Source organism: Bacteroides sp. ET489 (assembly GCF_030518095.1).
GTDB lineage: Bacteria > Bacteroidota > Bacteroidia > Bacteroidales > Bacteroidaceae > Bacteroides > Bacteroides ndongoniae.
Genome location: NZ_JAULLJ010000016.1, coordinates 1 through 57,671, shown reverse-complemented (window position 1 = coordinate 57,671; position 57,671 = coordinate 1). Strand labels below are relative to the sequence as shown.

The 57,671-nt window shown below is 47.2% G+C and carries 49 protein-coding genes, 1 tRNA gene, 3 pseudogenes and 1 riboswitch (1 of these 54 running past the window's edge); of the genes and pseudogenes, 31 read left to right on the top strand and 22 right to left on the bottom strand.

Features of this window, described 5'->3' with window-relative positions; translation table 11 throughout:
- Nucleotides 1-431, top strand: partial view of an alpha/beta hydrolase gene (locus tag Q3C19_RS10575; protein WP_302729205.1) — the 3' portion only. It extends 25 nt beyond the left edge of the window; the window shows 431 of its 456 coding nt (coding positions 26-456); the start codon falls outside the window, past its left edge; it ends in the stop codon at nt 429-431.
- A 15-nt stretch (nt 432-446) separates the two neighbouring features.
- Here Q3C19_RS10575 and Q3C19_RS10570 read toward each other — a convergent pair.
- The 13 genes and pseudogenes from Q3C19_RS10570 to thiS all read right to left on the bottom strand — a co-directional run bounded on the left by Q3C19_RS10570 (nt 447) and on the right by thiS (nt 13,456).
- Nucleotides 447-1,805, bottom strand: a pseudogene (locus Q3C19_RS10570) (MATE family efflux transporter).
- Between the two features lie 36 nt (nt 1,806-1,841).
- Complete coding sequence (locus tag Q3C19_RS10565) at nt 1,842-3,542, bottom strand: alpha-amylase family protein (protein WP_287641049.1); 1,701 nt, start codon at nt 3,540-3,542, stop codon at nt 1,842-1,844.
- A 68-nt stretch (nt 3,543-3,610) separates the two neighbouring features.
- Nucleotides 3,611-4,420: a patatin-like phospholipase family protein gene (locus Q3C19_RS10560; protein ID WP_022163320.1), complete on the bottom strand. Its 810-nt coding sequence runs from the start codon at nt 4,418-4,420 to the stop codon at nt 3,611-3,613.
- 197 nt (nt 4,421-4,617) lie between these two features.
- Entirely contained in the window at nt 4,618-5,127 is a 510-nt protein-coding gene (locus Q3C19_RS10555) for an ECF transporter S component (protein ID WP_302729171.1), read from the bottom strand.
- A gap of 21 nt (nt 5,128-5,148) precedes the next feature.
- Nucleotides 5,149-6,270, bottom strand: a complete 1,122-nt coding sequence (locus Q3C19_RS10550) for a DUF362 domain-containing protein (protein WP_302729169.1) — start codon at nt 6,268-6,270, stop codon at nt 5,149-5,151.
- 70 nt (nt 6,271-6,340) lie between these two features.
- Nucleotides 6,341-7,117 (bottom strand): bifunctional hydroxymethylpyrimidine kinase/phosphomethylpyrimidine kinase, encoded by a 777-nt coding sequence (gene thiD / locus Q3C19_RS10545; RefSeq protein WP_235817127.1) that lies wholly within the window; start codon nt 7,115-7,117, stop codon nt 6,341-6,343.
- Between the two features lie 9 nt (nt 7,118-7,126).
- Nucleotides 7,127-7,708, bottom strand: a pseudogene (locus Q3C19_RS10540) (thiamine phosphate synthase); the annotation flags it as partial.
- A 74-nt stretch (nt 7,709-7,782) separates the two neighbouring features.
- A complete protein-coding gene (locus Q3C19_RS10535; protein ID WP_302729167.1) occupies nt 7,783-8,478 on the bottom strand; it encodes a HesA/MoeB/ThiF family protein in 696 nt (231 codons plus the stop codon).
- Nucleotides 8,479-8,579: 101 nt separating this feature from the next.
- Nucleotides 8,580-9,710, bottom strand: a complete 1,131-nt coding sequence (thiH, locus tag Q3C19_RS10530; protein ID WP_071149513.1) for a 2-iminoacetate synthase ThiH — start codon at nt 9,708-9,710, stop codon at nt 8,580-8,582.
- A gap of 50 nt (nt 9,711-9,760) precedes the next feature.
- Nucleotides 9,761-11,455, bottom strand: coding sequence for a phosphomethylpyrimidine synthase ThiC (thiC, locus tag Q3C19_RS10525; RefSeq protein ID WP_022163313.1), 1,695 nt, complete (start codon nt 11,453-11,455; stop codon nt 9,761-9,763).
- A gap of 82 nt (nt 11,456-11,537) precedes the next feature.
- Nucleotides 11,538-12,314, bottom strand: coding sequence for a thiazole synthase (locus Q3C19_RS10520; protein ID WP_302729164.1), 777 nt, complete (start codon nt 12,312-12,314; stop codon nt 11,538-11,540).
- 128 nt (nt 12,315-12,442) lie between these two features.
- Entirely contained in the window at nt 12,443-13,099 is a 657-nt protein-coding gene (locus tag Q3C19_RS10515; protein WP_022163311.1) for a thiamine phosphate synthase, read from the bottom strand.
- 159 nt (nt 13,100-13,258) lie between these two features.
- Complete coding sequence (thiS, locus tag Q3C19_RS10510; protein WP_277121251.1) at nt 13,259-13,456, bottom strand: sulfur carrier protein ThiS; 198 nt, start codon at nt 13,454-13,456, stop codon at nt 13,259-13,261.
- 268 nt (nt 13,457-13,724) lie between these two features.
- A riboswitch (TPP riboswitch) is annotated at nt 13,725-13,815 on the bottom strand.
- Between the two features lie 84 nt (nt 13,816-13,899).
- On the opposite strand from thiS, the gene Q3C19_RS10505 reads away from it, so the two are divergent.
- The 6 genes from Q3C19_RS10505 (at nt 13,900) to Q3C19_RS10480 (ending at nt 20,327) form a co-directional block, all read left to right on the top strand.
- Nucleotides 13,900-15,030, top strand: coding sequence for a hypothetical protein (locus Q3C19_RS10505; protein WP_302729160.1), 1,131 nt, complete (start codon nt 13,900-13,902; stop codon nt 15,028-15,030).
- 542 nt (nt 15,031-15,572) lie between these two features.
- On the top strand, nt 15,573-15,731 hold the full coding sequence (locus Q3C19_RS10500) for a hypothetical protein (RefSeq protein ID WP_302729158.1): 159 nt from the start codon (nt 15,573-15,575) through the stop codon (nt 15,729-15,731).
- Between the two features lie 24 nt (nt 15,732-15,755).
- Complete coding sequence (locus tag Q3C19_RS10495) at nt 15,756-17,270, top strand: leucine-rich repeat domain-containing protein (protein ID WP_302729156.1); 1,515 nt, start codon at nt 15,756-15,758, stop codon at nt 17,268-17,270.
- A 243-nt stretch (nt 17,271-17,513) separates the two neighbouring features.
- The gene (locus Q3C19_RS10490) at nt 17,514-18,035 is read left to right on the top strand and encodes a hypothetical protein (protein ID WP_302729201.1); all 522 of its coding nucleotides are present in this window, start codon (nt 17,514-17,516) and stop codon (nt 18,033-18,035) included.
- Nucleotides 18,036-18,223: 188 nt separating this feature from the next.
- Nucleotides 18,224-18,655: a Fur family transcriptional regulator gene (locus Q3C19_RS10485; protein WP_302729154.1), complete on the top strand. Its 432-nt coding sequence runs from the start codon at nt 18,224-18,226 to the stop codon at nt 18,653-18,655.
- A gap of 127 nt (nt 18,656-18,782) precedes the next feature.
- Entirely contained in the window at nt 18,783-20,327 is a 1,545-nt protein-coding gene (locus tag Q3C19_RS10480; protein WP_302729152.1) for a carbon-nitrogen hydrolase family protein, read from the top strand.
- A gap of 222 nt (nt 20,328-20,549) precedes the next feature.
- Here the strand turns inward: Q3C19_RS10480 and Q3C19_RS10475 are convergent, their stop codons facing one another.
- Nucleotides 20,550-21,110: a DapH/DapD/GlmU-related protein gene (locus Q3C19_RS10475; RefSeq protein ID WP_302729150.1), complete on the bottom strand. Its 561-nt coding sequence runs from the start codon at nt 21,108-21,110 to the stop codon at nt 20,550-20,552.
- A 374-nt stretch (nt 21,111-21,484) separates the two neighbouring features.
- Here Q3C19_RS10475 and Q3C19_RS10470 point away from each other — a divergent pair, with 374 nt between their 5' ends.
- The 6 genes from Q3C19_RS10470 (at nt 21,485) to Q3C19_RS10445 (ending at nt 28,339) form a co-directional block, all read left to right on the top strand.
- Nucleotides 21,485-22,384 carry an AraC family transcriptional regulator gene (locus tag Q3C19_RS10470; RefSeq protein ID WP_022161676.1) on the top strand — a complete coding sequence of 300 codons (900 nt, stop codon included), beginning with the start codon at nt 21,485-21,487 and terminating at the stop codon, nt 22,382-22,384.
- 93 nt (nt 22,385-22,477) lie between these two features.
- Nucleotides 22,478-25,981 carry an isoleucine--tRNA ligase gene (ileS, locus tag Q3C19_RS10465; protein WP_302729148.1) on the top strand — a complete coding sequence of 1,168 codons (3,504 nt, stop codon included), beginning with the start codon at nt 22,478-22,480 and terminating at the stop codon, nt 25,979-25,981.
- A 41-nt stretch (nt 25,982-26,022) separates the two neighbouring features.
- Nucleotides 26,023-26,403, top strand: coding sequence for a TraR/DksA C4-type zinc finger protein (locus Q3C19_RS10460; protein WP_022161678.1), 381 nt, complete (start codon nt 26,023-26,025; stop codon nt 26,401-26,403).
- A complete protein-coding gene (locus Q3C19_RS10455) occupies nt 26,404-27,036 on the top strand; it encodes a lipoprotein signal peptidase (protein WP_022161679.1) in 633 nt (210 codons plus the stop codon).
- The gene (locus Q3C19_RS10450; RefSeq protein ID WP_302729145.1) at nt 27,033-28,085 is read left to right on the top strand and encodes a DUF4296 domain-containing protein; all 1,053 of its coding nucleotides are present in this window, start codon (nt 27,033-27,035) and stop codon (nt 28,083-28,085) included. The genes Q3C19_RS10455 and Q3C19_RS10450 overlap by 4 nt, the downstream gene beginning before the upstream one ends.
- Complete coding sequence (locus Q3C19_RS10445; RefSeq protein WP_022161681.1) at nt 28,082-28,339, top strand: hypothetical protein; 258 nt, start codon at nt 28,082-28,084, stop codon at nt 28,337-28,339. The genes Q3C19_RS10450 and Q3C19_RS10445 overlap by 4 nt, the downstream gene beginning before the upstream one ends.
- On the opposite strand, the gene Q3C19_RS10440 is transcribed toward Q3C19_RS10445, so the two are convergent.
- On the bottom strand, nt 28,290-29,054 hold the full coding sequence (locus tag Q3C19_RS10440; RefSeq protein ID WP_022161682.1) for an RNA methyltransferase: 765 nt from the start codon (nt 29,052-29,054) through the stop codon (nt 28,290-28,292). The two genes, Q3C19_RS10445 and Q3C19_RS10440, sit on opposite strands and share 50 nt — an antisense overlap.
- Nucleotides 29,055-29,244: 190 nt before the next feature.
- On the opposite strand from Q3C19_RS10440, the gene Q3C19_RS10435 reads away from it, so the two are divergent.
- The 6 genes from Q3C19_RS10435 (at nt 29,245) to Q3C19_RS10410 (ending at nt 37,004) form a co-directional block, all read left to right on the top strand.
- Entirely contained in the window at nt 29,245-31,551 is a 2,307-nt protein-coding gene (locus Q3C19_RS10435) for a BamA/TamA family outer membrane protein (protein ID WP_302729142.1), read from the top strand.
- 658 nt (nt 31,552-32,209) lie between these two features.
- Nucleotides 32,210-32,524, top strand: coding sequence for a nucleotidyltransferase domain-containing protein (locus Q3C19_RS10430; protein ID WP_022161685.1), 315 nt, complete (start codon nt 32,210-32,212; stop codon nt 32,522-32,524).
- Nucleotides 32,521-32,925, top strand: coding sequence for a HEPN domain-containing protein (locus Q3C19_RS10425; RefSeq protein WP_022161686.1), 405 nt, complete (start codon nt 32,521-32,523; stop codon nt 32,923-32,925). Before Q3C19_RS10430 ends, Q3C19_RS10425 begins: the two co-directional genes overlap by 4 nt.
- A gap of 337 nt (nt 32,926-33,262) precedes the next feature.
- On the top strand, nt 33,263-34,927 hold the full coding sequence (locus Q3C19_RS10420; protein ID WP_302729140.1) for a tetratricopeptide repeat protein: 1,665 nt from the start codon (nt 33,263-33,265) through the stop codon (nt 34,925-34,927).
- 128 nt (nt 34,928-35,055) lie between these two features.
- The gene (locus tag Q3C19_RS10415; protein ID WP_302729138.1) at nt 35,056-35,457 is read left to right on the top strand and encodes a DUF3244 domain-containing protein; all 402 of its coding nucleotides are present in this window, start codon (nt 35,056-35,058) and stop codon (nt 35,455-35,457) included.
- Between the two features lie 23 nt (nt 35,458-35,480).
- Nucleotides 35,481-37,004: a vitamin K epoxide reductase family protein gene (locus tag Q3C19_RS10410; protein WP_302729136.1), complete on the top strand. Its 1,524-nt coding sequence runs from the start codon at nt 35,481-35,483 to the stop codon at nt 37,002-37,004.
- Nucleotides 37,005-37,072: 68 nt separating this feature from the next.
- Here Q3C19_RS10410 and Q3C19_RS10405 read toward each other — a convergent pair whose 3' ends face one another.
- The gene (locus Q3C19_RS10405; protein WP_087396154.1) at nt 37,073-37,978 is read right to left on the bottom strand and encodes an IS982 family transposase; all 906 of its coding nucleotides are present in this window, start codon (nt 37,976-37,978) and stop codon (nt 37,073-37,075) included.
- A 99-nt stretch (nt 37,979-38,077) separates the two neighbouring features.
- On the opposite strand from Q3C19_RS10405, the pseudogene Q3C19_RS10400 reads away from it, so the two are divergent.
- Nucleotides 38,078-38,617: pseudogene (locus Q3C19_RS10400) on the top strand (transposase); the annotation flags it as partial.
- A gap of 95 nt (nt 38,618-38,712) precedes the next feature.
- Here the strand turns inward: Q3C19_RS10400 and fabD are convergent.
- Entirely contained in the window at nt 38,713-39,600 is an 888-nt protein-coding gene (gene fabD, locus Q3C19_RS10395) for an ACP S-malonyltransferase (protein WP_302729131.1), read from the bottom strand.
- A gap of 401 nt (nt 39,601-40,001) precedes the next feature.
- Here fabD and Q3C19_RS10390 point away from each other — a divergent pair, with 401 nt between their 5' ends.
- From Q3C19_RS10390 to rplT, 11 genes are all read left to right on the top strand, one after another.
- Nucleotides 40,002-40,724: an NUDIX domain-containing protein gene (locus Q3C19_RS10390; protein WP_071149191.1), complete on the top strand. Its 723-nt coding sequence runs from the start codon at nt 40,002-40,004 to the stop codon at nt 40,722-40,724.
- Nucleotides 40,725-40,785: 61 nt separating this feature from the next.
- Nucleotides 40,786-42,276: a xylulokinase gene (locus Q3C19_RS10385; RefSeq protein ID WP_302729128.1), complete on the top strand. Its 1,491-nt coding sequence runs from the start codon at nt 40,786-40,788 to the stop codon at nt 42,274-42,276.
- A gap of 81 nt (nt 42,277-42,357) precedes the next feature.
- Entirely contained in the window at nt 42,358-43,674 is a 1,317-nt protein-coding gene (xylA, locus tag Q3C19_RS10380; protein WP_302729126.1) for a xylose isomerase, read from the top strand.
- A 100-nt stretch (nt 43,675-43,774) separates the two neighbouring features.
- The gene (gene xylE, locus Q3C19_RS10375) at nt 43,775-45,250 is read left to right on the top strand and encodes a D-xylose transporter XylE (protein ID WP_071149194.1); all 1,476 of its coding nucleotides are present in this window, start codon (nt 43,775-43,777) and stop codon (nt 45,248-45,250) included.
- A 175-nt stretch (nt 45,251-45,425) separates the two neighbouring features.
- A complete protein-coding gene (gene ruvX / locus Q3C19_RS10370) occupies nt 45,426-45,848 on the top strand; it encodes a Holliday junction resolvase RuvX (RefSeq protein ID WP_071149195.1) in 423 nt (140 codons plus the stop codon).
- A 73-nt stretch (nt 45,849-45,921) separates the two neighbouring features.
- Nucleotides 45,922-46,476, top strand: coding sequence for a peptide deformylase (gene def, locus Q3C19_RS10365; protein WP_022164494.1), 555 nt, complete (start codon nt 45,922-45,924; stop codon nt 46,474-46,476).
- Nucleotides 46,477-46,609: 133 nt separating this feature from the next.
- On the top strand, nt 46,610-48,667 hold the full coding sequence (locus Q3C19_RS10360; protein WP_288910664.1) for a tetratricopeptide repeat protein: 2,058 nt from the start codon (nt 46,610-46,612) through the stop codon (nt 48,665-48,667).
- Between the two features lie 82 nt (nt 48,668-48,749).
- Nucleotides 48,750-50,690 carry a threonine--tRNA ligase gene (thrS, locus tag Q3C19_RS10355; RefSeq protein WP_022164496.1) on the top strand — a complete coding sequence of 647 codons (1,941 nt, stop codon included), beginning with the start codon at nt 48,750-48,752 and terminating at the stop codon, nt 50,688-50,690.
- 112 nt (nt 50,691-50,802) lie between these two features.
- Complete coding sequence (infC, locus tag Q3C19_RS10350; RefSeq protein ID WP_022164497.1) at nt 50,803-51,405, top strand: translation initiation factor IF-3; 603 nt, start codon at nt 50,803-50,805, stop codon at nt 51,403-51,405.
- Nucleotides 51,406-51,477: 72 nt separating this feature from the next.
- On the top strand, nt 51,478-51,675 hold the full coding sequence (gene rpmI, locus Q3C19_RS10345; protein ID WP_022164498.1) for a 50S ribosomal protein L35: 198 nt from the start codon (nt 51,478-51,480) through the stop codon (nt 51,673-51,675).
- 102 nt (nt 51,676-51,777) lie between these two features.
- The gene (rplT, locus tag Q3C19_RS10340; RefSeq protein ID WP_022164499.1) at nt 51,778-52,128 is read left to right on the top strand and encodes a 50S ribosomal protein L20; all 351 of its coding nucleotides are present in this window, start codon (nt 51,778-51,780) and stop codon (nt 52,126-52,128) included.
- 528 nt (nt 52,129-52,656) lie between these two features.
- On the opposite strand, the gene Q3C19_RS10335 is transcribed toward rplT, so the two are convergent.
- From Q3C19_RS10335 to Q3C19_RS10315, 5 genes are all read right to left on the bottom strand, one after another.
- A complete protein-coding gene (locus tag Q3C19_RS10335; RefSeq protein ID WP_302729119.1) occupies nt 52,657-53,970 on the bottom strand; it encodes a phenylacetate--CoA ligase in 1,314 nt (437 codons plus the stop codon).
- 4 nt (nt 53,971-53,974) lie between these two features.
- Nucleotides 53,975-54,559: an indolepyruvate oxidoreductase subunit beta gene (locus Q3C19_RS10330; protein ID WP_277121728.1), complete on the bottom strand. Its 585-nt coding sequence runs from the start codon at nt 54,557-54,559 to the stop codon at nt 53,975-53,977.
- 4 nt (nt 54,560-54,563) lie between these two features.
- Complete coding sequence (locus Q3C19_RS10325) at nt 54,564-56,156, bottom strand: thiamine pyrophosphate-dependent enzyme (RefSeq protein WP_022164067.1); 1,593 nt, start codon at nt 56,154-56,156, stop codon at nt 54,564-54,566.
- 198 nt (nt 56,157-56,354) lie between these two features.
- Nucleotides 56,355-57,389: an endolytic transglycosylase MltG gene (mltG, locus tag Q3C19_RS10320; protein WP_302729116.1), complete on the bottom strand. Its 1,035-nt coding sequence runs from the start codon at nt 57,387-57,389 to the stop codon at nt 56,355-56,357.
- Between the two features lie 119 nt (nt 57,390-57,508).
- A tRNA-Thr gene (locus Q3C19_RS10315) sits at nt 57,509-57,581 on the bottom strand.
- Nucleotides 57,582-57,671: the final 90 nt, after the last annotated feature.

Genomic DNA, 57,671 nt, shown 5'->3' with positions numbered 1-57,671 from the left:
TGGCCGCAGGAGCGTCTGCTGGTGGGCAATTGGCTGCGGCTTTGGGGACTGTATCTAATATCTCCGAGGGAGATACAGAATCATATATCCCGGATTTATTATTGTTGTATTATCCGGTTATTGATAATAGTCCGCAAGGATATGGACCTAAATTGATGAAAGATAATTATCAGAAGATCTCTCCTCTGCATAATATTAATTCCAAGACTCCGCCAACTTTGCTCTTGGTAGGAACTAAAGATCAGTATGTCCCTGTAGAAACGTGTGAAGCGTACAAAGCGAAGATAGATTCTTTGGGGATAGATTGCGAATTGCATTTGTTTGAAGATCTGGGACATCCACTCTTCTTATATCGTGAGCCGTTGACTTCCGTCTTTTATGAAATAAGGAAGTATACAGATGCTTTTTTACAGAAACATGGTTATTATTAAAATGAGAGTAAACTGCTAACTTTGCACAGACGAAGGGTATTTCTTCTCCACTTTCTTGATATAAATCCAAAGTGCAATTACAGCAGTGACAAATGCAAAAAAGTCGGATACAGGCATGCTGGTCCATACTCCATCCAATCCTAAAAATCGGGGGAAGAATATCAGACCAGGCAATAGATATAATAATTGTCTGGTTAGAGAGAGAAATATGCTGATTTTGGCCATGCCGATACTTTGAAAGAAGTTACCTATGACAATTTGTGCACCTACAAATGGAAATATGGCTATGCAAATGCGTACTCCGTGCGAAGCCATGTCGATGAGATGCTCGTCACTGGTGAAAACAGCCGAAACGGCATGAGGAAACAATTCACAGATGATGAACCCGGAACTTGTGATACATACCCCAGTCAGGATACTTAATTTCAAAGTCGCTTTTACCCGTTCGTGTTTCAGTGCTCCGAAATTATATCCTACGATGGGTTGCATACCCATTGTCAGTCCTAATACAATCATGACATAAAGCACTAACAGGCGGTTGATGATGCCATATGCACCGATTGCCATATCTCCTCCATAGCGTTGCAGACTGTTGTTTACTATAATGACAATGGCACAGGCTGTTACATTCATTAGAAATGGCGACATTCCGATAGAGAAAATATTGCCGATAATGCGTTTCTTGATTTTCCAGAATCCACGATGCAACTGCACTACACTTGTTTTTTGAATAAAGTGTTGCAGAACCCAAACCATTCCGATAAACTGGGAAATTATGGTAGCTGTTGCTGCTCCACGGATTCCTCATTCGAAGTGGAAAATGAATATAGGAGCCAGAACCACATTGCATATCACTGTTACCAGTGAGGTCAGCATGGCTTTACGTGGATAACCGGTAGCACGCATGATATTATTCAGCCCGATCATGGTGTAAGAAATAGGTGTTCCTAGCAGAATAACTTGCATAAAATCACGGGCATAAGGCAGAGTGTCATTGCTGGCTCCGAAAAATAGAAGTATCTCATCCAGAAAAAGCAAAGATATGCTTCCGAAAAGGATAGAGTTTATCAGGCAAAGTGTCAGTGTGGTAGCTGCAATTTCATTAGCGCCTTTCAGGTCTTGTTGTCCTAAACGGATGGATGAGATGGTAGCCCCTCCGGCTGATACCAATGTACAGAACGCTACAACGAGATTCATAAGTGGAAAAGTAATGGCAAGGCCAGCAATACCCATGGCTCCTACACCATGACCTATAAAAATGCTGTCGATGATATTATACAGCGAGGTGATGGTCATACCGATAATGGCAGGGATAGAGTATTGCAGAAGCAGTTTGCCTATGCGTTCAGTTCCTAATATATGGGGATCGTTCATAACTCGTTTCTATACATTGTATTTTTTTATATCTGATTACAATACGATTTTCAGTATTTTTCCACTGTATCCTTTTACTGAAATATCTGTAGCCTTATAGGGCAGCAGGCTGATGTCTTCTTCTTCTCCACTAATTAAATCTTTTGCACGATATTGGGGATTTTGTGGTATCTGCAGAAAATTGAAGGCATGTGTCGGTATGTTGATGGCAAGATCCATGGACATATGATCGAAATTGACAACAATGATAAGCAATTCGTTTTCATATTTGCGCAAGAAAGCATATTGTCTGTGCTCATTAAAACGCCAACCGTTTATGTTAGCATACATCAAGTCGAAGAAGTCTCCTTGTGAGATTGCTTTTTCTTCATTGCAAAGAGTCAAGACACGCTGATAAATGGAATACAAGGCTTTTTGTTCATCTGTAAGCATATTGCCGTCGAATTTTCCTCCGTTACGCCAGCGTCGTATTGTATCTATACTCCAATAGTCGAAGATAGTTGTCCGGCCATCGCGTCCACTGAAGCCTTCGTTATCCATACCGGGTTCTCCAAATTCTTGTCCAAAGTAAATCATCATGGGGTTGGTATTCATGCAGGCCGATACGATTAAGCCTGGGATCGCTTTGAATGGATTGCCGGCAAAAAAATCGGAGGCTATTCGTTGTTCGTCATGATTTTCCAGGAAGTTGAGCATGCGCTTTTCGATTCCTCCCAGATTTTGCCATGCATGAGTGATGGCAGTTGCCGATCCATTATTGCAAATGATGGAGCGCAATGTATCATATAGTCCGACTTTATCGTATAAATAATCGAATTTTCCACGGAACAGATAATTCTTGTATTCGGCAGGATTATAAACTTCGGCAATGAATAGGATCGATGGATATTGTGCTTTTACTTGAGGTATGGCCCATTCCCAAAACTCTACAGGCACCATTTCTGCCATATCGCAACGGAAACCATCGATATTTTTACCAGCCCAGAATAATAGGATATCCAACATCTTAGTCCAGGTATCCGGAATCGGATTAAAATGAGGAGTGTTCCCATTCTGATAATCTATACCATAGTTCAGTTTTACGGTTTCATACCAGTCATTGATGTTCGGATAAGCATCGAAACGGTTATTGCCTGTTGCTTTGGCCGGGTATTCTTTATATGCTTCGGCAGCAGCTCCTTTCATGTCAAATTGGGCATGGAGCTCAGAGTTCGGTATATAATAAAAATTATTATAGGGGCTGAAAGCATAAGCCGGATCATCATTGGCTCCTAATTGGGCTGTTCCGTCGGGCTGGCTGTCCGAATGATACTGGCGTGCTACATGATTGGGTACAAAGTCGATGATAACCTTTAAGTCACATCTGTGTGTGCGCAATACAAGGTTCTCGAATTCTTTCATTCGTCCGGGAATATCTTTGGCTAAGTCCGGATCTACATCGTAGTAGTCTTTGATGGCATACGGCGAACCAGCTTTTCCTTTAACAAATGCCGGATGGTCAGGCCGGATGTTGTAACGACGATAATCGGTTTGGGTTGCATGTTCTATGATGCCTGTATACCATATATGGGTTGCTCCTAGTTTTTTTATTTCGTTTAAGGCTTTTATGGTAAAGTCCGCCATTTTACCGCATCCGTTTTCTGTGATATTTCCATTGTAGATACAATGATTATTATTGTTTCCAAACAGACGTGTGAAAACTTGATAGATGATTGGCTTATTATGATTATCCTTCATTTTATTATGTTTGATTGAAGATTGATACTATATGAATTAGATTTAGAGTCGGAAGTATACTTTAGCTTTTAGGTTTTCCAGACACTTCCTTTCTCGGACAATGCTTGTGCCAGTATTTCATTGGCTGTATTATAGCCCTGCATGAATATTTCTTCTGCTTTTTCCAATTCTGTATTGCTGTATCCTGCCAAGTTATAAGGCTCTATCAGCAGGTCGGCTTTTTCCCGTTCAGGGAATGAATTGGAACGGAACATGAAATTGTAAGAACGCAAAGCTATGCTTACAATATTCATTTTGTATTTGGTAGCCATGAGCGGGCTGACATTTACTGCGACTACTTTTTCACAGATCCGGCGAATCGTGGAAACTGGCAGGTTCATCATTAAACCACCGTCTACATAATATGTTCCTTCTATTTTTACTGGAGAGAACAGTACCGGCATACAGCAGGAGGCGGCCACCCGTTCTGCTATGTCGCCTTTGTGGAAATGTACGATACGGCCATGGTCTAGATCGGTTGCTGTTATGATAAGGGGAATTTGCAGTTGTTCCAGTTTCTTGGCTTTCAGGTTGCTTCGTAAAAAGTCGATAAACTCGTCCAACTCGAACAGTCCTACTTTGGGTATCACTAATTTTGTCAGGTCCTGAAATTTGTGTCCGGCAAAGTAGTCAAGGACTTTATGGGGTTCGTTCCCATCAGCATAGAAGACACCGGCTAATGCTCCGGCACTGGTTCCTGATATAATGTTAGGATGAATGTCATGTTCCAGTAATGCCTGCATGACTCCCAAATGTGCAAATCCTTTGATGAATCCACCGCTTAAAGCAAATCCTACAGCATATTTTTTCGTAGACCAGTTATTTGTTATAATTTCCATTTTTCGGGATTTGTATCATTTATTCGGCACGAATTTAATGATTTTCTTGTTTGAATAACGTATAAGAATGGAAATATTTTGGGCAAAGATATGCTTTTTATAGGGGGAAACTTATCCGAAGGTTGGCAGATATAAAAAAACGGAACATGAAAGGATTCTCATCCGATCATGTTCCGGTCTATATCGTGATGGATTTATCAGAGATTTCTGAGGGCTTTCAGCAGCAGAAAACCTCCCCACCATTGTATCAGCATTCCTGGGATTCCCATACGAAAGTCCTGAATAGCGAGGTAAAAATCTCCGCACAAAGCCCATTCAAAACCAGTACCGATGAACTGATAAGCCAGAACAACGATAAGCAGGGTCGCAATAGTTGCTTTTTGTGTATAATGGGCGGTTATGGCGGCAGCGCCTGCCAGCAATGTTGATTTGATCAGAATAGGGAGGAGTACGGAAGTTGCGGGCATGCCAAAAAGCAGGTGGTTAATGACAGGTGAAAGCAACGCTGTCAGCAAACCTACCCGGAATCCGTATTTATAAGCTGCAATCAGAGTAAAGAAGTAGATTGGCAGTAATGTCGGTCCACCAGCTGGAATAAGATGGCAGAGCTGTGGCAGAAGGATGTTGCCTGCTATAAATAAGAAGGCAAACAAGTATGTCTTTATGTTTCCGAAAGACAATGAGTAAAATCTTGCATTTGTTTCCATATTTCGGTGTGATATTAAGATTTATATTTTGATAAGTTCGTATTCCATTGTTCCCAAATCGATTTTCTCGGCGTGGCGAAGTCCTGCTAACCAGTCGGTATCGGGATGTATTATATGGAATTTGTCGCATCCGCACAGGTCCTCGTGTTCGTGCTTCTCGCCCAATACGTTGTTGCCGTGTAGGATGGGAGTGGCTATGACCATGTCGGCGCAAGCTTTGTCCAATGCGACAGGGTCGGCCGAAGCCAGCATTCCAAGATCGGGGATGATAGCAGCATCATTATGGTTCCAGCAGTCACACTCGGGTGATACGTTCATAATGAAACTGATATGAAAATGTGGCTTGTCTTTTACCACAGCCAAAGCATATTCTGCAATTTTGTAGTTCAACCGTTCCGAGGTGTCCCAATCGCTGACGACGGCAGCATCATGTTGGCATAAGGCAACACATTGGCCACAGCCGACGCATTTTGTATAGTCTATTTCGGCTTTGCGGTCCGTATTCAGATGAACGGCATCGTGGGCACAATGTTTTACACAGATGTTGCATCCGATGCAGTTGTTTGTATTAATCTTGGGTTGCGATGCTGCGTGCAATTCCAGTTTCCCGCCTACACTGGCACATCCCATTCCCAGGTTCTTCAGTGCACCGCCGAAGCCCGCCTGTTCATGTCCTTTGAAGTGGTTCATGCTGATGATCACATCTGCATCGGCAATGGCTGTACCGATTTTGGGAGCAGGACAGTATTCACCGTTTAAAGGAATTTCACGGTAATCTGTACCTTTCAGACCGTCGCCTATAATAACCTGACATTGTGCCGATATGGGATTGAATCCATTTTCCATGGCACTTTGTAAGTGGTCTACTGCATTCGAACGGCGTCCGCTATATAAAGTGTTACAGTCGGTCAGAAAAGGCTTTGCACCCAGTTGGCGAAGCAGGTTTGCCATACGTGCAGCATAGTTAGGACGTATATATGCCAGGTTTCCAGGTTCACCAAAGTGAATTTTGATAGCTGTAAAGCTATCTTTTAAGGGAAGCTGCGCAATACCGGCACGTTTCAATAGGCGTTCCATTTTGTCCAGCAGGTTTGATGTTGGAGAAGTACGCAAATCCGAATAATATACTTTTGCTTTTTCCATATTAATACCTATTAATGGTGATAATCTCTGCAAAAATAGCGGATTAAATTAAGAATAAGTAGGTGTTATTCTAAAAAAAGTGCCATAGCGGACCGTTCCCTTGACCAATTTGCATGTTTTTCCCTCGATTGATGGCCTGATAAACATATTGTTTGGCTTGTCTGACAGCCTCTTCCATGGAATTTCCGTAGGCCAATTGTGTGGCGATGGCTGACGAAAGCGTGCAACCGGTTCCATGCAGATTATGGCTTTCAATTTTGGCTACACTATAGCGATATATGTTTTCCCGATGGAACAGGACATCACACATTTCGTTTCCTTCCAGGTGCCCGCCTTTTACGAGTACTGAAATTCCATAACGATGGGCAAGAGTTTGTGCGGCTTCTTCCATGTCGTTTATACTGTTTATTGTGTTACCGGTCAGCAGTGCTGTTTCGTGCAGATTGGGAGTGATGAGCGTACATAGGGGAAACAGCTTTTCGCAGATAGCTTGTATGGTTTTTTCAGTCATCAACCGGCGCCCACTGGTAGAGATCATGACCGGATCGTAGACAACATGTAGAGGGCGGTATATTTGCAGGCAATCAGTAATGGCTGTAACAATATTTGCATCGTGTACCATACCTATTTTAACGGCATGAGGGGGGAGGTCGTCCATCACAGATTCTATCTGACGTCGTACTGTCTCATCTGTTTGTGGATAGACGGCTTGTACGCCTTGGGTATTTTGGGCAGTGATGGCTGTTATGACGGTAGCGGCATATCCTCCTAAGGCTGAAATGGTTTTTGTGTCGGCCTGAATGCCTGCACCACCCGAGCAGTCAGAGCCTGCAATGGACAGGATGATTGGTGTGAAAGCGGCTTGCCGTAGACGAAGAAAATGAGGTATGAAGTCATTGCCTAAATGATTCCAGATATCGCCCAACAAAACGGCACCTCCGAAGCCGAATTGTTTTATGTCGTTCATTCGTTCGCTATCGAGCCCTCCTAATGCCATGACACGGGAATCGATGATGCCTTGTCGGTGGGCTTCTTGCAACTGGTTGGCTGTGAAAGCCGCCGAATAGCCGGCTTTGGATATACTGTCGAAGATGGGGCTAAGGAATACGTAATTGCAGGATGGCTTGTGTTGCTTGACCTCTTCTAACGAGTGACAGGAGCAACTGATATGTCCTTTATAGTCTTGGGGAACATGTGGATTACGCCTGTTCAAATGGATACCTTTCAGATGATATCGGTTGACTAATTGAAAATGTTCGTGAACAACAATGCGCGAATGATATTCTTCGGGTATCTTGTCTAGTAGACTTTCAATTTCTGTAATGTCAGATTCTGGCTTTCGCAAATGAAGGATTTCCAGACCATAGTAGAACAAGGTGGTGATAGCTTCCGCTTCGCCAGGGAAGAAGTCGGGACGGGTGATAACAATCAGTTTCATAGTCAACTTGTTTGTAAAGCTCAATACGGTGTTGGGTAGTTAGTTGGTTTGTAGGGGCGCATATCGGTATGTAATCAGAATGCTAATTGGTAAGTCTGGAGGGTTCTCAGATCGATGGTCCACAACTTTTCTGATAATACATCTCCGTATCCGCAGACAATTTTCAGAACTTCATTGGCTTCCATACTTCCTACTACGGCAGGGGTAATACCTATTACTGATGAATCTGGTGTCAACTGAAGCATGTTGGCTTCGTCTGGGTAGAGATCACGGTAGGTACGTGGTTGTTTGCCGTAATTGAATACGGAAATCTGGCCTTCGAATCCCTGAATAGCACCATAGACATAAGGCTTTCCCAGTCGGGAGCTGACATCGCTTATCAGGTAGCGGGTGGTAAAATTGTCGCATCCGTCTATTACGATGTCGTATTCTGCGATCAGCTTTTCGGCATTCAGGCGGGTTAGCCTTGTCTGATAGGTGTGTATGGATGTTTGGCTATTCAGTTCATGCAAGCGTCGGGCAGCACAAATTACTTTGGGTTGTCCTACTTCAGCTTCGCTGTATAACACTTGGCGTTGCAGGTTACTTAAGCTGACAACATCATCATCAATCAGGCCGATTGTTCCTATACCGGCTGCTGTCAGGTAGAGGGCGATAGGAGCGCCAAGTCCGCCTACACCTATAATAAGGACACGTGCGCGCGAAAGGCGTTCCTGTCCGGTTTCACCTATTTCAGGCAAAGCGGTTTGTCTGGTATACCGTGAGGTCATGGCTGTTATTTTTTGAGTTTTTTATCTATGGTAAAGGAATGGGACATCTTTGTGATTGGTAGTATCACAAGTGTACCATTCCTTGTATTACAGAAAATAGATTATTTGGAACTGAACAAGTCAAAACTTGCATCCCAGTCTTTCCATACCGGTTCGCGTCCGATGTGTTTCAGGGCAGCATTTACTTCTACTGCCGTACGGTCGTCGCTGATGTGGAATTGTTCCAATGCTTGTGGATAGGTATAATATCCTCCGGGTTCGGTCTTGCTTTCAGCACTCATGGTAGTCACTCCGAGTGCAGCCATGTGATCACGGATGTAAGCCGGTTCGCGGGTCGAGTACGAAATGTCTACGTCGTGGTCGAAAATGCGCATAGCAAAGGTTACTTGTGCCAGTTCACGGTCGCTCATAATGACGTTGGGTTGGAAGCCTTCGTTTTCGGCCGGGCGCATACGCGGGAAGTTGACGCTGTATTTCGTCTTCCAGTAATGTTTTTGCAGGTAACGCAGATGGTACGCCATCATAGTGATATCCGTGCGCCATTCTTTTTCCAGACCAATCAGCACTCCCATACCGATAGAGTGAACGCCAGCCTGTCCCATGCGGTCGAAGCCGTTAACACGCCACTCAAACTTCGATTTCATGCCACGCGGATGATAGATGTTGTAGTGAGCTTTGTTGTATGTCTCCTGAAAGCAGATGACTCCGTTCAGCCCATGTTCTTTCAGCTCGGCATATTCTTCCGTTTTAAGAGGCATTACCTCGATTTTCAGGTTTGAGAAGTAAGGCTTGGCCAGGTCGAGTGCACGGGCTATGTAGGGCACGCCGGCTTTGGCAGGGTTTTCGCCCGTTACCAGCAGCAGGTTCTCGAAGGGTGCCAGCTTTTTGATAGCTTTGTATTCGTTCACAATCTCTTCTTCAGTCAGAATGGTGCGTGCCATCGGGTTACTGATATGGAATCCGCAATAGACGCACGAGTTCGTACACGAGTTGGTGATGTAAAGAGGTATGAACATGGATATGGTCTTGCCGAAACGTTCTTCGGTATACTTCTTGCTCAGTTGTGCCATGGGTTCCAGGTATTTGCTGGCGGCGGGTGACACAAGTGCCATGAAGTCATCTACATCGCAGTGCTCTTTGCCGAGGGCGCGAAGCACATCGTTTTCGGTTTTCGAGTAGATGGCTTTGGTGGTTTCCTCCCAATCTATTTTTTCAAGTTCTTCTGAAAACATTTGGTTCAGTGAATAATTAAAAGTTAAAAATTAAAAGTTGTGATTGGTGTTTAATTATTAATTTCTTTAAGATCCCGACTCAGCTTCATGGCACAGAAGTTGGGACCGCACATCGTGCAATACTCGCCGTCGGTATGGCGTCCTTCGTTGAAGTATTCCAATGCACGGTCGGGGTCGAGACTCAGGTGGAACTGGTCGCGCCAGCGGAATTCGTAGCGGGCTTTACTCAAGGCATTGTCACGGATTTGTGCACCAGGATGTCCCTTGGCTAAGTCGGCTGCATGAGCGGCGATTTTATAGGTGATGACACCGGTACGTACATCTTCTCTATTAGGCAATCCAAGGTGTTCTTTCGGAGTGACGTAGCACAGCATGGCCGTACCCAACCAGCCTATCTGGGCCGCACCGATGGCCGAAGTGATGTGGTCGTAACCAGGAGCAATGTCGGTGACAAGCGGTCCAAGAGTATAGAAGGGGGCATTGTGGCAATGGTCAATCTGTCGTTCCATGTTCTCACGTATTTTGTGCAAAGGAACGTGTCCCGGGCCTTCGATGAATGCCTGAACGTTCTTGTCCCAGGCGCGGAGCACAAGCTCGCCCATGGTATCGAGTTCGGCAAACTGCGCTTCATCGTTGGCGTCGGCTATACAGCCTGGACGCAGACCATCACCCAGTGAGATGGCAACGTCGTACTGAGCCAGAATGTCGCAGATGTCGTCGAAGTGCTCGTAAAGGAAGCTTTCACGATCGTGGATAAGGCACCATTTGCTCATGATGCTTCCCCCACGCGAAACGATACCGCACAGACGTTTGTCCGCCAGGTGCACGTTTTGGCGGCGTATGCCGGCATGGATGGTGAAGTAGTCTACTCCCTGTTCGCATTGTTCGATGAGGGTGTCGCGATAGATTTCCCACGTCAGGTCTTCCACTCGTCCGTTTACTTTCTCCAAAGCCTGATAGATAGGTACAGTACCTACGGGTACAGGGCAGTTGCGTATAATCCATTCGCGTGTTTCGTGGATGTTGGCTCCGGTAGAGAGATCCATCAGGGTATCACCTCCCCAGCGACAGCTCCATACGGCCTTATCTACTTCTTCGTCGATGCTCGATGTCGTAGCTGAATTACCGATGTTGGTATTGATTTTCACTAAGAAATTACGTCCGATAATCATCGGTTCGCTTTCCGGGTGGTTGATGTTGGCAGGCAGTACGGCGCGTCCGGCTGCTATTTCGTCGCGGACAAATTCGGGGGTGATGTAGGTGTCGATACCCAATTCACGGCAGTTCATGTTCTCGCGGATGGCCACATACTCCATTTCGGGGGTGATGATACCTGCTTTGGCATAGGCCATCTGGGTAATGTTTTTACCTGCTTTGGCGCGGTAGGGCAGGGCGATGTGCTCGAAGCGCAGGTGGTCGAGGCTCTTGTCGTCGCGGCGCATCTTTCCGTATTCGGAGGTGATGGAGGGCAGCTGCTCTACGTCGCCCCGGCCGGTTATCCAGCTTTCGCGCATACGGGGCAATCCTTTTTTCAGGTCAATCTCAATATCTGGATCGCTGAAGGGACCACTGGTGTCGTAGACATAGACGGGGGCATTGGGTGTCATCACTTTCTCGCCGTCGACAATTGTCACGGTGGGGGTGAGGTTGACTTTCTGCATTCCTACCTTTATATAAGGATAAAGAGTGCCCTGCATGTAGGCTTTCTCTGCATGAGCGTACGCTCTTTTATCTTGTTCTTTCATTTATGGAATTAAAAATTAAAAGTTAAAAAATAATAGTGGGAGAGTTGCCTCTTTCTCGTTCTTAATTTTTCATTATTAATTATTAATTGTTTAAGAAGGCTGTCAGTGGTGAGGAGGCCGATGCAACCAGGTCGGCTGCTTGTGTGCCCAGTCCGGCTTCGTAGGCACGGCGTCCGGCTATGACGGCTTCTTTGAAAGCGATAGCCATTTCTACAGGATTGCCGGCTACGGCGATGGCTGTGTTCACCAGGCAAGCAGCTGCACCCATTTCCATGGCTTCGGCAGCATGACTGGGAGCACCGATACCGGCGTCTACTACGACGGGCACGTTGCTCTGTTCGATGATGATGCGCAGGAAGTCGCGTGTTTGCAGTCCTTTGTTGGTTCCGATGGGGGCTGCCAGTGGCATCACTGTTGCAGCACCAGCTTCTTCAAGGCGCTTACACAGGGTAGGGTCGGCCTGGCAGTAAGGCAGTACGACGAATCCCAGCTTCACCAGCTCTTCGGTTGCTTTCAGTGTCTCGGTAGAGTCGGGGAGCAGGTAACGAGGGTCTGGATGGATTTCCAACTTCAGCCAGTTGGTACCAAAGGCTTCGCGTGCCATTTGGGCGGCGAATACGGCTTCTTCGGCATTGCGTACGCCCGAGGTGTTGGGCAACAGCTGTATGTGCGGATGTACAATGTGCCGCAACATGTCGTCGTCTTTGTTTTCCAGTTCGATGCGCTTCATGGCTACGGTAACCATTTCGGTGCCCGATGCCAGGATGGCTTGTTCCATTACTTCGTTCGAGTTGAATTTTCCTGTTCCCAGGAAGAGGCGGGAGTCGAACTCACGTCCCGCGATGACTAGTTTTTCCATATCGAGTATTTTTATTTATTGAATTGCGAATTTATTTTTTAGGAGGTATATAGGTCCTCCTTCGGCTAACGGTTCATGTATTTGTCAGGCACGGATTACACAGAATGCATGAACCTCGTTTTTAATTTTTAATTATTCATTTTTAATTCTCGACACACCGACTGCATTTCCTCCACCGGATTATTGGCTCGCAGAATACTACCCGACAGGGCAATACCGCTGATGCCAGTTTCCATTAAGGCGGGAATGTCTGCATTGGTGATACCCCCAATAGCTACTATGGGCAGACTGATGCCTTCCTGCTGCATGTGGCGGACGATGCCGGCGTAGCCTTCCAGTCCCAGTATGGGGCTGAGGTTCTTCTTGGTAGTGGTGTAGCGGAAGGGACCGCACCCAATGTAGTCAGCTCCCGAGCGGTAGTGTGCCCTTACATCGTCGATGGTGTTGGCTGTGCCGCCTATGATGCAGTCATCGCCCAGCAGGTGCCGTGCCTCTGCTATGGGCATGTCGTTCTTGCCCAAATGGACGCCGTCGGCATGGATGCGTCCGACCAGTTCTACATGGTCGTCGATGAGGAAAGTGGCGCCATAACTGTGGCACAGGTCGGCGGCCTCTAATCCTGTACGTATTATCTCGTCGGCTGTGGCATCCTTCATGCGTAGCTGTATCCAGCGGCATCCGCCTTCGAGGGCCAGGCGTACCGAGTCGAGGTAGCTGTATTGATCGGTATAGTGTGTGATGAACTGCAAACGAGCGTTCATCATTCGTTGTTCTTTTTCTGCCATAGGATTTTGAGTTTATGAGTTTTTAAGTTTATGAGTTTTTAAGTTTTTGAGTTTATGAGTTCTTTGGTTTTTAAGTTGTTTGTTTTTGGGTTTTGAGTTAAAGTAAAGCAGTAACTTTAACTTAATAACTTATAAACTCAAAAACTCAAAATTCTTCCATTATCCGCCGCAAGCGGCCTTGATGATGACGACCGAGGCTCCTTCGGTCAGCTGATAATTTTCCCATTCGGTGCGTGGCACCATGCGGTTGCTTACGGCCACGGCTACACCACGGTCGGGCAGCGACAGTTCTTCAGCCAGCTGACGGAGAGTCGTGGCGCGGGTGTCGATTTCCTGATTGTTAACGGTTATTTTCATATGGTTTTAAGTTTTTGAGGTTTTAAGTTTTTGAGTTTTTAAGTTTTTGAGTTTTTAAGTTTTTGAGTTTTTAAGTTTTTGAGTTTTTAAGTTTTTAAGTTCTTAAGTTTTTGAGTTTTGTGGGGAAGTTTTTGAGTTTATGAATTTGCAGGTTCATAAGCTAATTGTTTTACTTCGGACTTTACGCCTTCAGAAACTCAAAAACTTAAAAACTTATAAACTTATAAACTTAAAAACTCAAAAAGGTGCGGGCAGATGCTTTGGTAAGTATGCGATGATATCCAATTCCTACGACAGTGCTAACTGTATCAGGTTCGAGGGTATGATCTCAGCCCGTCGGGGCACCCCTTTGTCTCTCAGCGGCAAAGATAAGGAAAAAAATGAAATATCCGATTGCTTTTTTTCATACTTTTGTCTCTGTTTTTAGTAAAGATGGAACTGTTATGGTGTTGCAAACTCCCGAACTATATTATGCGGCAGCCGGGCTGGTGCTTGTGTGCTCGTCGTTGTTTTGCGCTTTTGTGCGCTGTTTTCATATGTGTCGTCCTTTCGACAAGCAAGAATCCTATTTCTATCCGGCACGCAGGCTCATGACGTTTATTTTTGCCTGTTTTGCCCTGCCGGGGGTATGGCTGTGCCGGATGGACAGTGCGGATGCGTGGCTGTTTGTGCGTGTGTTTCTTGTCCTGTTTTTGCCGGTGGCCGGTATCCTGTCGTTCCGCCGCTATTTCTTTGCCGGTGTGCGTCGCCGCTGGCTGTACTTGGCGGTGGCGGGGGTGCTGCCTTTGCTGCTTATTGCGGTGCTTTGGGTATTCGCCTGGATGGGAGGCGACGTGCTGTGGCGTCGTGCCGATGTAGTTCTGCCGTGTGTGGGTGCTTATGCGCTGCTGCTGACGGTCGGAATGGTGCGTACTACGTGGTGGCTTTGCCTCCAGATACGCAAGCATCAGTACGAGGAGTATTCGAACGAAGACGACTTTCCCATGCGTTTTGCCCGATTGGTAGTTTTCTTTCCTCTTATTTATATTGTAGCCGCCTGGGTGCTTTTCTTTACCGGGAGCCATACCTATAACATGTATCTACAGTTGAGTATTGCCGTGATGCATGTGGTCATCCTGCTGCAGATTCTGCATCCGCAACGGCATGAATGCCGGCAGGCGGTAGGCGAGGCAGAGGCTTTTGTAGAGCAGAAGGTGGAGACATTGCTGGTCGAACAGAAGGCGTTGGAGGATGACGTCCGTTCTTCGTGGAGCCTGTCGGCCGAGGTGAAGGACGGTCTGGAGGTGAAGATACGTGCTGTGTTGACGGAGCAGCAGCTTTACCTGAACCCGAATTTGAAGTTAGATGACCTGGCAGCGGCGGTGAAGAGCAACAGGAAGTATGTGTCGCTTGTGATGAACGAACGTTTCGGCTCGTTCTACAAGGAACTGAACCGGCTGCGGGTCGAGGCTGCCTTGGAGTATAAAAAGAAGAATCCGGCAGCAACCCGCGAAGAGGTGGCTCTTCACAGCGGCTTTGCTTCGGTGAAAACCTATAGCCGCAACCTCGACGCATACCGGAAGGGAAAAGAATAAGAGCCGCACCTGCGGATACCCTCTGCCAGGGCAGAAGGGGAGGACAATGGAACGAAATTCGGCTTATTGTCCCTTCTGCGAGGTATTTTTCCTTAAATTGTCCCGTAAGTTTTCAAGCATTGTCCCGCCGCTTTGGTAGGATTGGTCTAATTTTGACCCGTCTTAACCAAACGAGAATTTGACAGTGCAAACAAGCGTTTATACAGCAGATACGACAAGAGAGAACAGGCACAAAGCCACCCTTTGCGGCATAGGCTTTATGTCTGCTTTTTTTGCGAATAAACGTGCACAAAACTATGCTGAAAATTTGGATATGTGTGATTTTTGTATAAACACACACACACACACACACACACACACACACAGATTCATCTATACCTTATTACAATATAATTATCGCACGCGATACACGCGCGATAATGACGGGCAGGAGCCTGCAAGCCGACGAAGGGAGCGTCTTCTCTCCTCTGCGTGGGTTTGCAGGTTTTTTTGCGTTCCTGTCCTGTCGCTTTCCCCGAATCATCTAAATAAATATTAACGATATGCAAGAGAACAAGAATGAAGAATACACCGGCTTGGGGGCTTACGAGTCTCCACGGTGCGAAGTGATCGAAGTGGAGGTTGAGGCAGGCTTCTTGGCCAGTTTCCCCGACGCGGGGCACGACGGCTTCGGAGACAGAGATGACGACGACATTTGGTAAATTCTTAAATAATAATGATAAGCAATGAGAACAAAGAACATGACCATCGCCGCACTGGCCCTGCTGTTGGCAGCCTGCGGCAACGAAGAAATCATTGAGAACAACGAAAGCGGCAGCACGGGGAAGGTACACATGACCTTCACCGCCGGAATGCCGCAGACACGTACCTCGCTGGGCGAGGACGGCCATGCCGTAAACTGGACGCAGGGCGACCTGGTAGCCATCTACGACGGAACGGAAACCATCTGCAAGTTTGAAGCAACCGAAGTCAGCGGCAGCACCGCCACCCTGGAAGGCGAGGCCAAAGTGACCGATACCTACACCGCCTTCTATCCCTACACCGACGACGGGACGCTGACCCTCGACAACACTGCCATCACCTTCACCCTGCCCGCCACGCAGACAGCCACGGCAGGCGGCTTTGCCAATGGGCTGAACCCCTCGTGGGCACAGGCGACTGACGGCAGCAAAAATCTGACGTTCCGGAACCTCTGCGCCCTGGCCAAGTTCACCGTGGACGCAGAGGGTGTGACGGAAGTTACCCTGACCGCCAACCAGGAAAGCGACGCACTGTCAGGCGGGCTGACCTACACCATCGCCGATGGTACGCTGACCGCCACGGGAAGCGCTTCCCGGTCGGTAACGCTGACGGGAACCTTCACGAAAGGCGAGGAGTACTACTTCGTCGTGGCTCCCGGCACGCTGACGGGCGGCATTACCCTGAACTATATGGGTGAAGGCGGCAAGACATACGTCAAGACCACCCAAAAAGAGGTGACCTTCACCGCCGGAAAGATTACCTACCTGGGCGCACTGGATGCCAACAATTTCACCGAGGCCCTCAATGCGGCGTTTGCCAATGCCGTGGAAGATTTCAACCCAAATATCGGCTGGAGGGCGAACCCCGATGGCACCGTATCCCTGGATGAGTATAACCGAATGCAAATAATAATGAATGGGGGAACTTTCTTGTTTTTGCGAAATAAAAACATTACCAGCCTTGCCGGCATTGAGTACTTCACCGATCTGGAGACTTTGGATTGCATGGATAATCAATTGACTACCCTTGATGTAACCAAGCTGACCAGTCTGAAGGTTTTGGTGTGCAACGATAATCAACTGACTGCCCTTGATGTAACCAAGCTGACCAATCTGACGCAATTGGAGTGCAACGGTAATCAACTGACTGCCCTTGATGTAACCGGGCTGACCAGTCTGACGTGGTTGCAGTGCAGCGATAATCAACTTGTCTCGTTGAATGTCAGTACTTTGAAAGAGCTTGAAATTTTGTGGTGTCATGGCAACAAGATGACGGCTCTCGATATAACCCATAACGCATATTTGGGGGAATTGAAGTGCGGGAACCAGCAAGATAATCAGCAACTGACCCTGACATTGTGGGACACCAAGAAGGAGTTTTGGGACAGGATGTTAGACATGTATTCAGATGAAAACAGCAATGTCACAACCATTGTTAAACCGAGTCCTGTCGAAGCCGGACATAACGACTTCGAGGACGGCGACACCGTAGAATGGTAAATCTATATTACATTGAAATCACTCCCCGAAGTCACCCGTCAAGACTCCCTAGAGTCATGAGGTAAGACTCCCTAGAGTCTCCGGCCATGACTCCCTAGAGTGTCGGGGCAAGACTCGCGGGAGTCTCCAAGGGTTACTCCCGCGATTCGGTAAACAACTGATAATCAATAGTAAAAAAAGCCCTCTTTCCGGACGCTTGCCGGGAAGGGGGCATTATGTATAACTTTTTAAATGGTAAATACTATGTACAAGTACAAATTAGTGAAACGGGGTAATCCTCAAAATGAGAATGCTCCGAAGAAATGGTATGCCTCCCCTCTGAGCGAGACGGCACAGGACGTGAAAGCCATGACGCGCGCCGCCACCGAGAACACCACCGTGGCTCCCAAGGAAATGGAAGCCGCCCTGGAACTGCTGGGCAACTATGCCCGCCAGCAATTGCTGCAGGGCCACACGGTGCGCCTGGGCGACTTAGGCACGCTGCGCATCACCTTCCAGAGCGAGGGCGTGGAAAGCATCACCGACTATCAGGCATCGAGCATGATAAAGAACCCGCGCATCCTCTTCACGCCCAGCAAGGATTTTCGCGAGTCGGTCATCAACAGCCTGCAGTTCGAGAACGGCGGTGTGCTGGAAAACGACGTCAACTACGCCTCGCTGGCCGACTACAAGAAGGCGAAGGGCATCACCGGCGGCACCACCACCGAGCCGGGCGGCAGCAGTGGCGGCGGCACCGAGCCGGGCGGCGAAGACCCGTTAGGATGACGAAGGGCGGGGCACACACCGTACGGAACCACAGAACTTCCACAGAATAATCAGAAACGTGGATGGACACACGGATGTACGCAGAAGAAACGTGAAATCTGCGAAAAACGGCGTCCATCCGCGTTTTTGTTTTGCCTGTTTGCTACGCAATCAGTACCTTTGCCCCTACATAACCAACCGGATGAGCAATGGAAGAAAAATCGGAGATACGCATATTGGAGAAGAAGGGAGTGAAGCCGACGGCCAACCGCATCCTGGTGTTGCGCGCTCTGCTTGCGGCCGCGCGACCGGTCTCGCTGCCCGAACTGGAAGAGGTATTGGAGAGGATGGACAAGTCGAGCATCTTCAGGGTGTTGGGGCTGTTTCTGGAGCATCGGGTGGTGCATACCATCGACGACGGCAGCGGTGCCCTGAAGTACGAACTGTGCGACGGCGAGACGGCCTGTTCCGTGGATGATATGCACATCCACTTCCATTGCGAGGCCTGCCGCCGGACCTATTGCTTCAAGACCCTGCACATTCCTTCCATCGCTCTGCCCGAAGGGTTTGTGATGCAATCAGTCAACTACGTGGTGAAAGGCCTTTGTCCCGACTGTGCCTCGAAGCAGATGGAAGGATGAGTTTCTACAGGAAAGACGTGAAGTTTTGGAAACAGGCAAGGTTCAACGTATGAAAATAAGCACTACCTTTGCGCCGCAATGACGGCAAGCAAGATTGTCCGTCTTCGATTAAAACAAGAAAACAACTATGGATTCTATCAAAATCAACAAAGTGCAGATACGCAATCTGCAAATCGAGGATTACGACCAATTGGCCCAATCATTCACACGTGTATATTCGGACGGAAGTGACGTCTTCTGGACACACAAGCAGATCGAGAAACTGATCCGCATCTTCCCCGAAGGGCAGATTGTGACGGTGGTGGACGAGAAAATCGTGGGGTGCGCCCTCTCTATCATCGTCAATTACGACGACGTGAAGAACGATCACACCTATGCTCAGGTGACGGGCAAAGAGACTTTCAATACGCACAATCCCAAGGGTAATATCCTGTATGGCATCGAAGTATTTATCCATCCGCAATATCGCGGACTGCGTCTGGCACGCCGTATGTACGAATACCGCAAGGATCTCTGTGAGAAGCTGAACCTGAAAGCCATCATGTTCGGAGGCCGCATTCCCAACTACCACAAGTATGCCGACCAGATGCGCCCCAAGGAGTACATCGACAAGGTGCGCCAGAAAGAAATCTACGACCCGGTGCTCACCTTCCAGTTGTCGAACGACTTCCACGTGCGCAAGGTGATGCGAAACTATCTGCCCAACGACGAGGAATCGAAGCACTATGCCTGCCTCCTGCAGTGGGATAACATCTACTATCAGCCGCCTACGCACGAGTATATCAATCCCAAGACCACTGTCCGCGTAGGACTGGTGCAATGGCAGATGCGTGCTTACAAGACGCTGGACGACCTGTTCGAGCAGGTAGAGTTCTTCGTCGATGCCGTGTCCGACTACAAGAGCGACTTCGTGCTGTTCCCCGAATACTTCAACGCCCCGCTGATGGCGAAGTTCAACGACGAGGGCGAGTCGGAAGCCATCCGCGGTCTGGCCGCCTATACCGACGAGATACGCGAACGCTTCATCAAGCTGGCCATCAGCTACAACATCAACATCATCACGGGCAGCATGCCGCTCATCAAGGAAGACGGACGCTTGTACAACATCGGTTTCCTCTGCCGCCGCGACGGCACGTACGAGATGTACGAAAAGATTCACGTCACGCCCGACGAAATCAAGAGCTGGGGCTTGAGCGGAGGTAAGACCCTGAAGACTTTCGAGACCGACTGTGCCAAGATCGGTGTCCTGATCTGTTACGACGTGGAGTTCCCCGAACTGTCGCGCATCATGGCCGACCAGGGCATGCAGATTCTGTTCGTACCTTTCCTGACCGATACGCAGAATGCCTTCAACCGCGTTAAGGTCTGTGCCCATGCCCGTGCCATTGAGAACGAGTGCTTTGTGGTGATAGCCGGTAGCGTAGGCAATCTGCCCCGTGTGCACAACATGGACATCCAGTATGCCCAGTCGGGTGTATTTACGCCGTGCGACTTTGCTTTCCCCACCGACGGCAAGCGTGCGGAGGCCACTCCGAATACGGAGATGATTCTGGTGTCGGATGTTGATTTGGATTTGTTGAACGAGTTGCATACGTACGGAAGTGTACGTAACCTGAAAGACCGTCGGAGCGATCTGTATGAAGTGCGGATGAAAAAACAGTCCCAGAGTTAAGTGCAAAAAAAAAGGCTATCTATCCCAGACAGCCAATCTTTCTTGTTAACCTTAAATCTAATACTATGAAAAACACGTTGCAAAGGTAGCCCTTTTGGCGGAAACTCCAAACTTTTGCTTCTTATTTCGTTGATTTATAACAGGATTTAAGAAAGTGGGTTGCTTTTTTAACGCATGTTTTGAATTTCCGATGTGTGAAGGCAAACGTATCAGTCAAGTGGATTATATTTTCCGGATGAATTTGGCCGGCACGCCACCTACGATGGTGTTGGCCGGTACGTCGCGCGTCACTACAGCGCCGGCAGCTACAACGGCATTTTCGCCGATGGTCACTCCTTGGAGGATAGTGGCGTTGGAACCTACCCAGACATTCTTTCCGAGTACGATGGGAGCCGGATAAGTGATGGGTCTTTCTTCCGGCGACAGGCCGTGGTTCAGCGTGGCAAATACGACGTTGTGACCTATCTGGCATCCGTCGCCCAAAGTTACTCCGCCATGGTCCTGAAAGTGGCAGCAGGCGTTGATGAACACATTTTCGCCCACGGTGATGTTTTTGCCGAAGTCGGTGTAGAAGGGAGGAAATACCCGCAAGGAGGCAGGCACCGTGTAGCTGAACAGTTCGGAAAGCAACCGGCGTACTTCTTCCGGAGTGTGGTAAGCGGTGTTCAACTGGAAAGTGATGCGGCGGGCTTCGTCGCTCATTTCGTTCATGAATTTGAAAATGTCAGGTGTGTTGAGGGCCTGACGGGTCTTTACGTAAGACAAGAAGTCGCTGATATTCATATCGGTATTTTTATTTACTAATTGGGTTCACTTTAAAAAGTCTGTTTCCTATGTCTCTTTATAGTTACTATCACTTTGCTTTGTCATCCTGAACGCAGTGAAGGATCTGTTATCACATAGCCTTTGAAAGAGATCAGGCAACAGGTCTACAAGGCCGGGATGCCCTGCTTGATAGGGCACCGCCTGAAACACCTTGTCAACTCGATCTTGCGAAAGTTGAGTTACTAATTGTTCGGCAAAAGTACTTGTATACCGATGGATGGAATGTGGATGTATTACGGTTCGTTGTATTCATTTTACAGATTCTGTTCCGATCCGTTCTCTCTTTACGGCTAAATTGCCTACATTTGTGGGAAAGTAAAAACGTATCGGTTATGAAAGATGTAATTAAACTGGAGAATGTAGAGCAATACAACGATTTGTTCGGACTGGAAACACTGCATCCGCTTGTCAGTGTGGTCGACCTGTCGCAGGCTACGCGTCATCCCGAACATTTTGTCCTGAACTACGGCGTGTATGCCCTGTTTCTGAAACAGACCCGTTGTGGAGATATCCGCTATGGCAGGCAGACTTACGACTATCAGGAAGGCACGGTGACCAGCTTTGCGCCGGGACAGATTGTCGAAACAACGTTGGAGCAGGGAACACCCCTGAATGCCTGTGGCCTGTTGTTCCATCCCGACCTGATAAAAGGAACATCGTTGGGACAGGAAATCAAACATTATTCTTTCTTCGCCTACAGTTCGAACGAAGCCCTTCATCTGTCGGAAGAAGAACGGAGTGTTTTTCTGGACTGTCTGAAGAAGATACAGATGGAGCTGAATCATCCTATTGACAGGCATAGCAAACGGCTGATTTCGAAGAACATCGAGCTGCTGTTGGATTATTGCATGCGTTTCTACGAACGCCAGTTCACAACCCGTGCTGTCGTGAATAAGGATGTACTGATGCGCTTCGAGGACTTGCTCGACGAGTATTTTGCCAGCGACAAACCTCAGACGGAGGGACTGCCTTCGGTCCGGTATTTTGCCGAAAAAGTATTTCTGTCGCCCAATTACTTCGGCGATCTGGTGAAAAAAGAGACGGGCAAGACTCCTCAGGAATATATACAGACCAAACTGATAGACCAGGCCAAGGAGATGATTGCAAGTACGGAAAAAACAGTCAGCCAGATAGCCTACGAGCTGGGTTTCCAGTATTCGCAGCACTTCAACCGCATCTTCAAGAAAAACGTCGGATATACGCCGGGCGAGTACCGGAAACTGTTGGCCTGAATAAATAAACAATCTTAAAAGCACTGATTTATCCAACTTTTTTATAAATTTGCGCCCTTAAAAATAAAAGTGTATTTAGGAGACATTTAAGATATGAGTAAGAAGTTTGCCGAATATTCGAAGTTCGACCTTTCGGAAGTGAACAAAGAAGTATTGAAGAAATGGGACGAAAACCAGGTTTTCACCAAGAGTATGACAGAACGTGAAGGATGTCCTTCCTTCGTATTTTTCGAAGGACCTCCCTCGGCCAACGGTATGCCGGGTATTCACCACGTAATAGCACGTTCCATTAAAGATATTTTCTGCCGTTACAAGACGATGAAAGGCTTCCAGGTAAAGCGTAAGGCCGGATGGGATACTCACGGACTCCCTGTGGAACTGGGTGTGGAGAAAGCACTGGGCATTACGAAGGAAGACATCGGAAAAACCATCTCCGTGGCCGACTATAACGCTGCCTGCCGCAAGGACGTGATGAAGTTCACGAAAGAATGGGAGGACCTGACACACAAGATGGGATATTGGGTAGACATGAAAGATCCGTATATCACCTACGACAACCGCTACATCGAGACACTGTGGTGGCTTCTGAAGCAGTTGTACAAGAAAGGACTTCTTTACAAGGGATATACCATTCAGCCGTATTCGCCTGCTGCCGGTACAGGACTGAGCTCGCACGAGCTGAACCAGCCGGGATGCTATCGCGACGTGAAGGATCTGACGGTAGTCGGACAGTTCAGAATGAAGAACCCGAAACCGGAGATGGCAGAGTGGGGAACCCCTTACTTCATAGCATGGACTACTACTCCATGGACTTTGCCCAGCAACACAGCACTCTGTGTAGGCCCGAAAATCGACTATGTAGCCGTACAGACTTACAATGGTTATACCGGCGAAAAGATGACGGTTGTTTTGGCCAAGGCATTGCTCTATACACACTTCAATAAAAAGGCGGAAGACATTGCATTAGAGGATTATAAGCCCGGCGATAAACTGATTCCGTTCAAGGTAGTCGGCGAGTACAAAGGTACCGACCTGGTCGGCATGGAGTACGAACAGCTGATTCCTTGGGTGAAGCCGACCGAACTGGATAAGGACGGCAACTGGCAGGAAGCATCGGCCAAAGCTTTCCGTGTGATTCCCGGTGACTATGTGACGACGGAAGACGGTACGGGTATCGTACACATCGCCCCGACTTTTGGTGCCGACGATGCCAACGTGGCACGTGCAGCCGGCATCCCGTCCCTGTTCATGATCAACAAGCGCGGCGAGACCCGTCCGATGGTCGACCTGACCGGTAAGTTCTATCTGCTGGACGAACTGGACGAGAAGTTTGTAGCCGAGTGTGTGGATGTTGAGGCTTACAAGGAATACCAGGGCCGTTGGGTGAAGAATGCCTATGATCCGCAATTCACCGTAGACGGCAAGTACGACGAAAAGGCCGCACAGGCAGCCGAGTCGCTCGACTTCTACATCTGCATGATGATGAAAGCCGCCAACCAGGCATTCAAGATCGAGAAACATGTACACAACTATCCCCACTGCTGGCGTACAGACAAACCGGTGCTCTACTATCCGTTGGACAGCTGGTTCATCCGCAGTACGGCTTGCAAGGAACGCATGATGGAGCTGAACAAGACCATCAACTGGAAACCGGAAAGCACCGGTACCGGACGTTTCGGCAAGTGGCTGGAGAATCTGAACGACTGGAACCTGAGCCGTTCGCGCTACTGGGGTACTCCGCTTCCTATCTGGCGTACCGAAGACGGCACGGAAGAGAAGTGTATCGAGTCGGTAGAAGAACTTTATGCCGAGGTAGAAAAATCGGTGGCTGCCGGTCTGATGCAAAGCAATCCTTACAAGGAGAAAGGCTTTGTTCCCGGTGTATATACCAAAGAAAATTACGATAAGATAGATTTGCACCGTCCGTATGTCGACGATATTATCCTTGTTTCGAAAGACGGTCAGCCCATGAAGCGTGAGTCGGACCTGATAGACGTATGGTTCGATTCCGGTTCCATGCCTTATGCGCAGATTCATTATCCGTTCGAGAATAAAGAACTGCTTGATTCGCATCAGGTATATCCGGCCGACTTCATCGCCGAAGGTGTGGACCAGACACGTGGCTGGTTCTTTACACTGCACGCCATTGCTACCATGGTCTTCGACAGCGTATCTTACAAGACGGTTATTTCCAACGGACTGGTGCTCGACAAGAACGGTAACAAGATGTCGAAGCGTTTGGGCAATGCAGTCGATCCTTTCGCTACGATCGAGAAATATGGTTCCGACCCCTTGCGCTGGTACATGATTACCAACTCTTCGCCGTGGGACAACCTGAAGTTCGATGTGGACGGAGTAGAGGAAGTACGCCGTAAGTTCTTCGGCACACTCTACAACACCTATTCGTTCTTCGCCCTTTACGCCAACGTGGACGGATTTGAGTACAAGGAAGCCGACGTGCCGATGGCAGAACGTCCGGAAATAGACCGCTGGATTCTTTCCGTACTGAATACGCTGGTGAAGAACGTAGACGCCTGCTATAACGACTACGAACCGACAAGAGCCGGACGTCTGATTTCCGACTTTGTCAACGACAACCTGTCTAACTGGTATGTCCGTCTGAACCGCAAACGTTTCTGGGGCGGAGAATTCACACAAGACAAACTGTCTGCTTATCAGACATTGTATACCTGTCTGGAGACCGTAGCCAAGCTGATGGCTCCTATTGCTCCTTTCTATGCCGATATGTTGTACATGGACCTGATTGCCGTAACCGGACGCGACAACGTGGTTTCCGTGCACTTGGCCAAGTTCCCGGTATGTCAGGAAGGCATGATCGACAAGGAGCTGGAAGCCCGTATGCAGATGGCTCAGGACGTCACTTCGATGGTATTGGCATTGCGCCGTAAGGTGAACATCAAGGTTCGCCAGCCGCTACAGTGCATCATGATTCCTGTAGTTGACGAGGAACAGCGTGCCCATGTGGAAGCAGTGAAGTCGCTCATCATGAACGAAGTGAATGTTAAGGAAATCCGTTTCGTGGACGGCGCAGCCGGTGTGCTTGTCAAGAAGGTGAAATGCGACTTCAAGAAGCTGGGACCGAAATTTGGCAAGCAGATGAAAGCGGTGGCAGCACAAGTGGCAGAAATGTCGCAGGAAGCCATTGCCGAACTGGAGAAGGCCGGTTCGTATACCTTCCATCTGGACAGTGGCGATGCGACCATCGAGACGAGCGACGTTGAAATCTTCAGCGAAGATATTCCCGGCTGGCTGGTGGCTAACGAAGGCAAGCTGACCGTTGCTCTGGAGGTCACTGTGACTGAAGAGTTGCGTCGTGAAGGTGTAGCCCGTGAACTGGTGAACCGTATCCAGAATCTGCGCAAGTCGAGCGGATTTGAAATAACTGATAAAATTCGGATCTGCTTATCAAAAAATCAGCAGACAGATGATGCGGTAACCGAATATAAAGACTATATTTGTAACCAAGTCTTGGGAACCTCACTTACGCTTGTGGATGAGGTAGAAAACGGTACAGAGTTGAATTTCGATGATTTCTCTTTGTTCATAAACGTTGAAAAGGAAGTGGCTAAGGCTTAAAAGAGAACCATATTAAGAACCCTAAATAAAATTCTAAAGCTATGGCAGAAAAGACAAGATACTCGGATGCTGAATTGGAAGAATTCCGCGCCATTATAATGGAAAAGCTGGAATTGGCACAACGCGATTATGATTTGCTGAAAGCAAGTCTGACAGGTGCCGATGGAAACGATACAGACGATACATCGCCTACTTACAAGGTGTTGGAGGAAGGTGCCAATACATTGTCAAAGGAAGAAACAACGCGTCTGGCACAGCGTCAGTTGAAGTTTATTCAAGGATTGCAGGCTGCATTGGTACGCATCGAGAATAAGACGTACGGCATCTGCCGCGAGACCGGTAAGCTGATTCCTGCTGAACGCTTGCGTGCTGTGCCTCATGCAACTTTGAGTATAGAAGCTAAAAACAACGGAAAGAAGTAAATGAGTAAAATTCTCACGAAAGGCCGGATAGCCTTGTCCGTTATATTTTCGGTATTGATCATTGACCAGATTATCAAAATCTGGATTAAGACTCACATGTTCTGGCATGAGAGTATCCGGGTGACCGACTGGTTCTATATCTATTTTACCGAGAATAATGGCATGGCTTTCGGCATGGAAATTTTCGGAAAATTGTTCCTGACCAGCTTCCGTATAGTTGCAGTGGCATTCATAGGATGGTTCCTGTACAAGTTTGTGAAGCATGGGATGAAGACCGGTTTCATTGTCTGCATTTCACTGATTCTGACCGGAGCTTTGGGGAATATTATAGACAGCGTATTTTACGGAGTCATCTTCAACGAAAGCACCCATGCGCAGATTGCATCCTTTATGCCGGAAGAAGGCGGATATGCGCCGTTGTTCTATGGTAAGGTAGTAGATATGTTCTATTTCCCTATCATCGAGACCGACTGGCCGCAGTGGATGCCATTTGTCGGAGGGGAACATTTTATATTCTTTAGCCCTATCTTCAATTTTGCTGATGCGGCCATCAGTTGTGGTATTATAGCCCTGCTGCTGTTCTATAGCAAATATTTGAATGATGCCTATCATGCTGTGACAAAAAAATCATGAAAGGAAAGATGCGGATTCGATGGTATAGTATTGCTCTGTCGGTTTTATGTCTGAGTGCTTGTCAGGTGAAAAGACCTGACACAGTGCTGCCAGATGCGACGATGGAGAATGTGCTTTATGATTACCACATTGCCAAGGCAATGGGCGAGGATATCCCCTACAATGACTCGTACAAAAAGGTGCTCTATGTAGAATCCGTCTTCAAGAAGTATGGCATCACTCAGGCGCAGTTCGATTCATCCATGGTGTGGTTTGCCCGCAACCCCGATGCCTTGACCAAGGTATACGAGAAAGTCAACCAACGGCTGAAAGCCCGGCGCGACGGCATCAACCACCTGATTGCCTTAAGGGAAAACCGTCCTAAGTCCTCCCGTCCGGGAGACAGCATTGACGTGTGGTTCGGACAGCGCATTTATCAGCTGACGGGCATGCCTTTGGACAATAAAGTTGCCTTTACCATACCTTCCGACTCCAATTTCCATAGCCGTGACACCTTGCGGTGGAGCGTCCGTTTCCAGATGCTGGGTAAAGCGGCGGATGCGCTTACGGCACCTGTGATGGGAATGCAGGTAGCCTACGCCAAAGATACGGTTATCAGCACCATGCTGCATGTGCTGAAGGAAGGTACGAATACGCTGACCCTGTATGCCGACACGTTAGGCGATATCAAGGAGATCCGTGGCTTTGTGTACTATCCGAAACAGGAGGAAGCCGGCGACTTGCTTCTTGACCGGATTTCGCTGATGCGCTACCATGCGAAAGACTCCTTGCCGGCAATTGCAGCCGATACCTTGCAGGCCGATTCGTTGCGTGCCGATTCCTTGCGGAAAGACTCTTTGCCCAAAGCGAAGGACGATGTGCAGAAGCTGCAGGAAACGCCCTCGCAGCAGGAAGAACGCTCGGAAGAACGTGCACGTCCTCGTCCGGGCGTCAACAATGTGCCGGTTAGCAACAATACTTCTACCCTGAAGTCCGGACAGCGGTTGCAAAAAGCTACCTTAAAGAAGCAGAATGTGGTTCCTTTAAAAACAAGAATGCGAGAAGAATGAAAAGATTTGCCTCGCATTATTTGTTTCTACCAGGCTATGGCTATCTGAAGCAATATGTGGTAGAGGTAGACCAGGGATACGCCGTTCGCATCTTTCCGCTGAAAGAAGAAGTCGAAGACGTCGAATGGCTGCCGGGAGTCATTGCTTTGTTCCCCGAAGGGCCGGACGGCGAACTGGCATCCTATCTGTATTATCCTTTCGACTTCAACGCCATGCAGCCTGTCGCCGGAACTCGGCACAGACCACTGCGGTAGCGATGGCCACATTGAGCGACTCGGATGTTTCGCGGCTGACCGGATAGTTGGGGATATACAGCTTGCGGTTTACCAGTTGTTCTACATCGCGGCCTATTCCTTTCCCTTCGTTTCCCATGATGATGAGCCCGTGCTCGGACAGCGGTTGTTCGTAGATGTTTTTCCCGTCCAGGAAGGTTCCGTATACGGGTACGCCGTTCAGCGAGCGGATCAGTTCAGGCAAATCGGTATAGTGCACTCTGACTCGTGCGATTCCTCCCATCGTGGCCTGAATGGCTTTGGGGTTGTAGATGTCGGCCGTGTTGGGCGAACAGAAAATGTCTTCTATGCCAAACCAGTCGGCCAGGCGCACAATGGTTCCCAGGTTTCCGGGGTCTTGCACGTCGTCGAGTGCCAGGCAGAGTGAATGTTCTACGATTTTAGGGTCGGTCATGTACTGCGGCTGTTCGAATACGGCCAATACCTGTTGCGGAGTTTTTTGCAGGCTGGCGCGTGCAAGCTCTTCTTCCGTCACCTCTGTTATGTCCTGAATGTCCGTCAGATTCTTTTGCGAGGCAAGCCATTCGCGGGTGCCCATCAGGAAACGGCAGTCGAAGTGTCCTAACAGGTCTTCTACCAGCTTGGGGCCTTCTGCCAGAAATACGTTTTCTTCTTTGCGCTTTTTCTTTAACTCCAGCGAATGGATATATTTGATGCGATTCTTGCTTATTGCCATTTTTGTTTCTGTTTCGGTTAATTTGATATGGTTTTGACACAGCCACGTATCCTATTTTCGTGAAACAAAAATACGGGATATTTTTCAGATAATCAAAAACTGTGAACTCTTCCGGCGTTTTTTCTCTGATATGAAAAAATATACTATATTTGTAGGCGTTTTTTTATGCGCCACCTTGATTGACTCCGGAATGAAAAAAGTCTTACGCCTTGCACTGTATGCGGCCATTGTTTTGTTAGGGGCTTCGTGCTCTTCCACCAAGTATGTGCCGGAAGGTTCCTATTTGCTGGACGAGGTGCGCATACATACGGACAACAAGGATGTAAAGCCTTCCAGCCTCTCTCTTTATGTCCGGCAGAATCCGAATGCCAAATGGTTCAGTCTGGTGAAAACCCAGCTTTATGTTTACAACATGTCCGGCCGCGACAGTACGCGCTGGATCAACCGCATATTGCACCGAATGGGAGATGCCCCGGTCATTTACAGCGAGGATGAAACCGAGCGTACAAGGGACGAGATAGGAAAAGCAGTGCGCAACATGGGCTATATGGGCGCCACCGTTGCCGCGGTGCCGAGCTACAAAGGGAAGAAAGTGAAGCTGACCTATCGGGTGACGACGGGCAAGGCTTACAAGGTGCGTACGCTGAACTATGATATCCCTGATGAAAAAATCCGGAACTATATGCGGCAGGATTCGGCAAAGACGTATCTGAAAGAGGGAATGCTTCTGGATGTGAATTTGCTGGATCTGGAGCGGCAGCGCATTACGGACAACCTGCTTCGGAACGGTTATTATAAGTTCAACAAAGACTACCTTACCTACACGGCCGATACTGTCAGAAATACTTTTCTGGTCGACCTGACGCTGCATCTGTCGCCATACAGGGGAAGCGGCGACGGACAGGCACAGACGCACCGGCAATACACCATCGATAAGGTCAATTTTGTGACCGACTACAATGTGCTTCAGTCTTCGGCCTTGAGCAGTATTGAGGTAAACGACTCCGTGCACTACAAAGGCTATCCCATTTACTATAAAGACAATCTCTATCTGCGGCCTCGGGTGCTGACCAACAGTTTGCAGTTTACTCCGGGCAGCCTGTACAATGAGTACGACGTTCAGCGCACTTATGCCAACTTCGGGCGTTTGCAGGCACTGAAATATACGAATATCCGCTTCTTCGAGGTCCAGCGGAACGACAGTGCTTTGCTGAACGCTTATGTGATGTTGACCAAGAGCAAGCATCAGTCTGTTTCGTTCGAGCTGGAAGGAACCAATTCGGCGGGCGACCTGGGTGCAGCCGCTTCCGTCTCTTTCCAGCACCGCAACCTGTTTAAGGGCTCGGAACTGTTTATGGTCAAGCTGCGTGGGGCATACGAAGCTGTGTCCGGTCTGCAAGGCAGTTATCGTGACGAAGACTATACCGAACTGGGTGCCGAAACGACCATCAACTTTCCGCGTTTCCTTTTCCCGTTCCTGTCGTCCGATTTCCGTAGGAAGATAAGGGCCAGTACGGAGTTCGGCTTGCAGTATAATTATCAGTTCCGTCCCGAGTTTACCCGTATCGTAGCTTCGGGCAGCTGGAGCTACAAGTGGGGAATGCAGCAGAGCAACATGCAGCATCGCATCGACCTGCTCGACATCAATTACCTGTACATGCCTTGGATTTCGCAGGAGTTCGAAGAGCAATATCTGGAAAAAGATGAAAACTATATCCTGAAGTACAATTACGAAGACCGGTTGATAGTCCGTACGGGCTATAGTTTTGTTTACAACAGTGCGGGGCGTGCCTTGATGAACAATACCTTGATAGGCGATTCGTATTCGGTACGTTTCAATATCGAGTCGGCGGGCAACCTGTTATACCTGTTGGGACGCACGGTAGGCATGAAAAAGAATGAGAACGACGAGTATACGCTGCTCAACATCCCGTTTGCCCAATACGTGAAGGGAGATATTGATTTTGCCAAGAATATCATGATCGACAATCGCAACTCGCTGGCCTTCCATATTGGTGGCGGCATAGCGGTGCCCTATGGAAATGCTACCGTAGTTCCGCTGGAGAAGCGCTATTTCTCGGGAGGTGCCAACAGCGTGCGTGGCTGGTCGGTGCGCAATTTAGGACCGGGTTCTTTCCCCGGCGACGGCAATTTCCTGAATCAGACAGGCGACATCAAGCTCGATGCCAGCATCGAATATCGCACCCGCCTGTTCTGGAAGTTCCGGGGCGCGGTGTTTGTCGATGCCGGAAACATCTGGACGTTGCGCGATTATAAGGACCAGCCCGGAGGTCAATTCCGCTTTAACAAGTTCTATAAGCAGATTGCGGTGGCATACGGATTGGGGTTGCGCCTCGATCTGGACTTTTTCGTGTTGCGTTTCGATGGAGGTATGAAGGCGGTCAATCCCGCCCAGGGGGCAGAGCGTTATCCCATTATCCATCCCGATTTCGGCCGCGATTTTGCCTTCCATTTTGCCGTAGGTTATCCCTTCTGATTTTTCCCCAGTTGGGGAATTATTTTTTCCCAGTTAGGAAATCATTTTTTCCTAGTTAGGGAATAATTTTTTCCCAGTTAGGCGTTTTCCGTGTAATCCGTGCCTGAGGAAAATTGCAAGTAATACTCGTGGAAGTTGCAAGCAATACTCGTGGGAATTACATGTAATACTCGTGGAGATTGCTTGTAATACCCGTCGGCTTTCCTTTCACAACCCGGCAGCATTGCTTGTTAATCTCGGCGACATTGCTTGTTACGTCCGACAGCATTGCTTGTTACGTCGGCTAACTACCTATATCGCGCGGCTAAAGTAGGTAGTTACGGTCGCCAAGTGGCACTTTGGGAATGAAAAGTGAATAATTGGAAATGAATAACGTGGGTGAAAGATGGATACGCGGACGACGCTGAATGGGCGGATTCACACGGATAAAAATAAGAAAAGGGAAAAATGGGTTCACGCTTTCAACAGGAAAAATCTGCACTGATAATCAGTGATATATGGTGAAAGATAAGTTTCACGTTCATTCAATTAAAAATTAGAAATTAAAATCCGCGTTCCGTCTCCGCGTAATCTGGGGTAACAACTCTGCTGTAAAACAAATGAGATTGTTTGGAATTCTACAGGAATTTGTTTTTCTTTGTATAAAAGATTGTGGAAGATGAAAACAGATGTTCTGAATCAGTTGAAGGATGCTTTGCGGAAATTGCTGCCGGAAGGTTCGCATGCATACTTATATGGTTCCCAAGCACGTGGTGATGCTCGTCCCGATTCCGATTGGGATATCCTTATATTGTTGGACAAAAATAAAATTGAAGCCGAGGATTATGACAACGTGTCTTACCCTTTGGTGGAGTTAGGTTGGTCACTTAATGAATGTATTAGTCCCGTACTTTATACGGTAAAAGATTGGATGAAGTATCACTTTACACTTTTTTTCCATAATGTGAAGGACGAAGGTATTTTATTGGTATGAGTTTGAGTGAAGAGGATATTAAGGCGATTGTGTTTTATCGTAAAGAAAAAGCTTACGCAACATTGCGTGAAGCTGAAGACATGATTGCATCGAAGCATTGGAATTTGGCAATGCAACGCTTGTATTATGCCTGTTTTTATATGGCTTCGGCTTTGTTGCTCAGTGCAGGATTGAAGTCGCAAACACACAATGGTGTTGTAGGACAATTGGGGATGCATTATGTTTCACAGGGGCTTTTAACCAAAGAAGAGGGACGATTGTATTCGCGTTTGTTACAGAATCGTATAACAGGGGATTATAATGATTTTTTTGATTTTACAGAAGAGGATGTGCTTCCTTTGGTAGAACCGGTTCATCATTTGCTTGACAGGTTGAAAGATTTAATCGCTCTGAATAAATAACTTTGCATTCTCCGTGTTGCACTTACCACAGATAATCCAGAATTACACAGATTTATTAATATGTCACCCTCGTAGAGACGCAAAATTTTGCGTCTGCGTCTCCCCATGACCGTAAGCGTGGAGACGCTTACAATTAAAAATTAAAATCCGCGTTCATCCGCCCATTCCGTGTCGTCCGCGTATCTATCTTTTCGCCTATCTATCCTTCACCGCAACGCATTAATTCTTAAAAGATTACGGTGAAACTTCACCCCATAAACGCCGTGAAACTCTGTGCTTTCTGTGGTGAGTCGGAAATAAAAAAATCGTATCTTTGCCACCAAATAAATTCACCGACATGAAACTGACGCATTACCTCCTCCTGTTGCTCTGCTTGTGCTGCCTGTCCTGCGGCTCGCGCACGGACTATCCCAATCTGCTTGTCAAGGCGGACAGCCTGATAGATGCCCGTCCCGACAGTGCCTTGACTCTGTTGCATAGCATCCCTCCTTCGGCTCTGGAAGAGGGCGACCGCATGCGTCACCGGTTGCTGACCGTGGAGGCGGAATGCCGCAACGGACAGATGCCGGCCAGCGACTCATTGCTGTTGCCGGTCATCGACTATTTCCATCGTACCGGTGATGTCTTTTGGGAAGCGCGGGGCGAGTACAACCGAGGATATATTCTCCATAAGCTCCGGCAAAGTGGACAGGCCTTGGAAATCTTTCAGCGAGTAAAGATACAGATGGAACAGTGTGGAAATACCTGGTGGTTAGGACGGACGTATGGAAGGATAGCCTATATCTATCACAGTCAGGGGATGTATTCGCAAGCCGATTCCCTTTATAGGAAAACAGAGCAGTTGGCTGTACAAGTGGGAGATACTGCATTGTGGTTAGAAACATTGGATAGGAGGAGCGTCCATCTGATAGCTCAAGGAGAGGAACATTACCGGGAAGCGGAAACACTGTTGTTGAAGGCCTGTTTATTGGCTCGACAGAAAAAATTAGTAAAATACCAAAGTAATTGTATGGAGACTTTGAGTCTGTTGTATAGTTATATGCAGGATGGTGAGCAAGCCTTACGGTGTGCCCGGGAAGCTTGGAGGTTAGAACCGGATACCGCACGGAGGTATATGTCCAGTTTGCTGATAGGTGAGGCTCATTATAAACTGAATCATTATGACTCCGCTATGGTTTGGTTGGAAAGGACGGTTGCGTGTCGTCCTTCTCTGGCTGTCCGTTCGGCGGCCTACATGCGTCTGGCAGATATTGCCGAAGAACAGGGGGATGCGGAAAAGGCGTTGGCCTATCAGAAGAAGTATCAGCAGACCGAGAACGAACTGACAGAACAGTCGCAGGTAACCGAAATCCGTTTGACAGAGCAGGTGCAGACACATCGGCAGGAACAGTCGCAAATGAAGCGGCTGATTCTGATTTGTCTGGCGGCAATTGGTGCATTGGCCGTTTGCATTGTGCTGTTGTTGGGACGAAGAGCCAAAGAGCGGAAACGTCTTCGCGGGCAGATGGATGCACTGATGAAGTTCTGGTGGAGGGAACATCGGGTGCTGTTGTCCGCAGCCCCGTCAGTGGTTGAGCCGGAAGTCCTCTTACTGCCTTTCAATGAGCCGAAAGAGGTGCACCCTCTGATCGATTTTGACGACTTGGTCGGTCATCTTCGCGAAACGGAACTATATGCCAAGGTGACCCGTATTCTTTCTTATCACCAATCCTACAACGATTATGAAGAACATTTCACGGTAGAAGATCAGAATGAACTGCTTAACCTGATTAACCGTTTTACGGACGGTTTCATCACCCGTCTGGAAAAACAAGTTTCACTTTCCGAAAAGGACCTTCGTTTTTGTGGTCTCCATCTGTTGGGCTTGTCCACACAGGACATCGCCATTCTGTTGGAAAAAGACCGCTCCGGTGTATATAAACGTCAGAAACGTCTCCTGCATCAATATTTCCCGGATGCAGGCGATGAAAAGTTGGAAAAGGTGTTGAAAAGCATCAAATAGCCCCAGTTCCACACCTTTTCCACACTTAAAAGTTTGTGGAAAACTGAAAATTCCACAAAAATTCCACAAATTCAGTGTTCCCCATAGGCTAAATTTGCAGTATCGAAAATCAAAAAATAATACTGAAAATGAAAACATTGATTCTGCTTTTAATTTCTTTATGGATGGGTACGTTGCCCTTCTATGCCAAGGACGGGAATACTTCTTCGACTACAACGGTAACAAATACGGAAAAATCGGATGTAAAAAAGATACCGTTGAATGTTCAGCATTCGGATGAGAGCGCATATTATTCATTATTATTTCCTGTTGCTTATGCTTATTTATATAACAAAGTAATAAGCGTAGACCTTAGTGAACTACCCGGTACTTTTACTGTCCGTATCATCAGTTTGTCCACAGGAAAGGAAGTTGCTTCGCAAACGTTTTGCGAGTTTGTGGAGATTGATTTAAGTGCTTGTAGCGGTGGGGACTATCAGCTCGACATCATGTCGGAGGATGAGTGGTTGCAAGGAGAATTTACGTTATAACCCGACTTTAATTATCCGTTTGTATGTCCGTTGATGCCCATACTGTTTCTTTACTTTATCGCTACTTGCGGATGCTTTCCGTGCGGGTAGGCCGTGGTACAGTCGCCCGCCTGCTTGCCCATCCCTTGGGCAACAGCATGCGGGGACTGAGCGACGCGCTGGACGAATTGGGAATACGGAATGCCGTTTATCAGCTTCCGCCGGAATATTTCGACCAACTGGAGGCGCCGTTTATAGCAGTGACCCGACAGGCGGAAGTGCCTTTTTGCTTGGTGGAGCGAATAAACGGGACCTCGTTGGCGGTGTACACACGTGGCAGGCGGATAAGAGTAGAACGCGAAGCGTTTCTCCGTACTTGGACGGGAGGTGTGCTGGTGGGCGAAGTGACGGCTGAAACACAGCAGGACAGCTACTTCTTTTTTCGGAACGTGGCTTACTGGATCTGTCGTTACAGTCTGTTGGGAGCAGGTATCTTGGGAACATTGCTGGTTGTCGGAACGTCGTCGTCTGTGGCAGGAGCTTTGTATTTATTTACGCTGTGTGCAGGCATGTTCGTTTCTTCTGCTATCTTGTACAAAGAGATGTCCAACCGGAATTTCTTGCATCGGTTTTGTCACATTGGCACGACAATCGATTGCAATGCGGTGTTGCAGTCCAAGGGTGCCCGCCTGGCGGGTATGGGCTTGGGCGAGCTTAGTCTGTTCTATTTCAGTACGTTGCTGCTGTTTGCGCTCTGCCATCCTCATGGCTTTGGGTGGCTTGCTGCAGGCTGTGCTTCGGCAGCGTTAGCTTTTACGGTTTATTCTATTGTTTACCAACTGTTTGTAATAAAGAAAGGATGTATGCTTTGCCTGATGGTTTGTCTGATTGTATGGCTGAATAGCTTGGCGTTGTATTTGCTTTGGAGCGATGAAGCTCGCTTTACGCCTGCCTTTACAGCTTGTGTCGCTTTGGCTCTATCGGCAGCCTTTTGCATGGCTGTATGGCAGACTGTCAAGCGTCAGATACGGATCGGGCAAGAAGCGGTGGAGGGGAGGCAACGGTTAAGTTCCTTGTTCAATGCGGAGGCGTTTAAGGCATTGTCAGGCATTCAGCCCCACATTGGCGAAATGCCGGACAGAGGCATCTGCCTGCACAACGGACGAACCGGTGGTGATGAAGTGTTGATTGTGACCAATCCTATGTGTAAAAACTGCGCCCGTGTGCATCCGTATTTGAAAGATTTGTCGGCTCGGGCTTCGGTGTCGTTGATTCTTCTAACGTTTCCGGGTGACAAGATAGGCAGGGAAGTTGCCCTCAGATTGATTGCTGCCTGGCAGATGGAAGGATGGGATAAAATGATAGAACTATTGGAAACGTGGAGCACAAAACACGTCCTTCATTCCTTGCTTTGTTATCCCGTTACCGAGAAAGCGGAGCAGATGTATGAAGAACATTTACGCTATGCCATCGGGCAGCATATTACCAAAACTCCTTCTGTGATTGTGCAAAAGGGGTATGTACCGGAGGTGTATCGGATAGAAGACTTGAAATATGTATTGACATAAAGATATAACTTCATGAAGTATCTGTATAGGCACAGTAAAAGCCTAAAATTAACGTGAGTTCGATGAATTTAGAATAAGGCAAGCTGTGTATCCAATGTGCGTTGTACATGGATGCAAGGCTTTTTAGGGAACACGCAATAAGCGGCAATTGCCCCAAGCATGTTTACTATGAAATTCTCAAAACTCCTGTGCCTTGAATGCTCCACTTGTGCGATGTTTTTCAATTCGTCATTCACGGTTTCAATTATAGCCCTCTTTCTGAGAAGAAGCTTGTCGGAGACACTCATCAACGCACCTTTCATGTTGCTTTTCAATTTTGTGATAAGTTGTATGCCATCGACAAAGAGCCTTTGGAAGAGATTCTTTCCGATATAGCCTTTGTCACCGACGAGCTTTCCGTAAATGAATTCAACAAAAGCCTTGTACTCAAGCGGTTTGCGGTCATCTACGTCACCTGGAGTTATCATGAAATTCAGAATCTCGCCCTTCTCGTTGCAAATCAAGTGCAGTTTGAAGCCAAAGAACCATCCCATGGAACATTTGCCTCTTTGCGCAATGCCCTTGAATACTTTGTGGATATGTATCCTTTGGTTCCTACACACCCTCAACGGAGTGCTGTCGACAAAGCTTATGCCTGTACACTTACCCAGCAATACCTTCTTTATAAATAAGGCCAAGGGGACGGCAACCTGCTTTTCAAGTTCCACGAAGCGGTTGTAGGAGACAACCTTGGGGAAGAGGTGGCGAAGGTGCTTGCAGACTTTTTCTACATAAAAATGCTTTAGGCAACGATAACCAGAGTCATGAAACAATATCATAATAAGCATAATTTCAGACTTTGACATGGTTGAATCGCGGTGATAAGCACGCTTATTATCAGATTTCAATGTGTATTTCTTCATCATAGCATCAAAAAACTTGCAGAAATCGTCTGCCATACAAAATAATTCTGTAACTTTGTCCTCGGTGATCATAGCGATTATTGTTCGTAAGTCTTTGTATTTTAGCACTATAAAGTTACAGCAATTTTCGCTAATCACCAAATCTTCAAACACTTATATTTCATCGAACTCACGTTATATTACAATGCCGAAGGTGACTATTACGTCTGCCCGATGGGGCAACACATGGAACGTGTCGGTACAACGCGGTCAAAGACGGAAAGCGGATATGTCACCGAAAGCGCACGCTACAAGGCACAGCGTTGTGAGGGATGCCCGCTTCGGGGAAGTTGTTTCAAGGGCAAGGGGGACCGGATAATCGAAGTCAACCACCGTCTGAACGAATACCGGCGGAAAGCCAGGGAGAGGCTCACGTCAGAAGAGGGAATCAGGCACCGGGGACGGCGGTGCATCGAACCGGAAGCCGTCTTCGGGCAGATGAAATACGACATGGCGTACAAACGTTTCCGCCATTTTGGTATTGACAAGGTTAAAATGGACTTTGCCTTCTTTGCCATTGCCTTCAATCTAAAGAAAATGTGCTCAACAATGGCAAAAAGGGCCATTAATGGAGGATTTTGCCCAGAACAAAAACCAATTACGGGCATTGCCATGATTTTGTATGTGGAAAATTCAAAATTTGAGAGAAACTCTCAAAATTTGGCTGCTTGAAGAATTTCCATACCTCTCATAATGAAAAAGAGGGCGTGTCAAATATTTCTCAATTTGATACACCCCCTTTTATATATATATGATATTTGAACTTTTTATGCGATGCCGTGAGCCGATACAGAAGAATCTATCTTCTTGATCAGACCTTGCAGCACTGCGCCCGGGCCGCATTCTGTAAAGTCGGTTGCACCGTCGGCTACCATGTTCTTTACAGTTTGTGTCCAGCGTACGGAAGCTGTCAGTTGGGCAATGAGGTTCTTCTTGATTTCTGCCGGATCGGTGTGGGGCAAAGCGTCGACATTCTGATAAACCGGGCATTTCGGAGTATGAATCTCAGTAGCATTAATAGCTGCTTCCAATTCTACTTTGGCAGGATTCATCAGCGGGGAGTGGAATGCGCCGCCTACCTTGAGTGGAAGGGCGCGTTTTGCACCGGCAGCTTTCATCAGTTCGCATGCTTTGTTGATTCCTTCGATCGAACCGGAGATTACAATCTGTCCCGGGCAGTTGTAGTTGGCAGCTACGCAAACTTCGCCTTCGGCACTTACTTGTGCGCAGATTTCTTCTACTTTCTCATCGGGCAATGCGATAATGGCGGCCATGGTTGAAGGGTGTGCTTCGCAGGCTTTCTGCATAGCCATGGCGCGGGCATATACTAATTTTAGACCATCCTCGAAACTCAGTGCTCCGGCAGCTACTAAAGCAGAGAATTCTCCAAGCGAGTGTCCGGCAGTCATTTCGGGTTTGAATTCTTCGCCCATGCAGAGTGCAGAGATGACTGAATGGAGAAATACGGCAGGCTGAGTAACTTTGGTCTGGCGCAGATCTTCGTCTGTTCCGTTGAACATGATGTCTGTGATACGGTAGCCGAGAATATCATTGGCTTTTTCGAACAGTTCTTTAGCTAAAGCTGAATTTTCGTACAGGTCTTTTCCCATTCCTACGAATTGGGCGCCTTGCCCTGGAAATACAAATGCTTTCATTTTTATTGTTTTTAGTTACTATATAAAAAGTGCTGCAAAGTTAGGCCTTTTTCTGATAATCACCGCACATATGTGCAATTTTTGTGCAATCCGATTGTGGGCTGTGTTTTTTCAGATACAATAAGTGGTGTATGGGATGGCATACCTTAATCTCGCTTGAATTCCTTATAAATGAGAATGTTTTGTGTTGTTCGTGCTGTATGTTTGCTGGTCGTTCGCGAATACATATATTACATATTGTATTACGTATGATAAGGTTGTGATTTCATATTGTATAATATATGATAACTATTGCTCTGAAAAATAATGCTTTATAACATAATATTTTTTCTGTTTTATATGATTGTATTTTGAAAAAACATCTATATATTTGCAGCGTTTAATCAAAATATCATGTAAGCATGGAACACGAAATGCCATTGGCAAATAATCATATCTCGGTAGATTGTGTAGTAATTGGGTTTGACGGAGAACAGCTGAAGGTTTTGCTTATTCGTCGGATGGGTGAGGAAGAAGGTGAAGTGTTTCACGATATGAAATTGCCGGGAAGCTTGATTTATATGGATGAGGATCTGGATGGGGCAGCTCAAAGGGTGCTGAATGAACTGACAGGAGTCAAAAACGTGAATCTGGTACAGTTTAAGGCCTTTGGCTCTAAAGACCGGACCAAAGATCCGAGGGATGTTCATTGGTTGGAACGAGCCATCCAGTCGAAAGTTGAGCGTATTGTGACCATTGCTTATTTGTCGTTAGTGAAGATTGATCGTACGCTGAATCGTGATTTGAATAATTTGCAGGCGTGTTGGGTGGCTTTGCCGGATATCAAAGATTTGGCTTTTGATCATAATTTGATTATAAAAGAAGCTTTGCTGTATATCCGTCAGTATGTAGAAGCGAATCCGTCTGCTCTGTTCGATCTGCTTCCGCGTAAATTCACGGCTTCTCAGTTGCGTACACTGTACGAATTGATATATGGAAAACCGATTGATGTGCGTAATTTCCATAAGAAAATCGCTTTAATGGAGTATGTAGTACCTCTCGAAGAACGTCAGCAGGGAGTGGCTCATCGTGCTGCCCGCTATTATCGTTTCGATAAGAAAATCTATAATAAGTCCAGACGTTAAGAGGGACTGGGTATATTCCTTGTAAAAACATAGAATTATTAACTTTTAATATAATTTCAAAGTGTATCTATTAGGTTATGACATCGGTAGCTCGTCGGTAAAGGCGAGTTTGGTAAATGCAGAAAGTGGAAAATGTGTTTCTTCTGCTTTTTTCCCGAAAACGGAAGCTGCTATTATTGCAGTAAAACAAGGTTGGGCAGAACAGAATCCTGAAAGCTGGTGGGAAAACCTGAAGCTGGCTACGGAGGCTATTCTCACAGAATCGGGTGTGAACGGAGGAGAAATTAAGGCTATTGGTATTTCTTATCAGATGCATGGATTGGTATGTGTAGACAAGAATCAGCAAGTACTGCGCCCGGCAATTATCTGGTGTGATTCGCGAGCCGTTCCGTATGGACAGCGTGCGTTTGAGACATTGGGCGAAGAACGTTGCCTTTCTCATTTGCTGAATTCTCCGGGCAACTTTACTGCTTCCAAGTTGGCTTGGATTAAGGAGAATGAACCGGAGGTTTACGAGAAGATATACAAGATTATGCTTCCTGGTGATTATATCGCGATGAAGTTGAGCGGTGAGATCTGTACAACGGTATCAGGCTTGTCCGAAGGTATGTTTTGGGATTTCAAAAACAATTGCCTGGCAGAATTTCTGATGGATTATTATGGCTTTGACTCTTCGCTGATAGCTGATATAAAACCGACATTTGCCGAACAGGGGCGTGTTACTGCGGCTGCAGCTAAAGAATTAGGTTTGAAAGAAGGTACTCCTATCACTTATCGCGCTGGTGACCAGCCGAACAATGCACTTTCACTGAATGTCTTCAATCCTGGTGAAATCGCTTCAACGGCAGGTACGAGTGGCGTTGTTTATGGAGTGAACGGAGCAGTAAACTATGATCCAAAGTCTCGTGTCAATACTTTTGCACACGTCAATCATACTGCTGATCAGACCCGTCTGGGTGTGTTGCTTTGCATCAACGGAACAGGTATCCTGAACTCATGGGTAAAACGTACAATTGCTCCCGAAGGTATTTCTTATAATGAAATGAATGTACTGGCTTCTCAAGCTCCTATTGGAAGTGCAGGCATCAGCATTCTGCCTTTTGGTAATGGTGCCGAACGTATGCTGGAGAATAAGGAGATCAACTGCTCCATCCGTGGATTGAACTTTAACTTGCACGGTAAGCAGCATATTGTACGTGCAGCGCAAGAGGGTATCGTATTTTCGTTTAAATATGGTATTGATATTATGGAGGGTATGGGTATTCCTGTGCAGAAAATACATGCCGGACATGCCAATATGTTCCTGAGTTCCATTTTCCGTGATACGCTGGCCGGTGTGACCGGTGCTACCATTGAACTGTATGATACCGACGGTTCGGTTGGTGCAGCCAAGGGTGCAGGAATTGGTGCAGGTATTTATAAAGATAGCAACGAAGCCTTTGCCACACTGGAAAAACTTGACGTAATAGAGCCTAACCAGAGCAAACGTCAGGAATATCTTGATGCTTATGCACGTTGGAAGCATCGTTTGGAAAAGTCTATGAGAGATTAATTTAATTGAAAAGAAGAAGATTTTATTATTAACCCGCTTTCCTGCAAATATATGTAGGAGGCATAAAATATAAAGAATATTATGGCAACAAAAGAGTATTTTCCTGGTATTGGAAAAATTAAATTTGAAGGTGTAGAAAGCCGCAATCCGATGGCATTCCGTTACTATGATGCTGAAAAGGTAGTCATGGGTAAGAAAATGAAAGACTGGTTGAAGTTCTCAATGGCATGGTGGCACACACTTTGTGCTGAAGGTGGTGACCAGTTTGGCGGTGGCACAAAGAAATTCCCGTGGAATGTTGCAACAGATAAAGTTCAGGCTGCTAAAGATAAGATGGATGCAGGTTTCGAATTCATGCAAAAGATCGGTATCGAGTATTATTGCTTCCACGATGTAGACCTCTGCACTGAAGCTGATACCATCGAGGAATACGAAGCTAACCTGAAAGAAATCGTCGCTTATGCTAAGCAGAAACAAGCAGAAACAGGTATTAAGCTGTTGTGGGGTACAGCCAATGTATTTGGTCATGCACGTTATATGAACGGTGCTGCTACTAATCCCGACTTTGACGTAGTGGCTCGTGCTGCCGTACAGATTAAGAATGCTATTGATGCAACTATTGAGCTGGGTGGTACCAACTATGTATTCTGGGGTGGCCGCGAAGGTTATATGTCTTTGCTGAACACTGACCAGAAGCGCGAAAAAGAGCATTTGGCTCAGATGCTGACAATTGCTCGCGACTATGCACGCAGCAAAGGTTTCACTGGTACATTCCTGATCGAACCGAAACCGATGGAACCGACAAAGCATCAATACGATGTTGATACAGAAACTGTAGTTGGCTTCCTGAAAGCTCACAACCTGGACAAGGATTTCAAAGTAAACATCGAAGTAAACCACGCTACTTTGGCCGGACATACTTTCGAACACGAGTTGGCTGTAGCTGTTGATAACGGTATGTTGGGTTCTATCGATGCTAACCGTGGCGATTATCAGAACGGATGGGATACCGACCAGTTCCCCATTGATAACTACGAACTGACTCAGGCTATGATGCAGATCATCCGTAACGGTGGTCTGGGTAACGGTGGTACAAACTTCGATGCCAAGACTCGTCGTAACTCTACCGATCTGGAAGATATCTTTATCGCACACATCGCTGGTATGGATGCAATGGCTCGTGCTTTGGAAAGCGCAGCTCGTCTGCTGGAAGAATCTCCTTACAAGAAGATGCTGGCCGATCGTTACGCTTCATTCGACAGCGGTAAGGGTAAGGAATTCGAAGAAGGTAAGCTGACTTTGGAAGACGTTGTTGCTTATGCTAAGGCTAACGGTGAACCGAAGCAGACTAGTGGCAAGCAAGAACTGTACGAGGCTATCCTCAATATGTATTGCTAATAGATTAAAGTGATATGTAATGGGCTGCGCTTTCTGCCAGTCGGCAGAGAGGCAGCCTGTTTTTTTGTTTATAAACTATTTCTAATATCATTTTTATACCATGAACTATACAGAAAAAGGAAGTAAGGTCTATCTTTTTTCGATTGTGATGGTGGCTGTTATTGGCGGATTGCTGTTTGGTTATGATACGGCAGTCATTTCGGGCGCAGAAAAAGGGCTTCAGGCATTCTTTATGGGAGCTTCGGACTTTACTTACACAGATACGATTCACGGCATCACTTCCAGTAGTGCATTGATAGGATGTATCATCGGTAGTGCCATTTCAGGTTTTTGTGCATCCAATTTTGGACGTAAAAAGTCTCTTTTTATTGCTGGTATTCTGTTCTTCTTATCAGCGTTGGGATCTTATTATCCCGAATTCCTGTTCTACGATTACGGAGTTCCGTCTTATTCGCTTCTTATCGCTTTCAATTTTTATCGCGTATTGGGTGGAGTCGGTGTAGGTTTGGCATCGGCCATTTGTCCGATGTATATTGCCGAGATTGCTCCCAGTAATATTCGGGGTACATTGGTATCCTGGAATCAGTTTGCCATTATCTTTGGTCAGCTGGTGGTTTATTTTGTGAATTTCCTTATTTTGGGCGACAATGCCAATCCCGTTATCAAAGCAGTCGAGGGAGTAAATCAGATTCTGAATCCGGAAGCTGCTGCCTGGACTACTGAAACCGGCTGGCGTCTGATGTTTGTCAGCGAGGCTGTTCCTGCCGGCTTGTTCGCAATACTTGTTCTCTTGGTTCCCGAGACTCCTCGATATTTGGCTATGTGTGGTCGCGATGAGAAGGCTTTGGATATCCTGAGCCGTATTAACGGTGTGACTCAGGCTAAAGTAATTTTGGCTGAAATCAAGGCTACTGCCCACGAAAAGACCGAACGTCTGTTCACTTATGGCTGGATGGTGATCTTTATCGGTATTATGCTGAGTGTGTTCCAGCAGGCTGTAGGTATCAACGCTGTGCTCTATTTTGCTCCCCGTATTTTCGAAACAATGGGTATGGGCAATCCGATGGTGCAGACTGTGATTATGGGTATCATCAACATTCTGTTCACCTTGCTGGCTGTGTTCACAGTCGAAAAGTGGGGACGTAAGCCCTTGCTTATTTCCGGTTCTATCGGTATGGCTATCGGTGCTTTCGGTGTTGCGCTGTCCAATGTGCTGACAGGACTTCCGCCGATGGTGTCTGTAGTAAGTATTATGGTTTATAGTGCTTCCTTTATGTTTAGCTGGGGCCCCATCTGCTGGGTACTGATTGCCGAGATCTTCCCGAATACAGTGCGTGGCGCAGCTGTTGCCATTGCTGTGGCTTTCCAGTGGATATTCAATTTCATCGTTTCGTCTACGTTTGTGCCGATGTACAACATGACGCTGGGCGATATGGGCGAGAAGTTTGGACATATGTTTGCTTATGCTCTGTATGGAATCATCTGCGTGATTGCTGCAATTTTTGTTTGGAAGTTGGTTCCCGAAACCAAAGGCAAGACATTGGAAGACATGACACGTCTTTGGAAGAAAAAATAAGTTTTCCGGTTTTTAGCCGGTCTGATTACAGATAAAAGTTCAATGCCTGGCAGTAAGGACAATCTGTGTCAGGTAGTAAAAAGGGGGTATCCGGACTGTTCGGATGCCCTTTTTTGCATTATAGCGTCTCATTTGGGTGCAGGTTTCGATTTTTAATCGTACTTTTGCACCAATTATGAGTAGAATATTAGCCATAGATTACGGACGAAAACGCACCGGAATTGCTGTAAGCGATCCCTTGCAGATGATAGCCAACGGCCTGAGAACTGTGCCTACGCATCAGCTGCTGTCGTTTATTCTTGATTATGTGAGCAAAGAGCCGGTAGAACGGATATTGGTTGGACTCCCTAAGCAGATGAATAACGAAATGTCAGAAAACATGCAGCGGATTGAGCCGTTTGTACGTTCGTTGAAGAAGAAGCTGCCCGATATGCCGGTAGAGTATGTCGATGAACGGTTTACTTCTGTTCTGGCCCATCGTACAATGTTGGAAGCCGGCCTGAAAAAGAAAGACCGTCAGAATAAGGCTTTGGTCGATGAGATTAGTGCGACGATTATTCTGCAGTCCTATCTGGAAAGCCGGGGAATGCGTGGCTGAAGCTTTTGCTGACAGACGGGGCGGACGTGCCGCGTCGGTAAATGTAGAAATGAAACATTAAAAAAATACACTTATGATTTTACCCATTTATGTATACGGACAACCCGTATTGAGAAAAGTGGCAGAGGATATTACACCTGATTATCCTAACCTGAAAGAACTTATAGCCAACATGTTTGAAACAATGGACCATGCCGATGGAGTAGGGCTGGCTGCGCCGCAGATTGGTTTGCCTATCCGTGTAGTCGTAGTCGACCTGGATGTTCTTTCCGAAGACATGCCCGAATATAAGGATTTCCGTAAGGTTTACATCAATGCCCATATTCTTGAGGTCATGGGCGAGGAAGTCTCGATGGAAGAAGGTTGCCTGAGTCTGCCCGGCATTCACGAGTCTGTGAAACGTGGGGATAAGATTCATGTCAGATACCTGGACGAGAATATGGTCGAACACGATGAAATTGTAGAAGGCTACCTTGCCCGTGTCATGCAGCACGAGTTCGATCACCTGGAAGGCACAATGTTTATCGATCATTTGTCGCCTCTTCGTAAGCAGATGATTAAAGGCAAGCTGAACGCAATGCTGAAAGGTAAGGCCCGCTGCTCTTATCGGGTTAAGACAGTGAAATGATTTACCGGTTCTGAATAGAAAGTTTTGAGATACTAAAAAACTCAAAAACAAACGGAAAAACTCTTTCCTAAGTCCTGTCAAGTAAACGAAATGCATTACTTTTGCTTTCGTATATAAGTATTTGTAAGACAAAATGGTAAAAAAAATATTAGCAATCCTTTTGCTGTTTCCCGCATTGCTGTGTGCGCAAATCAATACAGAGCGAGTAATGACAATTGCCCGAAATGCTTTGTATTTTGAAGATTACGTGCTTTCTATTCAGTACTTTAATCAGGTAATCAACGCAAAGCCTTATCTGTTTGAGCCTTATTTCTTCCGAGGTTTGGCCAAGATTAATCTGGAAGACTTCCAAGGCGCCGAGGCCGATTGCGACAAGGCCATTCAGCGCAATCCTTTTGTCGTAGGAGCCTACCAGATCAGAGGTTTGGCGCGCATCCGGCAAAATAAGTTTGATGGCGCCATCGAAGACTATCAGACGGCTTTAAAGTATGATCCCGAAAACCTTGTGCTGTGGCATAACCTGTCGTTGTGCCATATGCGGAAGGAAGATTACGACTCGGCTAAGGAAGATTTGGGTAAGTTGCTGGCTATTTCTCCCCGTTATACGCCTGCTTATCTGATGCGTGGCGAGGTCTATCTGAAACAGAACGATACCATTCAGGCATTGAACGATTTCGAAAAAGCCATTGAACTGGACCGTTACGACCCAGACGGTTGGAGCGCGCGTGCCATTGTGCGTATTCAGCAGGGCAAGTATAAGGAAGCAGAAGCAGACCTTGATCAGGCCATTCATCTGAGTGCCCGCAATGCCGGCAATTACATCAACCGTGCTTTGGCCCGTTTCCATCAGAATAACCTGAGAGGAGCCATGAGCGATTATGACCTTGCTTTGGACATTGATCCGAATAACTTCCTGGGACACTATAACCGTGGATTGCTTCGTGCGCAGGTTGGCGATGACAACCGTGCTATCGAAGACTTCGATTTTGTTCTTCAGATTGAGCCGGACAATATGATGGCTACCTTCAACCGCGGATTGCTTCGTGCGCAGACCGGCGATTACCGTGGAGCTATCAGCGACTATTCGAAGGTGATAGATGCTTATCCAAACTTTATGGCTGGTTATTATCAGCGTGCCCAGGCCCGTAAAAAGATTGGTGATGCGAAAGGGGCCGAACAGGACGAGTTCAAAATCATGAAGATGCAGATCGACAAGCGGAACAATGCGGCGTCGGGCAATGCAGATAAAGATATGGCCGACAATTCGGATTCTTCCAAAGATGATAGTAAGACTCGTAAGAAGTCGGATAAGAATGTGGAAAACTATCGTAAGATTGTGATTGCCGATGATTCGGAATTTGAGCAACGTTATACGAGCGACTACCGCGGACGCGTGCAGGATCGTAATGTAATTATCAAACAGGAGCCTATGTATGCGCTGACTTATTACGAAAAGGTGAGCGATGTGAAACGTACTGTTCATTTCCACCGTTACATCGACGAACTGAACCGTTCCAAACTCTTCCCCAAAATGTTGCGTATCACCAATATGGAAGCACCGTTGACCGAAGAACAGGTACGTTTCCATTTTGCTCTGATCGACTCGCATACATCGGATATCGTGGCCGATGACCATAATGCCGTAAAACGTTTCATGCGTGGATTGGACTTCTATCTGGTACAGGACTTTGCCAGTTCGGTAGATGACTTTACCAAGAGTATCCTGTTGGATGATACTTTCTTCCCGGCCTATTTTATGCGTGCTTTGGTGCGTTGCAAGCAGCTGGAATACCAGAAGGCTGAGGAAAGTATGGAGGGAGGAAACGCCCCGACAACGGTAGGAGGAACTAACAATAACAATGCGAAGAAATCAGAAGTTACAACGATCGATTATAATATTGTACGCGATGACCTGAACCACGTTGTCGAGTTGGCTCCCGATTTTGTGTATGGTTATTACAACCGAGGAAACGTTTCAACATTGCTGAAAGATTATCGGGCGGCTGTTGCTGACTATGACAAAGCCATCGAGCTGAATCCGGAATTCGGTGAAGCTTATTTCAACAGAGGTCTGGTTCACATCTATCTTGGCAACAACAAGCAGGGACTTCAGGATTTGAGCAAGGCCGGTGAATTGGGTATCGTGTCAGCATATAATGTAATTAAACGCTTTACCGACAGAAGCGAATAACATTTTTTTGCTAAAAAGTGGATTATCAAAAAGAAATAGCTATTTTTGCGCTTTGAAAAATTGAAAAATCAATAATTCTATTATGATAAAGATAACTTTTCCAGACGGCTCTGTACGGGAGTACAACGACGGAGTGACGGGACTGCAAATAGCAGAAAGTATTAGTTCTCGCCTGGCACAGGAAGTGCTGGCTTGTGGCGTGAACGGAGAGACTTATGATTTGGGACGTCCTATTAACGAGGACGCAGAAGTTGTATTGTATAAGTGGGAAGACGAGCAGGGAAAGCATACCTTCTGGCATACAAGTGCCCACTTGCTGGCCGAGGCATTGCAGGAGTTGTATCCGGGCATTCAGTTCGGTATCGGTCCGGCTATCGAAAACGGCTTCTACTACGATGTCGATCCGGGCGAGACTCCTATCAAGGAATCCGATCTGCCTGCTATTGAAAAGAAGATGGCAGAACTGGCCGCCAAGAAAGAAGCGGTGGTAAGAAAAGATATCGCGAAAGACGATGCCCTGAAAATGTTCGGCGATCGTGGGGAAACATACAAGTGTGAACTCATTTCCGAACTGGAAGACGGACATATCACTACCTATACACAAGGTGCTTTTACTGACTTGTGCCGTGGTCCGCATTTGCTCAATACCGCACCTATCAAGGCTATCAAATTGACTTCTGTAGCCGGTGCATATTGGCGTGGACAGGAAGACCGTAAGATGATGACACGTATCTATGGTATCACTTTCCCGAAGAAGAAGATGCTTGATGAGTATCTTGTTCTGCTGGAAGAGGCCAAGAAGCGCGACCATCGTAAGATTGGTAAGGAGATGGATTTGTTCATGTTCTCCGATACAGTCGGAAAAGGTTTGCCGATGTGGTTGCCGAAAGGTGCTGCCTTGCGCATCCGTCTGCAAGACTTCTTGCGTCGCATCCAGAGTCGTTACGACTATCAGGAAGTAATGTGTCCGCCTATCGGCAACAAGTTGCTGTATATCACGTCGGGCCATTATGCTAAATACGGAAAAGATTCTTTCCAGCCTATCCAGACTCCGGAAGAAGGCGAAGAATACTTCCTGAAACCGATGAACTGTCCGCACCACTGTATGATTTACAAGAACTCGCCCCGTTCGTATAAGGATCTGCCTTTGCGCATTGCCGAATTCGGAACTGTTTGCCGTTACGAGCAGAGTGGTGAGTTGCACGGACTGACCCGTGTACGTAGCTTTACGCAGGACGATGCGCACTTGTTCTGTCGTCCCGACCAGGTGAAGGAAGAATTCTTGCGTGTGATGGACATTATTTCTATCGTATTCAAGTCGATGAACTTCCAGAATTTTGAAGCTCAGATTTCTTTGCGCGATAAGGTTAACCGCGAGAAGTATATCGGTAGCGATGAAAACTGGGAGAAAGCCGAACGTGCCATTATCGAGGCTTGCGAGGAAAAAGGTCTGCCTGCCAAGATCGAATACGGCGAAGCTGCTTTCTATGGTCCTAAGCTCGACTTCATGGTGAAGGATGCCATTGGCCGTCGCTGGCAGCTGGGTACAATTCAGGTAGACTACAACTTGCCTGAACGTTTCCAACTGGAGTATACCGGTGCTGACAACCAGAAACACCGTCCGGTTATGATTCACCGTGCACCGTTTGGTTCGATGGAACGTTTCGTTGCCGTACTTATCGAACATACAGCCGGTAAATTCCCCTTGTGGCTGACTCCCGATCAGGTTGCCATTCTGCCTATCAGCGAGAAATTTAACGACTACGCCAATGAGGTAAAGAACAGCCTGAAGAAGTATGATATCCGTGCGCTGGTCGACGAGCGTAATGAAAAGATAGGTCGCAAGATCCGTGATAACGAGATGAAACGTATTCCTTACATGCTGATTGTCGGTGAGAAAGAAGCCGAAAACGGAGAAGTTTCTGTTCGTAAGCAGGGAGAGGGTGACCAAGGTAGCATGAAATTCGAAGATTTTGCAAAAAAAGTCTACGAGGAAGTGCAAAATATGATAAATAAGTGGTAAATTTGCGCCCAATTGCAGAAGCAAGTCTGAAAATGCATTCAGATGACGCTTTTTTAAGATAAAAGAATTTAGTAGTAATAGTAAAAAAACAAACTGGAAGTAAAAGTTATTAATGAAGAATGACAGCTTAAAAGGGCAACACCGGATTAATGAACAGATCCGTGCCAAAGAAGTCCGTATAGTGGGCGATGAAGTAGAATCGAAAGTCTATCCGATAGCGCAGGCCTTGAAGCTTGCCGAGGAACATGAAGCGGATCTTGTGGAGATTTCTCCTAATGCTCAACCCCCTGTTTGTCGTATAATCGATTACTCTAAATTTCTGTATCAGTTAAAGAAACGTCAGAAGGAACAGAAAGCCAAGCAGGTAAAGGTCAACGTGAAGGAAATACGTTTCGGTCCTCAGACCGACGATCATGATTACAACTTTAAGTTGAAACATGCCAAAGGCTTTTTGGAAGATGGTGATAAGGTGAAGGCTTACGTATTCTTTAAAGGACGTTCCATCCTGTTCAAGGAGCAAGGAGAAGTATTGTTACTTCGTTTTGCCAACGACCTTGAAGACTATGCAAAGGTAGATCAGATGCCTATCCTTGAAGGAAAGCGTATGACTATCCAACTTTCGCCCAAGAAGCCGGGCAGCCCCAAGAAGGCTGCTGCTCCGAAGCCCGCTGAAGAACCCAAGAATGTTCAACGCGACGCTGAGGACGAAGAATAATTAATGGAAAAGTGAGTTGCGCCACGGTATAGTGCGTAACCATATTATTAATAATTTAAAAGTTAAAGTAAGATGCCAAAGATCAAGACGAACTCCGGTGCTAAAAAAAGATTCACTCTTACCGGAACGGGTAAAATCAAAAGAAAGCACGCTTTTCATAGTCACATTCTGACTAAGAAAACTAAAAAGCAAAAGAGAAACTTGTGTTATTCTACACTTGTTGACACCACAAATGTTAGCCAGGTGAAGGAACTCTTAGCGATGAAGTAATCGAAAAGTGTACTAAAAGTATCAAAGTTATTAACCGAATGCATTAGCTTTAAGTCTGTTGTTTCAAAGCAATGGCGCTAACATTCAAAAAAAAGAAAAACTATGCCAAGATCAGTAAATCATGTTGCTTCAAGAGCAAGAAGAAAGAAAATTTTGAAATTGACCAGAGGTTATTTTGGTGCAAGAAAGAACGTTTGGACCGTAGCCAAGAATACTTGGGAGAAAGGTTTGACTTATGCGTTCCGTGACCGTAAGGCCAAAAAGAGAAATTTCCGTGCGTTGTGGATTCAACGTATCAATGCAGCTGCACGTTTGGAAGGTATGTCTTATTCCAAGCTGATGGGTGCTTTGCATAAAGCCGGCATCGAAATCAACCGTAAGGTGTTGGCCGATTTGGCAATGAATCATCCCGAAGCATTCAAGGCTATTGTTGCCAAGGCTAAGGCTGCATAAAGACTCTGATAAATTGAAAAACTGATAGGATGCCGACTGCAGATGATGTAGCTGGCATCTTTTTTTATGCCTATACGAGAGAAAAGAGGGGCTGAAACGCACAAATTTGTTCAATTGCTTGTTTCTTTCACATAAACTTCTTATCTTTGTTATAGAAAAAATAGCCGCATTGATTGGATCGGGAAACTCATCAATTTTTATGAAATACCGAGACAAGCTTCGCTTCTCAATGGCGGGCCACGCCCTTCGGGGTAACCTTTGAGTCGGTGGATTACAAAGAGGACGAGCACTCAAACCATGTCATTCGGAGTTTCATCACATCATCGGTGCGGCTTTCTTATAAAAAAGGGAATGTGTCAGGTTGGCGCATTCCCTTTTCTTTTCGTTCGTTTCAGGATCATTCTGGCCCGCTTTTTCAGGTAGAAATAGGCCCTAACTAGACTCTGTTTTTTCCCAGTTAGGGAATAAAAATTCCCCAGTTAGGAAAAAATTTTTTCCTAACTGGGGAAAAATTGGGGGGGGAATTACTTACTTTTCTTTGTTGTCGCGCAAGTCTCTTACCCGGACAGCTTTTCCTTCGCTCTGAGGCAATGAGCCTTTTTTTACCAGTTTCACCTTGGGGGTGACCAGTATTTCGTCTTTCAGCTGGCGGGTGATGTCCTTGCGTATCTTTTCCAGTTCGATGTAATTGTCGGTCGACAAGTCGCTGAGTTCTACCTCTACAATCATTTCGTCCTGATTGTCCACTGTTTCCAGGGTGATGAGGTAGTTGCTTCCCAGCTGCGGGAACTGTACCAGAATCTTTTCCACCTGCATCGGGAAGATGTTTACTCCCTTGATGATGAACATGTCATCGCTACGTCCTTTGATGCGGTCAATACGCAGGTGTGTACGTCCGCAGGGACACGTACCGGGCAGGATGCGTGTCAGGTCGCGCGTACGGTAGCGTATCAGTGGCATCATTTCACGGTCGAGGGTAGTCAGCACCAGTTCACCAATTTCGCCATCGGGCACTGGTTCGCCTGTTTCGGGATTGATAATTTCTACCAGGTAGCAGTCTTCCCAAAAGTGCATACCGTTCTGCTCGGTACACTCGAAGGCTACGCCCGGACCGTTCATTTCCGTCATACCAAAACTGTTGTAGGCCTTTACGCCCAGCATGCGCTCTATTTTCTTGCGTTGTTCGTCGGTATGAGGCTCCGCACCAATGACAAGGGTTTTCAGGCTTGTCTGGGTGGGATCCATGCCTTCTTCCTGGAACACTTCGGCCAGACGGATGGCATAGCTGGGGATGGCGTGCAGGGCAGTTGTCTTGAAGTCTGTAATGAACTTGATCTGACGCTTGCTGTTTCCTGCAGCAGCCGGCACTGTCAGCGCTCCTAAACGTTCGGCTCCGTACTGGAAGCCCAGTCCGCCGGTAAACATGCCGTAGCCCGAACTGTTCTGGAAAACATCGGTTTTGCGGATGCCTACCATGTAGAGGCAGCGAGCTACCAGATTGGCCCACGAATCCAAATCGTGTTGTGAGTGTACGATGACGGTAGGGGGACCGGTCGTACCACTGGACGAGTGGATGCGTACTCCGTCTTCGCGCATGTTGCCTGCTACCAGTCCGAAAGGATAGTTGGCACGCATATCGGCTTTGGTAGTGAACGGTATCTTGCGTATGTCTTCCAGGCTTTGAATGCTGTCTGGCGTGATGCCGTGCTCCTGGAACACTTTCTTGTAATAAGGGGCATGGGAAGCGATGCCTATTGTTTTCTTTAGTCGTTGCAGTTGTAATTCACGGAGTTTTTCCCGTGGCATGGTTTCGATTTCTTCTTCCCAGTACTTGTCATTCATGGTTCTATTGTATAAGTTTTTCTGCTATTTCTTTGCCTGCTGCCAGTGCTTTCAGGTTCATTTCCAAAATGGCATCGCCCTTGCGCTGGAAGATTTCGCGTACGCTTTCCTGCATGGTAGCGTAGTCGATGCCCAGGAAGGGGATAGTGGCTCCCAACAGCACGATGTTGGCCACACGGGGCGAACCGGCTTCCTTGGCTATCTCGCTGACGTTTACCACAATTTTGTGCGGCAGCTTGTCAAGTTCGGCTTTGAGGGCTTCTTCGCTGGGGTAATTGGGAATGTTGACAAAGGGAACTGCATTGGTCACCAGCCAGCCTTCGTGATTCAGGTAGGGCAGATAGCGCAAGGCTTCCATAGGCTCCAGCGAGATGATCAGGTCGCACTTGCCGGTCGGAATCAGGTCGGATGCGATGGGCTGGTCGCTGATACGCAGGTTCGACTGTACGTCTCCTCCGCGCTGGCTCATGCCGTGTACTTCGGCTTGTTTCATATACAAGCCCTTTTTCAGGGCAGCTTTACCGATAACGGTGGCGATAGACAGGATGCCTTGTCCTCCTACGCCCGAAAGTATGATGTCTTTTTTCATGGCTTTACTTGTTACGTTTTTTGCGTGCTAATGTCTGTATACACTCTCTGCGGGGGATGATGACCGATACTCCGTGGTATTCAATTTCCTCGCGTATCACTTGCTTCATTTCTTCGTAGTTCTTCTTCAGAGGCACTACTACGCGGATGTGTTCCGGTGCTACACCAATGCCGGCGCAGATGGCTTCCAAACGTCCGGTTCCGGCAGAGTCCTGTCCACCTGTCATGGCGGTTGTTTCGTTGTCCGAGATGACGATGGTGACGTTGGCATTCTCGTTGACACAATCCAGCAGACCTGTCATGCCCGAGTGAGTGAAAGTCGAGTCACCGATGACGGCTACCGATGGATATAATCCTGCATCGGCCGCTCCTTTGGCCATGGTGATAGAAGCTCCCATATCTACACACGAGTTGATGGCGTGGAAGGGTGCGTTGGCTCCCAGTGTATAGCAACCGATGTCGCTGAATACCTTGTGCGAGGGATATTCTTCTTTCAGCACCTGTGTCAGTACGGTGTACATGTCGCGGTGTCCGCAGCCTTCGCACAGTGCGGGCGGTCTCATTTCTACCAGTGACGGAACGCTGAATTCAGCCTTGTTTTCCTTGCCTACGGCACGTGCCACACTGTCGGGGGTCAGTTCGCCGTCGGTCGGCAGTGTACCGTCCAGTCTTCCTTTCACTTTGACGCCCAGTCCCAGATAACCTTTCAGCTGCTTTTCTACAAAGGGTTGTCCGTCTTCCAGCACCAGAATCTCTTCGCATTCGTTTATCAGCTGTGTCAGTTGCTTTTTGGGCAGCGGGTACTGGCCTATTTTCAGCACGGGATATTCGCAGCCTTCGGGATAGCTTTCCATCAGGTAGTTGTAGCCGATGCCACAAGCTACGATACCCAGTTTCTTATTGGGTCCGTCAATGTATTTGTTGAAGGGAGAATTTTCGGATGCTTTTACAAACTCGTCCTGTTGTTGTAGCAGGGCTTTGTAGCGTTTGCGGGCATTTCCCGGCAACAGGATGAACTGACGCGGGTCGTCGCTGAAAGCCAGTTCGTTCTGAGCCTGTTGTTCCTTGCGTTCTACGCCCGAGCGCGAATGGGCCAGACGGGTAACGATGCGCAACAGCAGGGGTTCGCCCGTCTGTTCGGAGAAGCGGAAACCTTCGTAGGCCATGTCGTAGGCCTCCTGCTGACTGCTGGGTTCGAATATAGGTATCAGTGCAAAGTCGCCGTAGAAGCGGCTGTCCTGTTCGTTTTGTGAAGAGTGCATGCTGGGGTCGTCGGCTGCCACGACTATCATTCCGCCTTTAACACCAGTCATGGCTGCATTGATGAAACAGTCGGCTGCCACGTTCATTCCTACATGCTTCATGCAGACCAGCGACCGTTTTCCGGCAAACGACATGCCCAGTGCAGCTTCCATGGCCGTCTTTTCATTGGAGCACCACCGGTTGTGGATGTTCCGTTCGGCCGTTATAGGCATCATCTGTATGTATTCGGTGATTTCAGTAGACGGAGTGCCCGGATAGGCGTAAACGCCCGAAAGTCCGGCATCCAGTGCAGCTTGCGCTATGGCTTCGTCGCCAAGTAAAAGTTGTTTGCTCATATCTGTCTTTTTTAGGTATTAATTTAAAGTCTTTGAAGTTAATGGGTGGCTGTGAAACCGTCCTGCTTCAGGCAGGCGATGCCATCCTTTAGCTTCTTAACTTCTACAAGCTTTGCAGAACTTGCGAAACTTGTGTGGTTGTTTTTTCGGTTAGTTAACCGCAAATATAAGCTTTTGCTTTTACATAAGAACACAAAATCACTTAAAAATCTTTCTTTCGTTCAGGGCTTTCCAGTATTTGCGTGCATTTTTCATGTGTTCTGTGTAGTTGGATGCGAAGTTGTGTGTCCCCGAGAAGTCTTCTTTGGCACACATATAGATGTAGTCGTGCTTTTCATAATTCAGCACGGCATCGATTCCGACAGGAGTAGGGATGCGTATCGGTCCGGGAGGCAGTCCGATGTTGCGATACGTGTTGTACGGCGAATCCACGGTCAGGTGCTTGTTGCTGATTCGTTTCAGTTGGAAGTCTTGCAGGGCAAATTTGACTGTAGGATCGGCCTGTAAAGGCATGTCTTTGTGCAGGCGGTTGATGTAAAGTCCTGCTACGGTAGGTTTTTCGGCGTTGTTGTTGGTCTCTTCTTCTACGATGGAAGCCAGTGTGCATACCTCTTCGGGCGTCATGCCTGCGGCTTGCGCCTTTTGTTTTCTTTCCTCATTCCAGAAGCGGCTGTGCTCTTTTTGCATCCGCTCTACGAACTGTTCCGCACTGATGTCCCAATATACCTGATAGGTGTCGGGGATGAAAAGACAGGGCAGGGTCTCTTTCTGATAACCCCACTGCCGGATAAGCATCGTGTCGTTCAGCAGACTGGCTATTTCGGCAGAGTCTATCATGAGTTGTTTGCCTACGTTGCGTGCCAGGCGATCCAGTGTTCTGACGCTACCGATGGTGAGGTTCATAGGCTCCTGATAACCACGGTACAGTCGGCTGAATACGTGGTATGCATTGTCGGCAGGGCGAATGGCATAGCGTCCGGTGCGGATATGCTGGCCGTATTCCCTATAGCGTGCCAGTAGTTTGAAGCCGGACAGGCTGGCAGCTTTGCCTTGTGTCTTCAGCTTGTGGCAGACAGAGTCGATATTGTCGTCGCGGTCGATGTAGATATAGCTGGTTTTCGACGGATGAAACTGGGAAGCCAGTAACAGGTAGTAAGCAGTTCCGGCACATGCCAGTCCAATGAGGACCAGGGCCGCCAGTCCTCCCAAAAGCATTTTCTGTTTCTTTTTCATTTAAGTCTGAATACGTCGATTTTTTGTTCGTAAATCTTTGGAAAGAAGTGTGGCGTTTCTCTCTTTTCGTCTTGAAACAAAAAAAAGAGATGCGGTCACATCTCTTTCTCTACATTTCGAGCCGATAGCCGGACTTGAACCGGCGACCTACGCGTTACGAATGCGTTGCTCTACCAACTGAGCTATATCGGCAATCTCTTTTCGTTTTACGGGGTGCAAAGGTACTGTTTTATTTGGAACTGCAAAAATAATCGCTTGTTTTTTTAGGAACGAATCGAAAAA

Excerpts from the sequence above, each read along its gene's own strand:
- thrS (WP_022164496.1), top strand. The coding sequence starts at position 48,750 with ATGATAAAGATAACTTTTCCAGACGGCTCTGTACGGGAGTACAACGAC.
- Q3C19_RS10460 (WP_022161678.1), top strand. The coding sequence starts at position 26,023 with ATGGCAGAAAAGACAAGATACTCGGATGCTGAATTGGAAGAATTCCGC.
- Q3C19_RS10405 (WP_087396154.1), bottom strand. The coding sequence starts at position 37,978 with ATGATCACCGAGGACAAAGTTACAGAATTATTTTGTATGGCAGACGAT.
- Q3C19_RS10550 (WP_302729169.1), bottom strand. The coding sequence starts at position 6,270 with ATGGAAAAAGCAAAAGTATATTATTCGGATTTGCGTACTTCTCCAACA.
- Q3C19_RS10490 (WP_302729201.1), top strand. The coding sequence starts at position 17,514 with ATGTACAAGTACAAATTAGTGAAACGGGGTAATCCTCAAAATGAGAAT.
- ileS (WP_302729148.1), top strand. The coding sequence starts at position 22,478 with ATGAGTAAGAAGTTTGCCGAATATTCGAAGTTCGACCTTTCGGAAGTG.
- Q3C19_RS10430 (WP_022161685.1), top strand. The coding sequence starts at position 32,210 with ATGAAAACAGATGTTCTGAATCAGTTGAAGGATGCTTTGCGGAAATTG.
- Q3C19_RS10325 (WP_022164067.1), bottom strand. The coding sequence starts at position 56,156 with ATGAGCAAACAACTTTTACTTGGCGACGAAGCCATAGCGCAAGCTGCA.
- xylA (WP_302729126.1), top strand. The coding sequence starts at position 42,358 with ATGGCAACAAAAGAGTATTTTCCTGGTATTGGAAAAATTAAATTTGAA.
- Q3C19_RS10500 (WP_302729158.1), top strand. The coding sequence starts at position 15,573 with ATGCAAGAGAACAAGAATGAAGAATACACCGGCTTGGGGGCTTACGAG.
- Q3C19_RS10425 (WP_022161686.1), top strand. The coding sequence starts at position 32,521 with ATGAGTTTGAGTGAAGAGGATATTAAGGCGATTGTGTTTTATCGTAAA.
- Q3C19_RS10390 (WP_071149191.1), top strand. The coding sequence starts at position 40,002 with ATGGAACACGAAATGCCATTGGCAAATAATCATATCTCGGTAGATTGT.
- rpmI (WP_022164498.1), top strand. The coding sequence starts at position 51,478 with ATGCCAAAGATCAAGACGAACTCCGGTGCTAAAAAAAGATTCACTCTT.
- Q3C19_RS10555 (WP_302729171.1), bottom strand. The coding sequence starts at position 5,127 with ATGGAAACAAATGCAAGATTTTACTCATTGTCTTTCGGAAACATAAAG.
- Q3C19_RS10360 (WP_288910664.1), top strand. The coding sequence starts at position 46,610 with ATGGTAAAAAAAATATTAGCAATCCTTTTGCTGTTTCCCGCATTGCTG.
- Q3C19_RS10565 (WP_287641049.1), bottom strand. The coding sequence starts at position 3,542 with ATGAAGGATAATCATAATAAGCCAATCATCTATCAAGTTTTCACACGT.
- Q3C19_RS10445 (WP_022161681.1), top strand. The coding sequence starts at position 28,082 with ATGAAAAGATTTGCCTCGCATTATTTGTTTCTACCAGGCTATGGCTAT.
- Q3C19_RS10520 (WP_302729164.1), bottom strand. The coding sequence starts at position 12,314 with ATGGAAAAACTAGTCATCGCGGGACGTGAGTTCGACTCCCGCCTCTTC.
- Q3C19_RS10470 (WP_022161676.1), top strand. The coding sequence starts at position 21,485 with ATGAAAGATGTAATTAAACTGGAGAATGTAGAGCAATACAACGATTTG.
- Q3C19_RS10415 (WP_302729138.1), top strand. The coding sequence starts at position 35,056 with ATGAAAACATTGATTCTGCTTTTAATTTCTTTATGGATGGGTACGTTG.
- Q3C19_RS10455 (WP_022161679.1), top strand. The coding sequence starts at position 26,404 with ATGAGTAAAATTCTCACGAAAGGCCGGATAGCCTTGTCCGTTATATTT.
- thiC (WP_022163313.1), bottom strand. The coding sequence starts at position 11,455 with ATGAAAGAACAAGATAAAAGAGCGTACGCTCATGCAGAGAAAGCCTAC.
- Q3C19_RS10330 (WP_277121728.1), bottom strand. The coding sequence starts at position 54,559 with ATGAAAAAAGACATCATACTTTCGGGCGTAGGAGGACAAGGCATCCTG.
- Q3C19_RS10335 (WP_302729119.1), bottom strand. The coding sequence starts at position 53,970 with ATGAATGACAAGTACTGGGAAGAAGAAATCGAAACCATGCCACGGGAA.
- Q3C19_RS10495 (WP_302729156.1), top strand. The coding sequence starts at position 15,756 with ATGAGAACAAAGAACATGACCATCGCCGCACTGGCCCTGCTGTTGGCA.
- def (WP_022164494.1), top strand. The coding sequence starts at position 45,922 with ATGATTTTACCCATTTATGTATACGGACAACCCGTATTGAGAAAAGTG.
- Q3C19_RS10435 (WP_302729142.1), top strand. The coding sequence starts at position 29,245 with ATGAAAAAAGTCTTACGCCTTGCACTGTATGCGGCCATTGTTTTGTTA.
- Q3C19_RS10560 (WP_022163320.1), bottom strand. The coding sequence starts at position 4,420 with ATGGAAATTATAACAAATAACTGGTCTACGAAAAAATATGCTGTAGGA.
- Q3C19_RS10535 (WP_302729167.1), bottom strand. The coding sequence starts at position 8,478 with ATGACCTCACGGTATACCAGACAAACCGCTTTGCCTGAAATAGGTGAA.
- mltG (WP_302729116.1), bottom strand. The coding sequence starts at position 57,389 with ATGAAAAAGAAACAGAAAATGCTTTTGGGAGGACTGGCGGCCCTGGTC.
- fabD (WP_302729131.1), bottom strand. The coding sequence starts at position 39,600 with ATGAAAGCATTTGTATTTCCAGGGCAAGGCGCCCAATTCGTAGGAATG.
- Q3C19_RS10450 (WP_302729145.1), top strand. The coding sequence starts at position 27,033 with ATGAAAGGAAAGATGCGGATTCGATGGTATAGTATTGCTCTGTCGGTT.
- Q3C19_RS10475 (WP_302729150.1), bottom strand. The coding sequence starts at position 21,110 with ATGAATATCAGCGACTTCTTGTCTTACGTAAAGACCCGTCAGGCCCTC.
- Q3C19_RS10440 (WP_022161682.1), bottom strand. The coding sequence starts at position 29,054 with ATGGCAATAAGCAAGAATCGCATCAAATATATCCATTCGCTGGAGTTA.
- Q3C19_RS10515 (WP_022163311.1), bottom strand. The coding sequence starts at position 13,099 with ATGGCAGAAAAAGAACAACGAATGATGAACGCTCGTTTGCAGTTCATC.
- Q3C19_RS10480 (WP_302729152.1), top strand. The coding sequence starts at position 18,783 with ATGGATTCTATCAAAATCAACAAAGTGCAGATACGCAATCTGCAAATC.
- Q3C19_RS10410 (WP_302729136.1), top strand. The coding sequence starts at position 35,481 with ATGTCCGTTGATGCCCATACTGTTTCTTTACTTTATCGCTACTTGCGG.
- ruvX (WP_071149195.1), top strand. The coding sequence starts at position 45,426 with ATGAGTAGAATATTAGCCATAGATTACGGACGAAAACGCACCGGAATT.
- Q3C19_RS10420 (WP_302729140.1), top strand. The coding sequence starts at position 33,263 with ATGAAACTGACGCATTACCTCCTCCTGTTGCTCTGCTTGTGCTGCCTG.
- rplT (WP_022164499.1), top strand. The coding sequence starts at position 51,778 with ATGCCAAGATCAGTAAATCATGTTGCTTCAAGAGCAAGAAGAAAGAAA.
- thiS (WP_277121251.1), bottom strand. The coding sequence starts at position 13,456 with ATGAAAATAACCGTTAACAATCAGGAAATCGACACCCGCGCCACGACT.
- Q3C19_RS10485 (WP_302729154.1), top strand. The coding sequence starts at position 18,224 with ATGGAAGAAAAATCGGAGATACGCATATTGGAGAAGAAGGGAGTGAAG.
- xylE (WP_071149194.1), top strand. The coding sequence starts at position 43,775 with ATGAACTATACAGAAAAAGGAAGTAAGGTCTATCTTTTTTCGATTGTG.
- infC (WP_022164497.1), top strand. The coding sequence starts at position 50,803 with ATGAAGAATGACAGCTTAAAAGGGCAACACCGGATTAATGAACAGATC.
- Q3C19_RS10505 (WP_302729160.1), top strand. The coding sequence starts at position 13,900 with ATGGTGTTGCAAACTCCCGAACTATATTATGCGGCAGCCGGGCTGGTG.
- thiH (WP_071149513.1), bottom strand. The coding sequence starts at position 9,710 with ATGTTTTCAGAAGAACTTGAAAAAATAGATTGGGAGGAAACCACCAAA.